This window comes from Larkinella sp. C7 (genome assembly GCF_006149005.1).
Lineage (GTDB): Bacteria > Bacteroidota > Bacteroidia > Cytophagales > Spirosomataceae > Larkinella.
In genome coordinates this window covers 173,015-230,685 of record NZ_VBSL01000008.1, presented here as the reverse complement: position 1 = coordinate 230,685, position 57,671 = coordinate 173,015, and the positions used below count along the sequence as shown (strand labels likewise).

Genomic DNA, 57,671 nt, shown 5'->3' with positions numbered 1-57,671 from the left:
CCGGTTGTTCTGCCGACAGTGAGCACGCCGAACGGTCAACCCTGAGTTGGTTTTTGAACGGGCTGGATGGCCCATCAACGCGGTTTTTTACAGACGTTATGACTCGAAACGGGTTTCTTTTTCTTCTCTTTTCAATGGTATATGATCTTGCTTTGGCGCAATCGCTAACCTGGCGACTATTGCCTTCCGTTCCCGATCCGGTGGGGTTTGCGGGTTCTGTTGCCGGGATCAGCAACGGGGCTTTGCTGGTAGGAGGGGGCGCTAATTTTCCCGATAATGTGGGTCCCTGGGGCAAAACGCCGAAAACCTGGTACGACGATCTGTTTGTGCTGGAAAAACCGGACGGTTCCTGGAAAAAAGTGGGTAAACTGCCGCAAAAAATGGGGTACAGCGTGGCCCTGACGGTGCCTGACGGAGTTTTGTGCATCGGCGGTGCCGACGGCGAGCGGCATTATCCGGACGTATTTATGGTGCAGTATCAGCACGGACAGGTCACGACGAAAAACCTGAGTCCGCTGCCGCTGCCGCTGGCCAATGCCTGCGGGGCCGTTCTCAACGGAATCGTTTACGTGGCCGGTGGGATTGAAACACCGACCGATACCACCGCCGAAAACCTTTTTCTGAGCCTGGATTTGCGCAAACCCGAAGCCGGCTGGCAGCGGTTGCCACCCTGGCCGGGGCCGGGCCGAATGCTGGCCGTAGCGGGTGCGCAGGCCGGAAAATTCTTTCTTTTCAGCGGTACGGAAGTTTTTGCGGAGCCAAAAACCGGAGCGATCAAACGCCGGTATCTGGCCGATGCGTATGCCTACGACCCCGCGCAACGAACCTGGACACGCCTGGCCGATTTGCCGAATCCCATTGTTGCCGCGCCCTCACCCGCTTTTCCGGCCAGACAACATCAACTGCTGGTGCCGGGTGGCGACGATGGGGCCAATGCCGACCGTAATCTGATTCTGAAAGAAAATCACCCCGGTTTTCGCACCGAGGTTCTGGCCTACCATACCCTGACCAACACCTGGACGGTTGCTGGCAACGTCAGTCCCAAAACCGGGGTGAATGACGACACCAGGAAACCGGTGTTATGGGCACCCGTTACGACGCCCGCCGTGGTTTGGGACGGCAAATGGATTCTGCCTGGTGGTGAGGTACGACCCGGCCTGCGCACCAACCGGGTACTCATCACCAGCCCCACAACCCGATGAATAGACCCCTCAATGTGCCGGATCTGAAACCGGCCACTGGTTACCGACCCTGGAAACACCTGCGCTGGTGGGTGCTGGCGGTTTTGTTTCTGTCGGGCATTGTCAACTACGTGGATCGCAACGTGCTGTCGTTCACCATGATTGACCCGTCCTTCAAGCGGGATATGCTCGGACTCCCCGCCGACGCGGTTCTGACCCCGGCGCTCGACGGGCAATTCAAAGAGCAGATGGGTTTTGTCGATGCGGCTTTCAAAGCGGCCTATGCGGTGGGCTTTCTGCTAACGGGCTGGCTCACCACACGGCTGGGCCTCCGGCGGGGATTTTCGCTGTTTGTGATGATCTGGAGTCTGGCCGGGATGCTGACCTCGCTGGTCGGCTCGATCCGGTCGCTGGCGTTGGCAAGGGCGGGGCTGGCCGTTGGCGAAGCCGGGAATTTTCCGGCGGCTACGCGCACGGTTTCGGAGTGGTTTCCGCAAAAGGAACGCTCGATTGCGTTTGGTATTTTTAATGCCAGTGGCAACATCGGGATTATTCTGACGGCCTGGCTCGTGCCGTTCCTGACGCTGCAATACGGCTGGCGAAGTTGCTTTCTGCTCACCGGTTTACTCGGTATCGGGCTTCTGGTGGCCTGGCTGGTGATTTACCGCCCGCTGGCGGAACATCCCCGTTTGTCGCCCGGCGAGCACGCCCTGATTCGGGCCGGGGAGGTTCCGGAGCCGGAGCGGGCTTCCGTGTCCTGGTGGCAATTGCTGCGGTTCCGTCAGACCTGGGCGTATGCGGGCTGTAAATTCCTGATCGACCCGGTTTTCTGGATATACCTGACCTGGTTGCCCGATTTTTTCAACAGCAGCGAAGCCCTGGACCAGAAGCTCGACCTCAAAAATCTGGGGTTACCGTTTCTGGTGATTTACCTCGTTACCGACGTGGGCAGTATTTTCTTTGGCTGGCTATCGAGTTACTTTCTCAAAATCGGCTGGTCGGTCAACCGAGCCCGCAAGGTCACCTGGCTGATTTGTGCCCTTTGCGTGGTGCCGATTGTGCTGGCCGCTCAGACGCACAGTTTATGGGTGGCCATTGGTTTGATTTCGCTGGCTACGGCGGCCCACCAGGGTTTTTCGGCAACCTTGTTCGCCAGCGTTACCGATCTGTTCCCCAAACCGCTGGTGGCCCAGGTCACGGGAATCGGGGGAGCGGTCGGGGCGATTTCCGGCGTTCTGCTGGCGCTGGTGGCGGGCATTATCCGCGTCCGGTATGGCTATTTTCCGCTGTTTGTAGTAGCCGCCTGCTCGTATCTGCTCGCGCTGGGGATCATTCATCTGCTGGTTCCGAAGATGGAACGGGTCGTTCTGTCTCCTCACTAATCGCCGGATGAAAAGTCCGTCTCGATAGGTTCACGGTTTCAAAACCGTCAGAACCGGCGGTCCAACCGGGTGTTCACAGGTGAACGTCTGGCCCAACAGCTTCGCCACCGTAGCTGCCAACTGGTTCTGAAACAAGACCGGTCCGCCCGCTTGCTCGCCGGTGGGTGGCGTATCCGGGCCGATCACGGCGAACCACATTTGGTAGGAATCCGGTGTTTTGGCACCGTGACCTTTCCAGGTGGCTTTCGGCGTGTGGCCCCGTCCGTGGTCGGTGGTCAGGATGAGCGTGGTTTTTCCGGCGTATTGCGGAATTTGCTGGATGGTTTTCCAGAGGTCGGCCATGAACGCATCGGCGGTGTTCACCATGCGCAGATCGTCGGCATACCGCCCGGCGTGGGCCAGCCCGTCGGTTTCGTCAAACTGCATGAACAGCACCCGGGGGCGGTTTTGCAGCAGGTAGTTTTTGGCGGCAAAATAGGTCAGAAAGTCGCTGCGGACAGATTTGTCCCATACCTGCGCCGGAATGGTCGTCATCATGCTGTTGAGCAGCGAATCGGTGGCGGTTTTTGGAGATGGAATCAGTTCGTTGCCGGCACTGGCGAAAATACCGGTTTTCTTCTCGTTGACAGCCGCTTCGATTACATCCCAGGATGAAAAAGCCGCAATCCGGCCCTTGTAATCGGGTTGGTTGTGTAGAAATTCGAGAACGGTGGTATTCGGATTGTCGATTTTGTCGTTCGATTTGATGCGGTCGTCGGCATACCCAGAAAGAATTTCGTTGTACCCCGGATAGCTGAACCAGTACGGATTCGAGGCATTGACGCGGCTGTTTTTCAGTCGATTCCCATAAAGTTGCCCTTGTTTGGCAACGGTATTCCAGAAGAACGGAAACAACCGCTGGCGTCGTTCCTGGGGCGTGGCCGCCCAGAAGAACTTCCGGGCCGTAGCCGTGTCGGGCGAATAAGCCGGGTCGAACAGCAGCGTCGAATCGGCACCGGAAAACACCTCCTGCCAGCGAACCCCGTCGAGCGTAACCAGAATGACGTTTTGGGTTTGCTGTGCCGTGGCAAAAGAAAGGCGACAGATGACCAGAAAAAAAGCCAGTGAAAAAGTGCGTATCAGTTGGTTCATACCGGGAAGATGAAAGAGAAAAAGGAGCAGATGAACCGGTAAAATACTGAAAAGCTGGTAGAACCGCTGGTGTTCAGGCTGTTAAATTTTTGTAAAGATTTAGACAGTCTCTAACTGAATGTTTATCAGCCCACCGCAAAATAACCGCCGAAAGAATGTTTATTAGCCCCACTGCTTTAGCTGTGGGTCAAGCGAAAAGTAACCCCCTGCTAACCAAACCGTTAAAACGGTTCCACGATTCGGTTTGGTTTCAATTTACCCACAGCTAAAGCAGTGGGCTGTAAACATTCATTTCGGCGATTAAATTAGGGGAACAGGGCAAAAAATGTATGCATAAAGAATGATCAGATCAGAGGTAAGTCCTGAGAAAAAAGCTAGACTTCTGAATTGTCCACCGTTTTGGTTACGTATCCGACGTGATGTACAATTTCAATCGGATGCGGTCGGTGGTACTTTGCCGGTTCCCAAACGCAACGCGTTGAATCATGGTTTTCATCGTACTTTGACCAGTGGTTACCTTCAGCAACATCGGCCGGTTGACGGACAAACCCTTCATTACCTGGTTGACGTAATGGGTGATGTTGAAGACGTACGCATCCTCCAGTTCGATGGCGTTTGGCAAATACGAATAGCTGGCCACGGCGGCCGATGCACCGGTGGAAAAACCGGGAACGGCTTCCACCGTTTCGTTTTGATTGTTGGTGAAATACAGCGCCAACTGGTCGGGGGGCGCATTGTTGTCGCGCACATCCCGCCGGATGGGTTCGATAATCAGTTCCGCGCGGTTCAGGCCAATGAAGTTTTCCGGTTTGATAAACTCACTCAGCGACGGGATTTCGAGTCGGGTGGACAGAAACGCACCGGGTACGACGAACGATGAATTTTGCGTCGTCCGACTGGAAACCGCATCCGATGCGCGCTGCAAAGCCTGCAAGGGCGTTCCGCTCCGGTTGTTGGTCAGTTGGGTAAACTGCGACGCCTGAAACGGAAAGAGCAGATTACCCGCCGTCTGGCTGATGTCGTTGCCCCGGTAATACAACCGGATGCCGGAAAGCGACGAGGTGAGGTTTAACCCCAGAAAAACATTGCTGGCCGCTGGACTTAAAAACGCAAATCCCTTCCAGTAATCAGACATGGTTTCGCTGCTGTTGATTTCCTTGCTGATCAGCTTGTCGTAAAACGACTGCGCGAGCGCGTCGGGTATCCGAACCCGAACCTGACGGATTTCTTCCTTAAATTGAGGAAGAAAGGTGTTGGTAATCAATGGTGTGGCGTTGTAGGCGACCGATTGCGTGTTGTAATGAACCGCCCCAATATCGAGCGGCTGCCGAAGCTGGTGAATCTGAAGCGTAAACGGTTTCAGGGTGTCACCCACTGAATAACCGTACACCATTTCGAGCACCAGCGAGTCGAACCGGATGCCCTTTTGATCGGGTAAATCGTTGGAGACGTACGATAAAGACGCAAATCCCCGCCCTTCCATCTGGCCTGTCTGTGTGTCGGTCCAGCGCCCAACCAGAATCGTGCTGTCGGACGAGGTAACAAACGAGTCGGGGGCCATGACGGTCGACAGATTGACTGTCACCGTGTCGATGTACTGGAGTTCCATTTCGTCGGGATTGATCAGATTCTGGCCGACGTCCAGATCCCCCGACATGCAGCCGGAAATCAACAGTCCGGCCACCATCGGTAGCGCTAAGCGCAGTAAGGTTCGCATGTATGTTTTCTAAAGTAGGGGACTAAATAATGGATAGTAGTTTACGGTGACTTTTGCGTGCGTTAGCCACCGTAAACCGAAGACTGAAAACCGTAAACCGCTTATTGAACCGACACGCCTAGCTGGCTGAGTTCCGGCGGGGTGAGTGTGGGCGGGAATTGTCCCTGATGCAGTTTGGAAACCACGCATTCACCCACTTTTCGGGCCAGGGCTTCGCTGGCAAACCCGCGATGCCCCGGCAGACCCGGCACCGTCGGCTGGTCGATCACGGTTTTGCCGTTCAGCATAACCTGATACCCCCAGCCCGTCGGTGTGCGGGTCGTTTGAAGCTCATACTGCGATTTTTGACGGAACAAACTGTACGTCGTGACAATGGCCAGCCCGATCAGCAGGATTGCCAGAGACTGAAATTTTTTGCCTTTCATGAGTCGCATCAATTCGTATCCGTGTCCTGTTCAACGGTCGGGTCAAATTCCCAGATGTCGTCGAACCGGCCGGAACCGTTGCTGCCGGTAGTGACGTAGCCTTTGCCGTTGATGGCGAATCCAAAGGCGTATTGCCGGGCCGATCCTTCAAAAATGCCCTGCTCATACCAGTCGTCAGTGGCTACGTCATACACCCAAACCGCCGTGCTGCCATCTCCGAGGGTTACGTAGCCTTTGTTACCAATCGAAAAGCCAACGGCGTAGCTGCGTTGTACCAGCTCATCATCTTCAAAATCGCCTTTTTCGATCCACTCATCTTTGGTCGCATCGTAGGCCCACCAGTCTTTTTCTGCCGATCCGTTGTTGTTGCCGGTTCCTACATACGCCAATCCGTCGATCACAAACGAGAGGGCTCCCAGTCGTTTCGCTCCGCCGTAGCTGGCTGTTTTCTCCCAGGTATCTTTGGTGGGATCATAAGCCCAGAAGTCTTTCAGATAATTGCCGTCGAAGCCGGTGCCGACGTAGCCTTTGTTACCCACCGAGAAGGCCACAGCGTTCCGGCGGGCGGTGCCACCGAAGTCGGCGATGCGTTTCCAGGCGTTGGAAGTCGGGTCAAATTCCCAGAAATCTTTCAGCCGGTCGCTGTTGGCATTCAGGCCGGTACCCAGATAGCCTTTCGTGCCGACGGCAAAACCAACGGCGGTATTGCGGGCTTCTCCGCCAAAATCGGCCAACTGCGTCCAGGTGTTGCGGGCGGGGTCATACGACCAGAAATCCTTCAGCCGGTCGTTGTCGGCGTTGGTGCCGGTACCCATGTAAGCCACATTGTTCAGCACAAAACCGGCCACGGCATTGCGGGCCACGCCTTCAAAGTCGGATCGGCGGTTCCAGTCGCCCAAAACCGCAACGTCGTCTTCGTTGGAGCAACTGCTCAGCATAGCACCCCATAACACCCAGATTAAGGTGTAGGAAAATGCCGGGATCAGGACCGAAAAACGATTCTTAAAAAATGAGCTTACCATCGAGGGCTTAGAGCGCAACACACGGGGGGATGAAATTTTCATAGAAAAAAAGGGGAAAGTGAGTAAACAGAAAAACCCGTTACCGATGGGGCAACGGTGAAAGAAAATAAAGGGTGATTGTTTTCGGTATCGATCCGCATCAGCTTACAATTGAGCACGTCGTCGTTTTTCATTGACTGGTTCCGGTCGGTTACCCCGCAGGTTAAAAATGCCCGGCATTTTTCGCAGGTCATAGCGGAGGGCGTAGACATACCGCAAGGATAGGCCTACGCTCCAGCCGCTGCCGTCGGCCCGAAGGACGGCGGACTGCGACTCTCCGCGGTTTACGGTGTATAACAGGTTGGTTGTGATTGAGTTACTGAGTCCCCAGTATTTCCGGGCAAACAGACTGAGTTCTGCTTTTCCGCCCAGCTTGACGGTGTATTCGGCCGAGGCTTCGGCCATGCCGTTCAGGCGTGGGCTCAGGCGGGTTGCGCCAAAAATCTGGATGGTGTCGACCCGGACGCGGCTGGTGCGGCCAAAACCGCCCCCGGAACCACTATAGTTGTAACCTTCCACCAGAAAGCTACTGACTTGCTGCCCATTATTCGGCACCATCCAGGCCCCGGCTCCGAGCCACAAGCCGGAGCGACGGGCGGCTCGGTTGCCAAACCGCATCAGCCGTTTGCCACGTACCACAAAACCGTGTTTGTTGTTCTCAAACCGGAGGTCGAGGGCGTTCGAACCGCTGCCCACCACCAGCGTGTTGTGAATGGGGGAACGGGCATAGCCGCCTTCCACCGCCCAGCGTTCGTTGCTAACCCAGCCGACAACGGCACTCCAGCCGGTTTGTGTGGTTCCTTTGGTGCTAATCAATCCGTTGAAGGTTTGGTCAAGCTGCCCTTTGTCGGTTCGGAAAAAACCGTCTCCTCCAATGTACCAACGCTCCCGGATATACGTCTCGCCGTAGCGGGCGATCAGCTTCGTCATTTCGGCCCGGCGTTCCTTCGCCGATCGGTACTCGGGCGTGAACTCACCCGCAGACGCCACTGGCGGGCGATAGTAGTCGGTAATTCCCTGGGCAAAAGCCGGGCAGACGAGCAGGGTGAGCCAGAACGTAGTCAAAGCGGTTTTCATGGAGAAAAGGCAGCTTAAAGGTGTTTTATAGGGTACTGGGTTTAAAGGTTGGCAAGCTTTTGATCATGCGTCCTCCGCCGGCTTTTCGCTGGATCGACGACCCCAGGGCGGGCAGGCGGTTGGGTTCGGCAACACCCCGCCGGGCAATGCGGCTTCCGGTGATCTGGTAAAGTGCTTCGTTGAGCAGAGGCTCGTTGACGTCGCCCAATGGTTGCAAATTGAGCGGTTCCTGAACCTCCACCGTGGGCGTAAAACCGGTGGAATAATCGGATTGGCTGAGGCTGTTGAATGACTTAAAAACGATTGGCTGCATACCCCATTTGATGTTTCCGGAATCATCGACTATCGTAATAGACCCCACATTTTTGCCATAGGTTGTAGTGCCAATGGTCGTTACCGTCATATAAGGACGCAGTCCGTTGATAATCAATTCGCTGGACGAAGCGGTTCCGTCGGTGGTCAGCACAAAAACCCGCTGGAGGTTGCTGCCAATGTTTTGCGATTTGGTGACGAACCGCTGGATAAAGAACTCATCGCCGTATTCCTGCTGGAGATAAGGTGTCAGGGTAGAGTTCCATTCTTCGCGGAAATAGACTTTGGTTCGGTCGACGTTTTTTCCGATCAAACTGGCCAGATTGGCGGATGACGAAGTATAGCCGCCCGGATTGTAGCGCAGGTCGAGCACCAGTTCGTTGACGCCTTTGGCTTTGAAATTGCTGAAAATGGCATCGACCTGATCGTCATATTCCGAACCGTTGCTGTTGTTGGGCGCCGGAACAAATTGATTGTAAACCAGGTAGCCGACGGTTTTTCCGCCAACGGTATAGATCGAATCCATGAATACCGGGTTGGCCTGAAAAACCGTAGCCGTTACGGATCGGGTCAGATCCGTATCGACCAGGGTGCTGTTTTGCACTTCGGCCAGACCGAACGAGAACGTTGTCCCGCCCGAATAGAGCAACGAAACGTAGTTGGACGTCGTGATGGTCTGACCGTTCACTTTGCTGATGATGTCGCCCCGTTTGAAGCCCGCAGCGGCTGCCGGGGAGTTGGGCAAAACGTACAAAACCTGTGCAATAACGTTGGTAGAACCCGCCGAGCGCAGGTAGAGCATGAATTCCATGCCGGTGGTGGTCGATTCTCCACTCAGCGATGCCGACAGATCATCCGCATTTTCCTCGATCCACGAAAACCGGTCGCCGTCGGGTCGGGCGGTGGCGTCATAGGAATAGAGAATGGAATCGAAAAAATCGGAGGGCGCGAGCGTCAGATCCGGACTGGCCGGGATTTTGTCATTCCAGTAATAATACTCCCGCATGTTTTCCAGAATCCATTTGTTGATGGTCTGGTTTTCGGCGGTTGTAGTGGTCGTCGTTGGTTCAACGAGGTCCGTTTCCTTGCGGCAACCCGCCAGCAGCGTAACGGAAAGCAAAACCATTCCCCACCAGGCAGGGACACTGCGCAGTTTATTTTTCATAGCGTTTTCAATTCAGGTTGTATTCAAAAAGGATAAGTCATTTACTGAATCAATTGACACCCTTCTCCACCGCTCCGTATCCTGTTGTTCGGAGAAGGATGCCAACTGACTTTTCAACGCCGTTGTTTCAATACCTGTTTGAAGGTGCCGTCGGCCTCAAAAAGCAGGGCTACCGGTTTTCCACCGCTGGTTTTTACAACGACCACCAATTGTCCTTCGGCATTTTTGGCGGCATCTTTAATCGTCGAACCCGCATACGTCGTCGTGATGTAGGTCGTAACGGCAGCGGGCAAATCTGCCACGGCAACCGACGTAAATCTGCCGCGCAACGGTTTGGAAACTTCCTTGTTGAAGGTTCCGTCGGTGTTGAAGAGCAGGGTCTTGGCCTGATCGCTCACCACGATCATCACCAGATAGCCACGGGTACTGTCTTTGGCTGCGGTTTTCACTTCGGCGCCGGCATAGTTCGTACTGATGTAACTGGTGATGGCAGACGGCAGGTCAGCGACGGCAATCTGTTCCAGCGATCCTTTTTTGCCACCGCCTTTTCCGTGCGAGCCCCCTTTCCGGCCGGGTCCGCCTTTCAGCGCTAATTCTTCGTTAAAGGTGCCGTCAGCGTTGAACAACAGGGCTTTGGTTTCACCATTTTGCGTGATGGCTACCAGGAAATTGCCCGTATCATCTTTAGCGGCATAGTCAACGGTGGCGCCGGTATAATTAGTAGAGAGGTAGTTGGTTACAGCCGATGGAAGGTCGGTTATGGCGATTTTCGTAATGTTCTTCCTGCAAAAGAATCCGGAACTGTCGGACGCCAGCCGGGCGGTGCTGGTGGCCGAGATAGCCGAATCAGTGTCCGGTGTGACGGTTTGCTGGCTTTGGTTGCAACCGTACAGGCCGGCGACGATAACGGTCAAGGCAATGAACAGGGATTTTTTCATGGTTTTGCTGTCTATATATGATGGTGGTTGGTAATGCAGAGAAACAAATCAGGTGTCCTGTTTCAAAGGGCCGGTGGTCATGCTGGGTTCGGTTCGGTAAAAATCGTACAACCGTCGCCCGATCAGTTCGTGGCTGATGGCGTTGAGCCGTTCTCGGTCGCCGGTACTGAAAAATTCCTCGCGGGAATCGACCAGTGCCTGCACATCGAACACCCGGAACCCCCGGTGTTGTCCTTCGCTTTTAAGGATGGCACTGCCCTTGCGTCGCAACCAGCCACTGACCGGTTCGCGGTGGGGGAAAGGGGTCATCAGAATAACCCGGCTGCGGTGAAACCGGAGGGTTTCCAGGATCATCGACAAATGGGCGTATACTTCGTTGAGGGGCCGAATGGCACCCAGCACGGATTGGATGCGTAACTTCCACGCCATCACATGCTCCACGAACCGGGTGCCTGCGGTGGGGCGCAGGGCCAGCCGCGAATCACGGAGGTGGCGGTTGGCAATTTGCAGTATGATCAGGTCATAGCGCCGGAGCGGAACCCGCTGCAACACTTCTGCGATGGTGCTGATGGCCATCGGCGCATGGTAGGTCACAATTACTTCCTGCCCCCCGCGTTCCAGTTGCTGCACGAACTGATCGATGTAGCTCTGCCGGGAGTTAAGGCCCGAGTCGTAATGGAGACTATCCGCAATGACCAACAGATGTATTTTCATTGCTTTAGAATTTCAGGTTCGGAGTCGGAAAAAGTGGGGGACTCACTCAGGAGCGAACCATTTTCTTCGACGATACAATTGACATTACGCCGGGAAAAGCGGCACCGTTGCAGACCAAATCGAAAAAAGTGCAGAAATTAGGGGGATGAAAAAAAATAAAAAAAGTCGTTAGCCGCTGCAACAGTCGCCCGGTTTTTGACGTACGGGAGGGTATGAGTGAATCATTTACTTAAATCGTTACGGCCTTGTTCTTCCGAAAGCGCCCCTCCTTCGCGGAAAACGATCTTGATAGTGTTATTGAAGCCTGCCGCAACCATGATGCGCAGGCTCAGCGTGTTTTATTCAAAAAATTTTATGGCTATTCCAAAAGTATTTGCCTGCGGTATTCGGCTACGACGGAGGAAGCCGAAGAAGTGTTGAATGAGAGCTTTCTCAAAGTATTTCAACGGCTCCATCAATACGATGCCACGCATCCTTTCAAAGCGTGGCTGCGGTCGATTTTGATCAATACTGCCATCAGTTATTACCGTAAATACCATAAATTAGACATGAGTTCGTTGGAGGCCGGTCAGGATGTGCCGTTCGAAGACGATGTGATTGGCCAGATTTCGGCCGATGAAATTCTGGCGCTGGTGCAGCAACTGCCACCGGCCTACCGTACTGTGTTTTCGATGCATGTAGTAGATGGCTACAGTCTTCGGGAAATTGCCGAGGTGTTACAGAGCAACGAAGCCACGATCCGTTCGCATTTTTTACGGTCGCGGCAACGTCTTCAACAGGCCATCCGGTCTGCGTACCCACACCTGTTTCCATCCGATCCCGCGATTCCTATTCGTTACTATGAAAACTGATAAATTTGAGGAAAATATACGACAAAAGCTGGAGGGGATAGACCCTCCGTTCCAGGAGACAGATTGGGTGCATCTTCGGTCTGTTCTGCGTCGCAATGGCGTACCTTCCATCGGCGGGGCGGTTACACAGTGGCTTGTGCCGATGATGAGTGCCGCCACGGTGGCCGGGCTGGTCATTCTGGCGGTGTGGCAATACCGTACCAATCAGAAACTGGAGCAAACTGTTCAGTCTCTGAAGGATACCGTCACGATTCTGCAACAGGCACCGTTGGAAACACCGGTCGCCCAGGTGCCAAAAACCGACACGGTCTACATAACACGCGAAGTCCCGATTCCATCACCCCGGTTATCGCCTTCTGTCTCAGACCTTCAGCGGGATGAAGATCGTGAGTTGGCCAACCAGTCCGAAACCGATCCATCGGCAATAAACCCGATCGACGAAAACTCGCCAACATCAACCGAATCGAATCACCGTCGGAACCGGGAGCAAAACCGGCAGGAAGAGAACACGCTGTCGAATCGATCCGGGTCACAAGAGCGTCTGACGGAATCGGAACCCGGTTTGAATGAACCTAAAGCAGATCCATCAGAAACCGGTCGTGTGCCTTCGGAGCGAAACATATCTCCTTCAGGCCGTTTGCCGAAATCCGCTACGGACCGCTGGAATCGGAACCCGGACCGGTATTCGGGACGGCAGAAATCCACCAGTTTGGAAACCTCCCGGCCGTTGTCAAGTGGTTCTTCGGGTTCGGTAGATGTTCCGGGAAATGCCGGGTCGCCAGCCGGTTCGGTGGCATCGGCTTCGATTTCCTGGGAGCCGGTCTTGAATCGGCCGATGAAATTTGATTCCAGTTATTATGTCGAAAACTACCAGCGCCGGGTCCGCCGAATCCGGCCGTTGGCAACGCATTCGGCCGTAGCCACCACTTTGGGTTCAAAACCGGTGGTGGAAGAATCGCAGCGGTTTGTTCACGTCCGGATTGGAGGCAGTGCGCAGTTGAGTGGCGGCCAATCGGGTTACGGGCTGGCGAGTGAAGTTCTGATGGGGGATCGGTTGACGATTGGCATTGGATTGACGCGCCTGAGCGTATCGGGCGAAGAGTTTATAACGGAAGGACAGTATTTAGTCAGGAAAAAGAGCGATTTCCGGCGGGATTACCCGGGTAAAGTGCCTGGAGATAAGCGCATTGAGATTCTGAACATCGCCCGAAGTGGAAAGACCTGGCAGTTACCGATCACTTTTGGGTATCGTCTGCCGGTCGGGAACTCCGTTACGATAACGCCGTCTGTTGGCGCGAGTTTTAGTCTGGAAGCCCGCGAGAAAATTTCGTATACCAACCGTATGGGGCCGTATGAATTTATGGCGCAAAAGTTCTATGAAAAATGTTCGCCCAGCGTGTACAACAACTGGCTCGTGGGTGTTGCTTTCGAGAAGCAATGGAGTCACTTGGTGATTCAGGCCAATCCGTATTTGTCAAGTCCTTTACTGTCAACGCAGTTTAGTTTGAACCGGACTTCGGCCGGGATGCGGGCGCGGTTGTTGTATCAGTTTTAGGATTGAGCAGACTGCGATTTTATAACTGTGAAAATCTCTCTATAAAAGATCTTTGCGTACATAAACCGAAACGCCGGATTCGTGGGTCAATAACTGGTATTGATCGGCGATAATTTGCTTTAACCCGGGAATATTTTGGTGTACAACCCACTCGGGATTTTCAAAAAAACGGTTTGCTTTTACTTCGTCAATGAAGACAGAAGGGTTGTTTCGTTTAGGGCCTTTACGAACTCTCGTCCGTAATAGGCAATGAGTTGAGGATCATGAATCGCCCCAACAAATTTGTGGTCATACATCGAATCGAATGGTTTTCTTTTGTGCCCTGTCTCAATCCGCTCAAGGTATGATACCGCATATTCCACCCCCAGACCACCAGACAATCGGTTGGTTTTGAATGCTTTTTGATCAATCTGGCAACTTGTTTTTCATGAAGGGGAATGGAAGTCATTCTAAAGTTTTGATTCTCCTTAGGAAACTTTAAAGCATACACTAAAGTGGAACTGTCCTTACCCCGTTCGGTGAGCCAGTTTTGACTGGAATTTAAGCTGACTTGAGGTTCTCCCGAAAAGCGTACCGCTCAAAGATTGAGGATCGGACATTCATTTGTTGATTTTCCTTTCCCCTTTCCAACCTCATTTGGCGTTAGCCCACCGAGTGAGCTATGGGGGCGGAAGGTATTGTATTCCTGCCGCCAGTGTTCAATTTTTTCCTGCGCATCTTCCAGCGATAAAAACCAATGAGCGTTCAAACACTCATCGCGGAAACTGCCGTTGAACGATTCAATAAACGCGTTATCCGTTGGCTTTCCAGGTCTTGAAAAGTCCAACGTTACCTTGTTATCATAAGCCCATTTGTCTAGCGCTTTTGAAATGAACTCACTGCCGTTGTCGACCTGAATGCGTCCGGGTACCGTTAAATATAACGCTTTTAAACGATTCATTACGTCAACCACATCTTCTGATTTTAAAGCTTGGCCAACATGAATCGTCAGGCACTGACGACTATAATTATCTACCACAGTTAAGGCCCGAATTTTACGCCCATTAAACAGCTGATCGGCGACAAAATCCATACTCCAACACTGGTGAATAGTAGAGAGTTGAGGGCGTTCCAACCGGTGGGCGGCCGCTCGATTACGGCGAGGCCGCTTGCTTCTGAGATGCAGCCCTTCTTCACAATATACCCTATATACCCTTTTGTGGTTGTCCCGCCAGCCTTCTCGGCGCAGCAACACGTAAATCCGCTGATACCCATACCGAACCCTTACCTGGGCAATTTCTTTAATTCGTTTCCGGATCACGGAGTCGTCTCGACGACGAGACTTATACTGCAAGGAGGATCGACGGAACTGAATAACGGAGCATGCACGGCGGGCCGAAACGCGATAGTTTTCTATTAAACTTGAGGCCAGTTTTCTTTGCTGGACTGGCCTTAAAACTTTTTTTTGAGCACATCCTGAAGCATTTGTTTGTCCAGGCTCAAGTCGGCCACCAGCTGTTTCAACTGACGATTTTCTTCTTCCAATTGGCGTAATCGGTGCAGTTCGGCAACACCCAATCCGCCATACTTCTTCTTCCAATTGTAATAGGTAGCCTCGCTAATGCCCATTTTGCGGCATACTTCGGCTACGGCCACTCCGGTCTCGGATTGGCGAAGGGCAAAGACAATTTGTGCTTCGGTGAACTTAGTCTTTTTCATAGCGATTTTCGATTGTTTAAGTTATCAAAATCGCCCGATTTTCTCTACTTTTCACTGGAACGCTTTTCCGGGGGGACGTCAGACTGCCGATATTCAACCGGCGTCATAAACTGCAAGGCCTGATGGGGCCGTTCATTGTTGTACTCTACTAGCCAATCATCCACCGTTTGGCGTACATGCCGGATACTCGTAAAAATGTGAGCATCCAAAACCTCCCGGCGAAACGTCCCATTGAATCGTTCGATATACGCATTTTGGGTTGGTTTGCCCGGTTCGATCCAACACAACTCAATCGATTTATCTCGACACCAAGCTTGCAAGTCCTGACTGATAAACTCGGGCCCGTTATCACTGCGTAGCCGCCCTGGCTTACCATACCGCTCAACCAGTTGATCTAACAAGCGGATAGCTCGCTGGGCTGGCAGTGAATAATCCACTTCGATACCCAAGGCTTCCCGGTTGTAATCGTCGACTACATTCAAGGTGCGAAACTTGCGCCCACCGGTTAAGTTATCAGACGTAAAGTCCAATGACCAGCACTGATTACAAGCCGTTGCTTTGGGCAGCGGTTTACGGACTGCATCCGGTAAGCGCTTTTTAGTTTTTCGCCGTAAGCCTAACCCTAACGTTCTATACAAGCGTCTGACTTTCTTATGATTTACCAGCTCGCCTTGCTTACGTAACCGCCGATAAATCTTCAAAACGCCCCACTGCTTATACCGTCGAGCCAATTGCTCAATCCGGCTGGCCAGGGCTTCGTCCTTATCTTTAATGGCGGCTGGCTCAACGAGTGCGTTGCGGCTGAGGCCCACCCAGCAACAGGCTTTGCGTTGACTAATCCGTTTCTGATTGATCATCCACCTGACTAGCTCTCGACGCTGGGCGGGCCTCACCACTTTTTTGAGAGTGCTTCCTTGATGATTTCGTTTTGCAAACTTAGCTCCGCGAACATCTTCTTGAGCCGACGATTTTCGTCCTCTAACTCTTTAAGGCGCTTCACTTCGGAGATGACCTTGGTGACTGACCTTGGCCCTGAAAAGTGGACACTCATTGAGTAGAGAAATTCGGGCGATTTTGATAACTTAAACAATCAGAAATCGCTTATGAAAAAGACGAAGTTCACCGAAGCACAAATCATTTTTGCACTCCGTCAGGCTGACACTGGTGTACCTGTGGCGGAAGTTTGCCGGAAGATGGGAGTCAGCGAGGCTACCTATTACAACTGGAACCGCGGCGGCGGACCGCAAGAAGTACGCTGGTTTAGGGGTTCCAGAACTACGAAAACTTCGACAGTTGGAGCCGGGCGGCCGGTGCCGAGGAAAATCAGAAACTGAAGCAACTCGTAGCCGACCTGAGTTTAGATAAGCAGATGCTACAAGACGTACTCAAAAAAAAGCTTTAAGGCCAGCCCAGAAGCGGATGCTGGCCGCTAGCTTAATGAATGATTACCGAGTTCCCACCCAACGTGCCTGCTCGGTTATACAGCTTCAAAGGTCTTGTTGGTATTATAAACCTCACCGGCGTGATGACACAGCCGTTCGTCAAAGAATTAGGGAGATTGCCCAAGTGAGGATCCGTTATGGCTATAAACGGATTCATGTTTTATTGCGCCGGGAAGGCTGGCGTGACAACCACAAAAGAGTCCATAGGGTGTATTGTGAAGAAGGTTTGAACCTGCGCAGCAAACGGCCAAGGCGAAATCGAGCGGCTTCTTACCGGCTCGACAGACCTGAACTTTCTAGTATTCATCAGAGTTGGAGCATGGATTTTGTGGCGGATCAACTCTTTGATGGGCGGAAAATCCGGGCCTTAACTGTACGGGGCCGCCCGTGCGGTGGATAATTTTAGCCGACAGTGCCTGGCGATTCATGTTGGTCAGTCGCTTAAAGGCGAAGACGTTGTGGCTGTAATGAATCAATTAAAAGTAGTAAATTTAGCAATACCGAACCGGATTCAGGTGGACAATGGAAGCGAGTTTATTTCAAAAGCCCTCGATAAATGCGGGGCCGCCCGTGCGGGCGTATGATAATAAGGTGACTCTTGACTTTTCCAGACCGGGGAAACCGACTGATAATCCGTTTATTGAATCTTTCAACGGGAGTTTCCGCGATGAGTGTTTGAATGCTCATTGGTTTCTATCTTTGGATGATGCCCAAGAAAAGATCGAGGCTTGGCGGCAGGAATATAATAGCTTTCGGCCCCATAGTTCGCTGGGAAATCAAACCCCAAATGAAGTCGGAATGCAAGTGAAAAAGAAAGAGAATACCAGCCCGATTCTCCAGTTTTGACTGTCCAAGATTTGGGCTAAGGTCACTATCTGGAGTATTAGGTTAAGTAATTATAATTGCTTGCTCATGCATTTTATTTAAAAACAATTTTTCCGTCAGGTTTTTTCCTTGCAATTGCATCCTCACTTGAATAATAGAATTGATGGAAAAAATAAATGCCCTTTGGTATCTTTTCTGGGTCTAATTCAACCTCAACCCGGTATCCTTTTGAGCAGCGATCTCCGGTTTTTAAAAAATTTCGCAAACCAGTTGGAGAGACAAGTGACCACAGAAGAAATGTATCTTTCTGGGAGGCCATAATTACAACATAGCCTTCATCAAGATGTCGGATTGGTTTTACTTGATCATTAACCATGTTTAGTCGAACCAACCTTTTGTACCCAACGTCAGTAGAGATGTGTATTTTTTTTAGAGGTGAGAAGTGGGTTTCATTCCATTTTTTTTCTTGGAAGGCCTTATTCAGTATGGTTTGCGGTAATTCAAAACCGAAGGCCTTGTTCTTTACTTCATTGAAAAATGAATTGAAATAATTTTCAAAATAAGCCGTAGACTGATAGATCACCCACTGGTCATTTTCTCTCCAATTAAATTGGCCGACTTGTAGTGTATTAGAATGATTGATAAGTTTATGAGAAGAGAGTACTTCCCATATGCCCCAAAAACCGATACTAAAAAGTGTTGTCACAAGTAGAAACCACTGGTGCCATTTACTCGATTTGGAGATTGCTGCTAAAATGAATATGGTATTGATGATTGCCGCAATAGAGTATATGTAATACCGACTTTTAAAAACAACTAAATCGCCATTTGGAGGTGTTCTCCCTATGACAAGTAGTGCAACTGTTAAGAATATAAAAACTGAAGTGCCTACTATAGGCAGAAATATATTGTTTTTAAATTTTAGTGTTTTTACAAACAAATATATAAACGAAATAAAAATGAATAATCCCAAATAAATTGGAGGGTATTTGAGTGAGAACTGGAAATTGCAATCATCAAGAAATGATTCATGTCCCTGAAATCGTATTCCACCTCCAAGACCAGCTAAAAAACTAATAATTTCTTTGAAAAAATTCGTACAAAAGGTTTTAATTGAATTGTCTGATGGGGTGCCATTTAGTGTAGAATTCCAAAAATTGCCAGCTGTAGCAAAAATGGAGCAACATATCCATATTAGAAGGAATTTGAATTCTTTTTTTAATACTAGAATCAGAATACCTGTAGGCCAAGCCAACATTCCATTCCCTGCTGAAAATGTCGCAGTTATTGCGATGAAAGTTGCCAATAAAAAAAAAGAAAGTGTTAGATTTTTTTTTCCTTGGAAATCCTGTATAGTTAATAAGTAAATTGTTAAATAACCCATAAATATTACTGATAAGTGTTGCATTGCTGCCATTGGCCAAACAATGACTTGGTAAGGTGCAAATGATACTAATATACATGATATAGGGAAAATCCACGCTATCGATACATTCGTTTTTTTAAGCCAAGTATAATAAAAAAAAGATATACTAAGCCAAATCAGCCCGGCGGTGGTTGTTAAGATTGGTAGTTTTATTTTTCCTGCGACCAGATAAAATAATAAAGTAATTAGGCTTGAACTCAACAAGCGGTGCTCAACCATTCTGTTGTTAAAGATAATTGATATTTTTTCGGATAGAGTAAGTGCTTGATCGTATCGGAATAAATAGTGAAATATTGTGGGCAGATCATCTCCGAATGGGACCTGAGGAGTGCAGACGTATTGTTTGTATAGATACAGTATATAAACTGCTAAACATGAAAGTAGGGTGATTACTTTTGTAACTCCTATATTTTGAAGTTTGGAAAATGTTACGTTGATAATTAATGGGTGCCTTACGTTCATAGGGATGTATTAAACATTTTATCGAAAACGAGTAAAATTATTATATAATCAACACCATAAGCCTTCCTATTATCTTATAGAAGGAGGCTTATGGTGTTAAAAAAAAGAATTGTTTAATGGCCTATTCTAAGTCATTTTTAACTTTTATTATGGGATAACCACAGGTGTTTTTTATGTTATTGAAAATGTTTAAAAAGTGATCGCTAGTGTATTTTCCTTGAGTCATAACCTCTTTTACACTGATCTCCATCGTACAGTTAGAGTTAAAGATTGGAATGGGTTTGTTCCAATATCCTGAGCTTTTAAGTCCATTTACAATTGCGTCCAAATCATTATTAGGAAATGGAGTTTCCTGGTCAAAAAAAGCAAATGATAGATCCGTTGCTCCGGCATCAATACTTGCCTTAAAGTTATTAATAAGATAAGGTACAAGAGAAGGAGGGCAGCCAATAGCATTATTGCATTCTTTCGTCCATTCGACAGACGCTAATGAAGGACGAACACTTGCTACGATACGGGTATCGAAAGCTGCCGGATAGTCCCAGGCTGGGTTATGCTTAACACCATCTAAATTTGGTGGAAGCATTCCAAGTAAAGCCCAAGTCCCTCGTCGGCTGTTGTTATCTGTAAAGCTACCTACATCAAGCACTGTTTTTAAATTTTTGGCTTTTAGTATGCTTACCCACTCTGATACAAAATTAATAAGTGTCTCAGACCGGAACTTAAGCCATCGTTGTTGAAGTAAATCTGAGCCACCAGTTTCGTCCGGGGGGCTCGAAATTCCAGGATATCTGTTACTCCAAGCATTTAACGCACTGGCATGGAAATCGGAGTTGGCATTGAGATAGTAATTTGCCTCTTTATGGTGGTTGGTGACGACAGCTATATAGCCAATGCTATTAGTGTGATTAGCTAAATAATTGGCCACTCCATTCAACCATCTCCGGTAATTTTCCATTTTAGGTGAATAATAACTCATAAAATGCTTTGCCGGTTCTGTGAGTAATACTCCATTTTCCCGTTTAGGCATTCCATTAGAGTCAAGCACTGTTTTTCTAGCAGCGTCTTCGCTCTCGTATCTCCAACTAGCCGATGTACGGTACTTTTCATCAGAATGCTCGAAATCTACCAATGGCATTAGATTGATATTTATTTTAAGACCAAGCGAATTGGCCTTACTGAATATCCAATCCCAATGACGAAACTCAAATTGGCCAGCCGCCGGTTCGGTATCTTCCCAAACCATAGGCATGGATACGTGAGTCCCTCCGAGTTCGTGCCAATAATTCATCACCTTGTTCAGATGTTCAATATTCTTTACTGTTAAGCCTGCAGCAGGCTTCGTATGCTGGGGATGAGCATGGAATTTGCGGAGAGAGTAAGTATTATTGTCACTCCAAGTTTCATATCCTCCTATCGCTGTGAGCATAAATGTTTTAGTTGCCACATTCGTACTATTGGGACAACCAATAACGGATACGTCAATTTGTGCCGTTTTAGTGGCACATCCATTCTTGTTGGCTGTGACTGTGTAGATCAGGTTTCCGTTATTGCTTGGAACATTGGTGTTAATAGATTGAGCGTTTTGTCCGGTGCTCCAACTATAGTTTACTCCATCGCAATCTCCGCTGCAAGTAGCATTCAGGGTAATAGCTGCTCCACAGCCTGGATTTGCATTGCTGCTATTAACAGTTAAGCCATAATTACAATTGGAAGTTGTGGATGTCGTGCTAGTCAGACAGATTTCATTGAAACAAACCAGGCCACCTTCGGTACCTGAACTTAACCCAATTGTATGATTACCCGCACTGAGTGATATGGCACCTACGACCTGGTTTAGGTACGAGGTGGTCATGGCAAAAGCTACATTTTTCGCAACTCCATCGACTCTTACGATTCCGTTCGCAGATTTTTCATGGGAACGGTATGAAACCGACAACGAATAAGTACCTGCCTGGGCTACAGTAATGGTTTGGTTACGAACTTCCTGAGAATTTCCAGAGCATACTATAGGGAAGGGGTTACAAATGGTGCTTACAGCTTCACATCCGTTAACAGTTGTTGTTGTTTGGGTCGTCTTGCTACTGCACCCATTCTTGCTAACCGTTACAGTATAGGTAGAAGTACCATTACTGCTTGGTACTGTGGTGCTGATTGATTGACCATTTTGTCCGGTGCTCCAGCTATAGGTTAGACCGTTGCAGTCACTTCCTGTACATGGAGCGTTGAGTGTGATGGCACTGCCACAACCCGCTGTGGCCGGTGCTGTGGCACTGACAACAAAATTACAAGCCACTGTATTTGGTGTTCCACTACGAAACAACGCTCCGGCGGGGATCTCCTGCTTGGCAAAAGTGGGACCCTGCCAGAATGTTTGCAAACCAAATCCTCCATCCCCTTGGCTATAAAGAATCTGGATGGGGTGATAACCTGCCCGCAGACAAATAGAGCCGCTGGGTTCCTGGCCTGCTGTTGCTGTGCCGTGGCAACCGCTATGAGCAATGATCAATTGCCCACCAATGCTGAGTCGGGACTCATCGTCGCTGTTAAGAAAAAAAGTATATTGTCCATCAGCCGGTACCTGAATGTATCCAGTAAACTCGAAGCCAAAATGGTCGTCGCGCTGGCGGGGCGTGAGGCTAATGGTGCCGACCGATCCGGAACTAACGACAGCCTGACTGCTGAGTCCGGTGGCCGAACACCAGTCGTTGTTGGCGATGCTTTGGTAATACTTATACGCCAAGCCGCCAGTCAGGTTGGCAGGGGAGTCGGCATTTCGCAAGGTGGTGCAGGAACCGGTTGCCGGAGGAGTGGTAGGGCAACCGGTAGACTCGAAACCAAACAGACGCTGGTCGGCGAAACCTTCGGTGAGATTCCCCCACAACTGAAGCTGTGGTTCTACGCCATAATTTCGCATATCCCAGGTAAGCCCATTGGAGGTGTTGATTCGATAACTGCCGTTGTTGTCGCTTTTAAGGGTCCATTTCTGCAAATCGGTTCCGGTGTAGGTTCCGATTCGGACTAATTCGCCTTGGCTGGCACTATTGACCTGCATGCTTTTGCCGGAGCCATCCTGCGTGGTGAAGCGGTATTGATTGGTTCCTACACTTTCGGCTTTCCATATCTGGTTTGCCTGGCTATTAGCAGCTCGTTGTTCGACCACATCGCCGGATAGAGATTGTAAAACTTGTCCGGTTTTTTTGGAGCGGATTACATAACAACCCACAAGCGATCCTGACCCACATCCATTAACAGTGATCGATGTTTGAGCGGTTTTACTGCATCCACTCTTGACTGCTGTTACGGTATAGGTGTAAAATCCATCGCTGGAAGGCGTATTCACACTTATCGTCTGGCCATGTTGATCAACGCCGTTTCCACTCCAACTATAATTTAGCCCAGCACAATCACTACCTTCACAGGTTGCACTTAAATTTACCGAAGTCCCACAGCCTGGAGTCGTATTGCTAACGGTAGCAGATGGCGTATAGCTGCAGGAGTTATCAGCGTTGGTCAGACAGATGTTATTAAAACAAATAAGCCCACCTTCGGTACCTGAACTTAATCCAATCGTGTGAGTGCCAGCACTAAGTGACACGGTACCTACGACCTGGTTTAAGTACGAAGTAGTCATAGCAAACGCTACATTTTGGGCTACACCATCGATTCGCACAATCCCAATCGCAGATTTTTCATGGGAGCGGTACGAAACCGCCAGCGAATAGGTGCCTGTCTGTGCTACAGTAACAGTTTGATTGCGAATCTCAAAGTTGTTACCAGAACACACAATTGGAAAAGGTGTACAAGCAACTTCGGCTACAGCAATTCGTGATCCTTTCAAAGACCCGGCATTGGCAAGGCTTTCGGCGGAGTTGTGGCAATGAATCTGGAATTTGCTCTTTTCTATAAATTTGCTGTCAGCACCGGCATCCTTATGGCTGCGTAGCAAGCGGAAGGTGTGATTGCTGGAAATTGAAACAAACTTGCCCTTGAGAGAATAGGTAACCGTCTTCCGATGGGTTGAAAGCTCGGTACCGATGAGGTCGACATAGTCACCACCCGTTTGAATGAAACCGTCCGGGACGATCACTTTGAGACTGAACGCATTCGAACCGGGAAAGGTCGCCAGCAGGCCGGGGTGCATGGCCATGTAGTGAGCCGTTATCGTTAATTCCACTTCTTCACCAAGGCTGACCTGCTTTTTGTTGGTGTAAAAGACAAAACGAATCGGATCACTACCCAAGGAGGCTGATTTTCGATTGGGGGATGGATAAGAGGGAAGAAGAATCGGTCTTCTGGGTTTCCCGCTTCCTGGGTTTCGACTCTTTTCAAATATGTATGTAGCGGGTTTCTCCATATTCTTTAGCACAATAGAAGGGGTTTTTTCTTCCCTATTTATGTTACTAAATCGAAAAGATGGTAAACTTAATAGCGCTAATAATGCTATTAAGTTTATGAAGGTGCGATTCCTTTCTGCAAGGTAACTTATTTTTCTCATGATAGCAAGAATGTGGATTTTACGATAGTGTTTTCGTAAAATTCATAAAGTGTTTCCTTGACTACATGAGTGATATTATGCGAATTTGTAGGGTAGTTTACCTATTTTTGTTTCTATATTTAATATTTTGTTGATAAGATGTATACTCTATTTTTAAAAATGAATCTTAACAAAGAGCCCGGCCCTCCATTTACATTTAGCTTCGAAGAAATATTTGCCTTATGATTTTCGACCGTTTTGGTGCTGATGTATAATATGCCGGCTATTTCCGCTGTAGATTTCCCTTCCGCTAATTCCCACAATATTTCTTTTTCGCGCCCAGTCAATTCATTCCATCCTTGTATAGCGTGCATTCGCGCTATGGGGGGTAATGAAGGCAGAAAGCGCTGTCCCAGAGAAATCAACCTTAAACAGTGTGGTAATTCATGAAAACCGCAGACTAAGTCGGGCTTTAAATCCTGAATATAATTGCCGATAATTTTTGTATAATTAACGCTATTGTCTACTAATAGTGCTAATTGGAAACAGCGTTCCCGCAATCGTAATTCTCGCAGAATATCAAAATAAATTGTCGATTTCTCATAGATGTCAAATAAGACCCAATCAACAGGTTGCTGTTTCACGATCTTTTCAACTTGTTGAATGTCAAAAATGATATTTATACTTAAACATACCGATCTGGAAATTTCGGTCATGTAAGAAGCTATAAAATGATTAGATGGTATACCAATTATTGTATTCATGAGGCGTGGTTTGTGTGTTTAATTGTATACAATATACTACTTATCTATTGTAAATTATAGAGTACTTCTTTGAGGAATAATTGCGACCAATTGAGGTTAAAATAATTTGTTTTTATGGAAGTTTACGGTCTGCTAAACAGTATCTAAAGTCCTGACCCAGAGAGTTATTCAAGAAAAGTAAATTAGCTGACAACCTTCAAAGAGCAGGAAATTAGGAAAGGAAAACGATCCGGGCGGGAGAGTTTTTACATTGGTCTCTGGATTCGGGCGAAACGGATTTTTGCAAAAAAAACTAAACAGACGCCTGCGAAAGGCCGTTTAGGTAAGTAACCAGACAATCTGCTATGAAACCACTGTTAGGAACAAAGGCTAGCCCATCGATGGTACATTTTTCACTGCTGGTGCTGCGAATGGGCGTTGCAGCTCTGATGTTGACGCATGGCTGGCCTAAATTCGCTAAAGTACTGGCCGGTAACTTCACCTTTGGCGATCCCATTGGAATCGGTAGTATGCCATCTCTGATTCTTTCTATGCTGGCCGAGTTTGTTGGTTCTATTCTGATTCTGCTTGGCTTTCAAACGCGGGTAGCTACCATCATCCTCATGATCAACATGCTGGTGGTTACGTTTTTTGCCCACGGGGCAGACCCTTTTGGGAAAAAAGAGATGCCTTTGTTGTATTTTCTGGTCTATTTTACCCTCTATTTTGTAGGCCCCGGCAAGCACTCTGTCGATGGCCGTAACAATAAAACTTGGCCGGGTTGACAACCGATAGGGCAGGAGAAAACTAAACTATTTCTTTCGCCATAGATTGGGCAGCAAGCGGTAATTGAGCAAATGTCGCCAGGTTGCCCAATCGTGAGCACCATCGCCCCCTACGTAATAATCGTGCTTCACATTGTGTTTTAGCAAAGCCTCATGCAACGCAACCGCTCGTAGCCCAATGGTGGTTACTTCGCCGGTTCCTTGTCCAACGAGGAGATAATCTACTTTCTTATTGATATCCGGATCGTTCAAAAATGGTGCGCTGGCCTGCTCTGTGTTCAAATCTCCAGAACTCAGACAACCGAATGAACTGAACAAATCCAGGCAGTTGAAACCCACCAGTTGCGTATGTCGCCCGCCCATCGACAGACCCGCCAACGCCCGGCCTTTGGGGGTGGTTTGCGTACGGTAGTGCTTATCGACGAATGGTACAATCTGCTTTCTCAATTCTTCTTCAAACAGCTTGAACGTCAGCTCGGTATGCCTTGGATCGCTGCGGTGAATCACCTGGTTATTGGGCATGGCAATAATCATCGGAACGGCTTTGCCTTCTGCAATTAGATTATCGGCAATAAAGTTGGCCCGCCCGTCCAGCGACCAGGTGGAAGCCAGTTCCCCGCTTCCGCCCAGCAGGTATAAAACCGGGTATTTTTTCTTCGGGTTATAACCGGGTGGTGTATAAACGTACAATTCACGTTCGCCGTTGAGCACATCCGAATGGTACGTGTGGCGGCTTACGGTTCCGTGTGGTACCTGGCGGGCATCGTAATACGCCGGGCCATCGCCGTGAACGACCAACTGACTGTAGCCGGGCTGATCCGAAAAACCGGTGAGGGTGTTGTTGGGATCGACCACGGTTACGCCGTCGATGATAAATTTGTAGACGTAAATATCCGGTTTCACTGGCCCGACGGTCAGGGTCCACAGGGTATCATTGTCTTTTTTAAACGGAATCGGTTTACTCGCCTTGAGCGCCAGCAGCATGGGGCCACCGGTTAAAAGAACCTCCTGAGCCCGGGGTGCTTTGAGTCGAAACGTCACTCTATGATCGTCGCTTACCTCCGGTGAGATGACGTTGGCACCAAATGGATTCAGGTTTTGGGTGTTTTTATGCGGATTCCAGTCTAAATTAACGTGCGCTTGCTGCGCCTGAGCGGATGAAAACCGGGCCAAAAACAAAAAGCCCAGAAAAATTCGGGTGGAGAATGATTTCATCATGGGTAGGTTTAACCCTGTCAGGGTCTGCGACTGCTGACAGGGTATAAAAATAAATAGTGAATATGTAAGGAATACATAAAGCTTATTTTTTATTTTTTCCCTATGAATTACAAAAAACAACTGGAGGAGTATTTCAAAGAGGTAGACATACGGTGTGTGTTGGGCCTTTCAATCGACTGCGTGATTTTTGGATTTTATGATAACCAGTTGAAAGTGTTGTTGTTACGATGGAAGCAAACCGAGGAGTGGGGATTGCCGGGTGGGTTTATCTACAAGAGTGAATCGGTCGATGTGGCGGCTCAACGCATTCTGGAAGAACGCACCGGGATCAAGGAGCTTTTTCTGCAACAGTTTCACACCTTTGGCGAAGACGTACGGTATAACCGGCAGGAAATTAGCCAGAAACTGAGTTGGCCGGATACATCGTCCCGACAATGGCCCGATCGTACCGTATCGATTGGCTATTTTGCCCTGGTTGATTTTTCGAAAGTGACGCCTACCGCTGATTTTCTAACGGATGAATGCCGGTGGTGGGATGTTGAAAAATTGCCTTCCTTGCTTTTCGATCACAATCATATTGTCGCTGTGGCTCTCAGGACCTTACGCGTTCAACTGAGCTGGCAGCCTGTCGGGTATAATCTGCTGCCCGAAAAATTTACCATGCCCGAACTCCAGCGACTCTACGAAACCATCCTGAACCGACCGCTGGATCCCCGTAATTTTTCCAAGAAAATGCGGGCATTGGGCATCATCGAACGGCTGGAAGAACAACGGAAGGGTGGTGCTTTCAAGTCGCCGTACCTGTTCCGGTTTAATAAAGAAAAGTACGAAAAAGCGTTGCAGGAAGGCAATCTCGCCTTTAGTTAACGTTCAAAACGAACAGCGCCCGAACGGAGGGTTCCTCGGCTCGGGCGCTGTTCGTTTTAATAAAAATACCCTTATTTTTCTACCGGGCTGAACTTGATACTGACCAGGGACAGTAGCGGCTCGATGGCTTTCGCCTGGTCGTTTTTGAAAACCAGGTACACGTCATGGACCCCGTTGGTTTCTTTCAGTGCAACTTTCAGAGGAACCGGGCCACGGGGTGTGTAAGAAGGAGCAGCCGCCGTGGTTGATTTGGGCGGAGTGGCAACACCCGTGCCGGCGGTGGGCGCATTGCCACCGGCGGTTTGAATGGCCGTCGCCGTGGGTGCGGCTCCCGGCGCTCTGGGTTGCGCCACCTCCACAACGGTTTGGCCGATCAGGTCGCCCGTTGGGGAGTCCAGCCGGATTTCAATCGTTCCGCCGACACTGCCATCGCGTTTCTGAGCCGACGCAACCAGTTCCAGTTGTTTGATGTCGGTCAGATCCAGCTTTTTATACCCGATGTACCCTTTTGAAAAAGCCACCAAACTCACCCCGGTTCCCATGCCCCGGGCTTTGATGTCGACGCCTTTGGTTACTTCGGCATCGGCTGGACTTACTTCCGGATTACGCAGAATAAGCTGGCTTTCCGAGGTTTGCGATGGAATGGTTTTGACCGGCCGGTCGGTATAAGCCGCCCGCACCAAGACGGTCCCTTTCCCATTGTCGCCTTCCGGAATTTTGAGCGCATAACTACCCTGCGTCGGCAAGGTGCTCAAGGTTTTTTCGGTGCTGTTCAGAATGTATTTAACAATCGCAGCGGCATCACCGGCCGACATTGCCGGGTGAGCGGGCATCACCACTTCGCCCCAGACGCCACCACCACCGTTGATGATTTTTTTGACCAGTTGACCCGACGCTTCGGATTTGCCTTTGTAGCGGTTGGCAATGTCATGAAAAGACGGCCCAACGGATTTAGTGGCAACCTGATGACAGACTTTGCAATCGCTCTGGCCGATCAGGGTCTGGGCCACGGCGAATTGCGTCGAGGCATCGACGCTGCGCTGACTCTGAATCACTTCGGCGTAATCGAAGCCTTCGGATGTGTAATCGATGCTGATGGCGACCCGCGACGGACTGATTTGCCCCGATGTTGCGTTTGCCCCGGCAAGTTTACCATCTTCTTTATCGCTTACCTGAACCGCGTACTGAATCGGCTTGTCGGGGAAGAAAAAGGACTTGTTACCGGTTAAATTCACGGCCACAACGGGCGGTTCATTGCCCGCGATGATCTTGACCGACTGGCTGTTGCTGGCGCCTTTCGGATCGCTCACCGTCAGTGTGGCGGTATAAACACCCGGTTTATCGAAGGTTACCGTTGGGTTGGCAGTTGTAAACGACCGGACGGCTCCACCGGCCGAAGCCACTTTCCACTGGTATTTCAGCGCGTCGCCGTCAAAATCTTTGCTGCCTTCCGACGATAAAGTGATTTGGAAAGGAACCGTACCGCCTTTTTTGCTGGCGGCTGCCTGCACCAGCGGTTTGCGGTTCCCGCCGTTGTATTCGAGCCGAACCAGCCGCGAATTGTCGCTCTTCCGGAACCAGTTGCTGCCGTATTCCAGCGTATACAAGTCACCATCCGGCCCAAATTTCATGTCAATCGGTTCGACCGGGCGGTAATTGGGCAACACCCGCTCCATCGACTGGTAATCGCCGTTTTCGTCCATCGTAATCGCCATGATCCAGCCACGCGAAAAGTCAGTCGCAATCCACTTGCCTTCGTAATAAGCCGGCCACGGACGCTTGGGGTCTTTGAAATCGGAGCGATGGTAAATCGGGCCACCCGTTGCACTGCGCGAACCGCTGCCCACCAGCGGAAACTTCTCCGAAATTCCGTAGGGATAATAAATGAAGGAAGGCGCCACCGGCGGTAGTTCTGTCAAACCGGTGTTATTGGGCGAATTGTTGACGAGCTTTTTGGGGTCTTTTTTGTCCAGCGGTTTATTTGCTGCGTAATCGAAAACCGGGAACGCCTGGTCGTTGCCGACAAACCACGGCCAGCCGAAGTTGCCCGGTTTGCGGCCCTGATTCAGTTCGTCGTACCCGCGCGGACCAATTTCGGTGTCTTCACCCGCATCAGGGCCGACTTCGCCCCAGTAGAGAAAACCGGTTTTGCTGTCGATCGAAATCCGCCAGGGGTTGCGGTGGCCCATCGAATAGATTTCGGGACGGGTTTTAGCGGTTCCTTTCGGGTACAGATTGCCTTCCGGAATGGTATACGAACCGTCGGCTTCGGGATGGATGCGCAGAATCTTACCGCGCAAATCGTTGGTGTTCCCGGCGTGTCCCTGGTCATCCCAACTGGCGCGGCCGGGCCGCTCGTCGGTTTGGGCCGCCTGCTGGTTGCCGGTGTTGTTGCCAACGGTGAGGTAAAGGTTCCCGGCTTTGTCCCAGGTCATACCACCACCGGTATGGCAGCACACCTCGCGCTGGGTCGTCACTTCCAGCACCACCTTTTCGGAACTCAGTTTGTCATCGACCAGATTCCAGCGGGTCAGAATGTGTTTCTTTTCGGTCGGGTGGGCATAATACAGATATACCCAGTGGTTTTTATCAAAATTGGGGTCCAGCGAAAGCCCCATCAGTCCTTCTTCGGCTTCGCGTGAGACGCCTTCGGCACTGGTGTATTTGGTGTTGACGGGAATGGTTGCAATCAGATTGACGGTTTTGGTCGCCGGGTCGTATTTTTTGAAAGCGCCTTTGCGTTCGATGATGTAGGCCGTGCCGTCTTTGAGCACTTCAAACACCATCGGTTCGTCTAAATTCTCGGCAATGACGACGGGTGTAAACCGGCTCTCATCCGGTTTTTGATCCTTGGGATTGTCTTGTATCGTAAACGAAGCCAGCCCGATCAGCAACCCGGTATTCAGCAGGATGGAAAGCGATTTTGATAGATAGTCTTTGTAGTTCATACTAATTGGTCAGGTATTCCTTGTGGTTTTTTGTTGAGCAGCGAACGCCATAAAAAAAGTCATTCGTTGCCATCAGAATATACCGGATTTCATTAAAAATAATATTAATTAATGAAAATGCGTAAATTCTTTTGACAGCGAATGACAGAGGGCCAGGGGCAGGAGCTGCCCGGGCCGATTCAACTTACATCGGTTTCGATTTCTTGCCGACCAGTTTCAGATCCAGCGTAAAGGTATCTTCGATGATTTTATCAGCCGCCGTACCGATAACCGCAGCCCGGTATTTGATGTCGTACGCCAGCCGGTTGACAACCAGTTTCGCCGTGGCTTCCACCGCGTCGCCCGCTACTTTCACCACTGCCGGAAACGTAATGGGGTTGGTGTTTCCTTTGATGGTCAGATCGCCGGTTACGTTGTAGTTGGCTTCTCCGGCTTTGGCCCCCGAAATGGCATCCAGCTTCGTGATTTTGAAAGCCGCCGTTGGGTTTTTTTCGACGGAAAAGAAATCATCACCTTTCAGGTGGTTCACCACGCGCTCGCTGTTTTTATTCTCGCTGAGTGTCGTCATGTCGGCCGTAAACGTACCGGCCGTCAACTTGTTGCCATTGAAAACGAATTCGCCTTTCGATAATTTGATGTTTCCCGTGTGTTCACCGCCTACTTTCTTGGCATTCCAGACCACGGTGCTTTGTTCAGTATCGACCGCGTAGGTAACGGTTTTGGCGACTACTTTTCCCGGACGTTTGTCGGAACCGGGCGTACCGGCGAGGATGGTCAGTGGGGTAGAAGCCAGCATACCCAGGGCGAGCAGACCGGCAAAAATTTGCTTCGTTTTCATAAAAAATAGAGAGGTTGGTTAAATGATACGGTTTTAGGTAAACCGCACTTCCAGAAGGGCTTGTTCTGGAAGTGCGGCAATCGATTCAGGTGTATTCCGAATTATTTTTGACGGGGACGTCCGCCCGTTGCGCCACTGGTGGCGGGAGCCTGTTGTACGGCACCACCGCCATCGTCACCACCACCACCTTTCTGGTCGTCGTTGTTGATGGTTTTTTTCCTGCGGCCGAAGCTGAAGCCGGAACCGTCGAGACTCATTTTACCCAGACGGTAGGAGAAGTTCACCCGAACCCCGGCATTATACATGCTGTTGACGCTTCTCTGGGTCAGAATCGGTGATGATGATTCCGAACGTACTTTGAAGGGGTGGTTCAGGAAGTTTTCGGCACCCAGGCCGATACTGCCCCGTTTGTTGTTGAAATCTTTCTTGACACCCAGGTTGTAGAACGCAAAGCTGCCCTGGTAGCCCTGCAGGTTGATCTGCCGTCCGCGGCCCCCGCCGAAACCCTGGAGACCCCAGCCATTTTTCAGCGTGACGCTCGTGAACAACCGACCCCCAATGACCCAGCCCGAATTGGAAGCGCCGTAGATGGCACTGGCGTTGTTGTTGGTCAGGTAGGTATGGTACAGGTCGACACCACCACCCAGTTGCCACTTGGAAAACAGGGTCACATTGGTAAACAAATTCACCCCGTAGGCCTGCTCTTTCCCGATGTTCTGGAAAGTACTGCTGATGGCTTGCTGATAAACCGGATTGGCTTCCGTTCCGGTATTGATCTGCGTCACATCCCGAACACTCGTAATGGAGTTGTTGGTCTGGCGGGCAAACAGCGTCGCATTCATGTAGAACTTCTTGATCTGACCGCTCAGGCCCAGTTCAACGTTGTCGGTGTATTCCGGTTTCAGATACGGGTTTCCCTGGCTGGTGTTGAGGGGGTTGGCCGAGTTGATGTTGGGGTTCAGAAACTGGATGCCCGGCCGTTGAATCCGGCGGTTGTAGGCCAGTTTTACGATTTTTCCGCCTTTCAGTCCTTTCGACAGGTTCACACTCGGTACAAAAACACCATAATCCGGAATGTCACTCAAATCGCTGCCCTGCTCGTTGCTGAACTTGGCATTGATAAACGTGTATTCGTAACGACCCCCGGCTTTCAGCGTCCATTTCGTTTTGGAAGCGTAGGTATACGCAACATACGTCGCCATGATATTCTGGTCGTAGTTCAGCGTATTGGCCGGTTGAATCGGGCTTATCTGGTAGTTCTCGTTATCGCCCATCGTCGTGTAATACTGGTAATCGCTGTTGACGTTCCGGAAGATGCCTTTTCCGCCAAACTCCAGCAACTGGTTCGCTTTAATGGGCGTCTGGTAATCCATCTGCAAGGTCGACTCCTGGTTGTAGCTCAGGTTGTCGTTGCGCTGGCGGCTGGTGATGGTTTGCATGTCGACACCGTTGAGCAGCTCCGCCACAAAGTTGTTGGTGTTGTTATTGCGGCTGTATAACCCCAGAATGCTGAATTCCTGGTTCGGCTTGTAGGTTTTGGTGTAGCTCACGTTCGCATCGACCGTACCGGAGAGGTTTTTGGTTTCCACGTTGCGACCGGTCATGGTCGACAGCAGGTTGATGTACGACAGGGTTTGGAGGTTGTCCTGGTAATTGATCATGTTTCGCATGCCATAGCGCAGGCTGGCCGACAGCGAGGTGTTTTTGTCGATGTCGTAATCCCAACCCAGTTGGTAGTTGCCAAACATCCCGGCCTGGCGGGTATCGGCGTTCTGAATCGTAGTGGTCGTGCCCAGTTGGCCGATGGTCTGTTGCGTACTGTTGAAGGCTCCTCGGATGTTGTACATCGCCCGGCCAAAACCGCCGAGGTTGAAGCCCATTTTGCCCTGGCGATAGCTGGCGTTCAGGTTCAGGTTCGAACTCCGGTTGCCCGTGCCGAGGTCCATGTTCAGGGTTGCGCCCTGCAGGGTGTTCTTTTTTGTGACAATGTTAATGATACCGGCAGAGCCTTCCGCATCGTATTTGGCTGATGGGCTGGTGATGACTTCAATTGACTTGATCATGTCGGCCGGAATCTGCTTGAGTGCGTCGGCTACGCTGCTGGCCACAATCGTCGACGGTTTGTTGTTGATCAGCACCCGGACGTTGCTGCTGCCACGCAGGCTGACGTTTCCGTCCAGATCCACGCTCAGCATCGGTACTTTCCGCATGATGTCGGCGGCATCGCCCCCTTTGGACGTAATGTCTTTTTCGGCGTTATACACCAGCCGGTCTACTTTCTCTTCGATCAGAGCCGCCTGACCCGTAACGGTTACTTCGTTGAGCAGCCGAACGTCCTGCGACAGTTTGATCACGCCCACGTTGATGTCGGAACCTTTCTCAATTTTGATCGGGCCGGACAGCTTGTTCTGGTAACCAATGAAGGAGTATTGGAGTCTGAATTCGCCGGGAGCGAGTTTGGATAAGGTAAATTTCCCTTTGCCATCGGCGGTGGTCCCGTCGATGGGCTTGCCGGTTTTGATGTCGAGCAGGGCAATGGTTGTATATTCAACGGGTTTGTTGGAAGTCGAGTCCATGATCAGACCGGAAATCTTGCCGTTGCCGCGGGGTTTGTCGTCGTCGACTGTTCCGGGAATGAATGTTTTTTCTTTTTCACCACCGCGCTGGCCACCGGGTCCCATCCGACCCCCGCCAAAACCACCGCCCCCGCCCGGAAACTGGGCGAATGTCTGAACGGCAGCCAGACTGCATAGTACTGTAACAAATAGAGAGAGGGAAAATTTGTTCATGATTTTGAGTTCATTAGACAATGAATATGCAAATCAACCATTGTGGAGGGATTCTGAAAAACGAAATAGACTAAGGGCGTGAAAACGTCGCCGGATGCCGTCTTTTGACCGATGAATCCAAATGGTATTATTGGAATGAAGATCAGGACAACCAGCGATCGGCGGTTGTCCCGATCAACAAATTACCCAATGGAAACCGTACGGTTTGGGGGTGCTGTTGGCGAAACCAAAGGATGAGGCACTGACCAAAAGAGCGGCAACGATGGAAGCAAATGCGGTTTTCATACGATGATGTATTTTTGTGTGAAATGAACGGTTTGGTGGGTTGGCGGCCGGTTTCGGCTGATCAATGATACAAAGCAACAGCGGAAAAAACGGCCCGCAAAACGCGATATACCAGCCAGTTACAGATGTCGACTAAAGGCGTGTTTTGACCGATTAATGCCAAAATCGAACCGGTTTTGTTCCGGAAAGAGGTTCGGAGGGGGCTAATAGGTAAAAATCGGCTATTGGTCGGGACAAGCTGGCAATTTGTCGATTCTTCCCGTCGGTTTTGGCTTTTGTGCCGTATGATTGTAAATCAATTGACACTTTTACCCGTTCGACACCCTTCCTTGATTCCAGTCGGACGATCACTACATAGATACACTTGCTGCACAGATATTTTTTAATAGAGATGGTAGTTGGACAACCTGGTTTCATTTGATACCAGGTTGTTTTGTCGTTTCAAAAGATTTTTGAACCTGAGCGTTTTGCTCGCAATCATCCTATCATCCCATGAATTTACTCACGTTACGTCGTAATGTCCCGGTCCTGACGCACGTTCTGGCCTGGGGCTTGCTGGGCTTTGCCCTGCTGGTTTATCAGCCACTGAACTGGGACGTTACGTTGCCCACCTTATTCTGGATCAAACAGGGGATTTACTTCTGTCTGCTGGTCGGGGCCTTTTACCTCAACACGCTGGTATTGGTGCCTCAACTGCTCTTCCGCGACAAAACCGGGATGTATGTTGGATCGCTCGTTCTGACGGCAGCCATTGTCCTGATCCTGCTGTTTAGCATCGATACCTGGTTTAACTTGCCGGAGCTGATGTTCAGGGCGTTTCACCCCGAGGGCGGGGTTCGGAAACCCCGGAATATCTGGGGCTGGAGTCAGTCGGTGCTGGTTACCACGTTTTTGATGTTAGGCATCGGAACCAGCATTGCTTCCGTTCAGAAGTGGCAGGAGGATGCCCGGCTGCGGCTGAGTCTGGAACAGGCCCGGGTCAGTTCCGAATTGTCATTTCTGAAAGCCCAGATTAATCCCCACTTTTTTTTCAATACGCTCAACAACATTTACGCCCTGACGCTCCTCGACGTGGAAGCGTCGCGGGAAGCCCTGCACCGGCTGTCGCGTATGATGCGGTACGTTCTCTACGAAACCGGTAACGATACCACCATGCTGAGCAAGGAAATCGACTTCGTTCAGGATTACATTCAACTCATGCAACTTCGGTTGACGGATAAAGTAACCGTGACGCTCGAACAACCGACGCCTTTGCAGGATGTGCCGGTTGCGCCGATGCTGCTGTTGCCTTTTGTCGAAAATGCCTTTAAACACGGGGTCAGTGCCATGCGACCCAGCCGGATCAGTATTGTGATTCACCAGGAAGGGTCAAAGTTGGAAATGGAAGTGAGAAACACGATCTTTCCCGAAAAAAATCAGTCACTCGAAGTCGGCAGTGGCATCGGCCTTACCAACACACGTCGGCGGCTCGATTTGCTCTATCCCGAGCGCTATGAGCTTTCGGTGAAAGAAGACACCCCCGAAAACGAGTACCTGGTTCATCTGAACCTGCAACTCACATGACCCTCAATTGCATTGCGGTAGACGACGAACCTCTGGCCCTCGGGCTGGTGTGTGCGTTTGTCGAAAAAACGCCGTTTCTTACCCTGGCTGGTCGCTACAGCAGCGCCGTTGAAGCCTTACAGGGCCTGCACGATCACCCGGTCGATCTGTTGTTTCTGGATATTCAAATGCCCGATCTGACGGGCATGGAGCTTGCCCGTGTGCTGGAACGCAACCAAACCGGCAGCGCCCCGCGGATCATTTTCACAACGGCTTTCAATCATTTTGCGCTGGAAGGCTACAAGGTCGATGCGCTGGATTACCTGCTCAAACCGTTTAATTACGAAGAATTTTTGCGGGCAGCCAACAAGGCCCGGGCCTACTTTGAGTTGATCAACCGGCCCACCATCGCCTTGCCGGTTGCGCCCGAACCGGAAGAAGAGTACCTGTTTCTGAAAGTGGAGTACCAACTGGTTCGGATTGCCTTCAATGACATTCTCTACATCGAAGGACTGAAAGATTACGTGAAAGTGCACTTAAGGAAAGACCGCCCCGAAGCTGTTCCGAAGCCGATTCTGTCGCTAACGAGTCTGAAAGCCCTCGAAGACAAACTGCCCTCCCGGCGGTTTATGCGCGTTCACCGCTCGTTTATCGTCGCTCTGGACAAAATCGAGGCTGTAACGCGCAACACCATCCAGATTGGTTCGGCCACCATTCCGGTCAGTGACCAGCACAAAGATGCGTTTAATCAATTCCTGAGCCGCTGGTCGTAGACTCGGCGGTTGCCACCTGGCGTTCAATGGTCGCTTCAACACCCAGCGTGAGCAGGTTATTGAGCTGTTCGGCAACGGCGTCGGCAAAACCGCTGAGGGGCCGCAGATCCATTTCCCACAGGGCCGAATCGTCGCAGATGGCGTGAACGAAATTGCGTACCGAAGCCGCATCGTGTACATCGACTTTCTGCCACATGTTGAAGAAATATTCGGCGTAATCGTCGCGGATGGGGTAGGTGATGATGCCACCGGAGGGCGTAGCCGCTTCGCCCAGGTAAGCCCCTTTTTCGAACCGAACGGCTTTCATAAACCGCAGGTAAGCCGCAAAACCGAGCACCATTCGTTGCGGAACCTGTTGCTGCTGTTCCACAAACCGCTGAATGGTCGGCAGATTCCGGGCGCGCATTTTGGAGGTTTCCTGCATCGTAATGCTGAGCAGGAGGTGTTCGATATACGGGTTGCGGAACCGGTCGAGCACGTCGGCGGCAAATTCGCGCACGGCATCCGGATTTTCTTCCGGAATCATCCACTCGGGTAGGGTCGGCACAATCTCCTGCGTAATCACCTCCTCCACGAAACGACCCATCAGCGGGTGCAGCATCATTTCGTTGACGGTTTCCAGTCCGAGCAGATACGCCAGCGGCACGCTGATGGTGTGACCGCCGTTCAGAACGCGGAGTTTGCGTTCACGGTAAAAGTTGATGTCTTCGTCGATCACGACACTCGGGTCGGCTTTCGCAAAGGTCAGCACGTTTTTGACACGGTCGTCGCCTTCGATGGCCCACAGCCGGTAGGGTTCGGCCATGATCAGCAACTTATCTTCATACCCCAGTTCTTCCTGTTTCCGGAGCAGGGTTTCGGCATCGGGTTTTCCCGGTACGATCCGGTCGACCAGCGAGTTACAGAAGCGAACGTGGTATTTCAGCCACTTCATAAACAGCTTGCCGAGTTCGTTGTGTTTGGCTACTTTTTCGACGATGTCGCGCAGTTTCAGCCCATTGTCGGTAATCAGTTCGGTGGGAATGACCACCAGTCCTTTGCTGCGGCCACCGCCAAAATTCTTGAATCGTTCGTATAAAAAAGCCGTCAGTTTGGCCGGGTACGACTGCGGAGGATTCTGGAAAATGCTTTCGGCTACATACTGGATGCCGACTTCGGTCGTGTTGGAAATGATAACCTGTAACGACGGTTTTTTGGCGATGTCGAGCACGGCTTTCCAGTCTTCCTTCGCCGAAATGACGCGGCTGATGGCCGACACCACCGTGTGTTTATCCACCGTCTGCCCTTTCTGAATCCCCCTCGACACCACCGTATACAAACCGTCCTGTTCGGCAAATTCATCCGTTGCACCACCGGTGGATTTCACCACAACGATGCTGCCGTTGAAAATACCCTGCTGGTTGGCTTTGTGGATCAGGTAGTCGGGTAATCCGCGCAACAAAACGCCCGTGCCAAATTGGAGTACGCGCTCAGGGTGAATGGTGGCCGGATGATTTGAACGATTCAGTGGTGTCATGATGATGGATACGTTGATTGGTTGCCTGGACGGGCGTCAAATGTTACCAGTATTGTGTAAAAGTAAATCCTAAATGAATAGAGCGCAATTCTAAGTTAAGAGTTAGGAGTTAAGAGTGATGAATTAAGACGGGGCCGCCCGTGCGGTTGGCTGACGCATAGAACTCTTAATTCATCACTCTTAACTCTTAACTCTTAGCTCCGCCAGAATGGCGAGCACTTCTTTGGCTTTTGTTTCGATTTGATCGTATTGGCGGTTGGCCAGCACCTCTTTGGGGAACAACTGGGAGCCAATGCCCACGGCGGTTACGCCCGCCTTGAACCAGGTGCTCAGGCTTTCGCGGGTGGGCTCGACACCACCCGTCACCATGACGCTCGTCCAGGGCATCGGGCCTTTCACGGCCTTGACAAAACCGGGTCCCAATGTGTCGCCCGGAAAGACCTTGACCACTTCCACCCCAAATTCTTCGGCGGTTGAAATCTCGGTGAGCGTTGCACAGCCCGGCATGTAGGCCACTTTCCGGCGGTTACAGGTTCGGGCGATGGATTCGTGAAACGACGGCCCCACGATGAAATTGGCTCCCGACTGGATGTAGAGGGCTGCCGTTCCGGATTCCACCAGCGTTCCGGCCCCCAGCACCAGCTCCGGGAAGTCGCGGGCGGCTATTTTAGCGAGTTCTGCAAACAGTTCGTGCGCAAAATCACCCCGGTTCGTAAATTCGAACGCCCGGATGCCGGCCCGGTAGCAGGCCCCCAGCACTTCGCGACAAACGTCGGCGTCGGCGTGGTAAAAAACCGGTACCACCGGCACCTGCCGAATGGTCTGATAAACTTCTAATCTTGAAAAACGAGCCACGGTATTTTTAGTTATGAGTTAAAAGTTAAGAGTTAAAAGTTACATGCGTCAGCTAACTCTTAACTCTTAACTTTTAACTCTTAATTCACAATCATCTTCTCAGTCGTCCGGACTTGTCGCCACCGACCATGGCTTCCACTTCCTGAACCGAAACGAGGTTGGCGTCGCCTTCGACGGTGTGTTTCAGGGCCGAAGCAGCCGCGCCAAATTCAACGGCGTATTGCGGATCGTTTTTGGTTAACAAACCATAAATCAATCCAGCCAGATACGCATCACCGCCCCCGATTCGGTCGACGATGTGCGTAATGTCATAGACGTCAGACGAATAGGTCTTGGAGCCGTCGAAAAACTTGGCCATCAGCCGGTTGTGCGACGCGCTCAGCGATTGCCGTTCGGTGTCGGTAAAATACTGAATCCGCGGAAACTGGATTTGCATTTTCCGGCAGGCATCTTCGAAGGAATCGGCTTTCACGCCGTAGAGTTCTTCAAAGTTTTCCTGATTGCCCAGCACCAGATCGCAACCGGCGGTCAGCGCGGGCAAAATGTCCTGCGGTTTTTTGCCGTATTTCCACAGATTACTCCGGAAATAAATATCACCCGAAACCATCACACCCAGCCGGTTGGCCGTCTCGATGGCTTCCTGCAAACAATCGGCGGCCTGTTGCGATAGGGCGGGCGTAATGCCCGACCAATGGAACCAGTCGGCACCGGCCAGAATTGTTTCCCAGTCAAAATCACCGGGTCGAATTAGCGAAAAAGCCGAGTCGTAACGGTCGTAAATGATCTGGCTGGCGCGGCTCACGGCCCCGGTTTCCAGGAAATAGAGCCCCAGTCGTCCGTCGCCAAAGCTGATGCTCGATGTATCGACGCCGTGGTACCGCAAGGTGGCGGCCGCAGCTCGCCCCAGCGCATGGTCGGGAAACCGCGTGACGTGGGCTGTCTGGCAACCAAAACAAGCCAGCGAAACCGCCACATTGGCTTCTGTTCCGCCATAGACCACATTCAACGAATGCGCCTGCGTAAATTTTGCAAAACCCGGTGGCGCCAGACGCATCATGACTTCACCGAAAGTGACAATTTTTTTCAAGTACTGAATGGTTGATATGGTTTTTGATGGTTAAAATGGATTGAATGGTTTTAATGGATAAATGGCTGAAAATGGTTGAATGGTCGTGGGATGGTTAAATGATTGAAATCGGGTGATTGATAACCATTTTTAACCTTTACCAGCCATCAAACCATTTTCTGCCATCTGTCAATTTTAAATCACCCTGTAATTCTAAACACCGATACTTTCCAGTTCCTTTTTCGTCACCGGCTCCAGGGTCGGCGACAGGAAGTGGATGATCACCAGCGCAATCAGATAGGTTGAACTGGCAATGATAAACAACGGTAAATACCCCAGACTGACGCGGATATTGCCCGCTACAGCCGCCAGCAAAATACCGCCCATCGCTCCGAACATCCCGCCGATACCGGTGACTGAAGCCACGGCATTTTTCGGGAACAGGTCCGACGCAAACGTGTAAATATTGGCCGACCAGCCCTGGTGGGCGGCCGTCGCTAATGAAATCAAGGCAATTGCTACGTAAATACTACTGGTCTGAGCCGCAAAAAAAATTGGAACCACGCAAATCGCACAGATGAGCATGGTGGTTTTGCGGGCCCGGTTGGCCGACCAGCCCATGTGAATGAACTTGGACGACAACCACCCGAACAGCACGCTGCCGCCATCGGAAACGATGTAAATGACCAGAAAAGGCAGGCCGACATTTTTTAAATCGAGCCGCTGGTCGAGTGATTCGCTGCTGTTGAAAAAATCGGGGAGCCAGCTCAGGTAAAACCACCAGATGGGGTCACACATGAACTTGCCGACAATGAACGCCCACGTTTGCCGAAAACCCAGCAGACGCCACCACGACAGCTTTTCTTCCGGAAGATCTTCTTCGTAATCCTGCTGAATATAAGCCAGTTCGGCCTTGCTCACCCGCGGGTGTTCTTCCGGACGGTGGTAGATTCGGAGCCAGGCAATCAGCACCAGAAAACCCAGCAGACCGGTAGCCACAAACGAAAACCGCCAGCCAAACTGAATCGTCAGCCACGGAATCAAAACCGCCGTGGCAATAATGCCAACGTTGGTGCCGGCATTGAAAAGGCCCGTGGCAAACGACCGTTCCTTTTTGGGAAACCACTCGGCCACCGATTTGATCGCCGATGGAAAGTTGCCCGCTTCGCCAACGCCCAGCATAAACCGGACGATGTTCAGCCCCCGCAACGATCCGATGAACGCATTCAAAATACCGGCAATGCTCCAGAGAATGATCGAAATGGAAAACCCCCGCTTCGTGCCCACCCGGTCGATGAGCCAGCCGATGAGGAGAAAACCCAGCGCATAAGCCACCTTGAAAACCGTGTCGACGTAACTGTAGAGGACTTTAAACTGATCCAGATCACTCTCCGTCAGGGCTTCATCGGCTGCCTTGCCCATCATTTCCCGCCGGAACGTTTCGTCGATCATCGTGAACGACAGCACCTGCCGGTCGATGTAGTTGATGGTCGTTGCAAAAAACAGAAGCAGCACGATTCGCCAGCGATAATTTCCGGAGGGGGCGGACATTATGAAAAGGGGTTAGCGATGCGATAAAGACAAAATTTTGCCAAACTTACCGAAATGTCACGAAAAAATAGTAGATCGAAAGGCCGGAAGGCGAAATGAGTAGAGCCATTCGACGGCCTGCTTTTTCAATCAAAAATACGCGCAAAGAAATGGCATTAGAACAAACCTGGAGATGGTTCGGCCCCGCCGATCCCGTTAGTCTCGCCGACATCAAACAAGCCGGAGCGACGGGCATTGTAACGGCGTTGCACCATATTCCCAACGGACAGGTGTGGTCCGTCGATGAAATTACCACCCGCAAATACATCATTGAAGCCGGTGCTCCCGGCGAACACCGCCTGACGTGGTCGGTGGTTGAAAGCATTCCGGTTCACGATGCCATCAAAACCCGCTCCGACGGTTTTCAGCAGTACATTGAAAATTACAAAGAGTCGATTGTCAACCTGGGCCGCTGCGGCATCGACACGGTTTGCTACAATTTTATGCCGGTGCTCGACTGGACCCGGACCGATCTGGACTACCTGATGCCGGACGGTTCGACGGCTTTGCGGTTTGATGCCACGGAATTTGCGGCTTTTGAATTGTTCATTCTGAAGCGCCCCGGTGCCGAAGAACACTATTCGCCCGAACAGCTTCTGAAAGCCCGAAACCGCTTTGAAGCCCTGGACGAAGCTGCGGCCCGGCGTTTGCAGTTAAATATTCTGGCGGGTTTGCCGGGTTCGGAAGAGAGCTACACGGTGGAGCAGTTTCAGGAGACTCTGAATGCGTATAAGCATATCGGAGATAAGGAGTTACGTGAAAACCTGTATGCGTTTTTGCGGGAAATTGCGCCCGTTGCGCAGGACGCGGGTGTTCGGCTGTCGATCCATCCCGATGATCCCCCGTATCCGATTCTGGGGCTGCCCCGCGTGGTGAGTACGGAAGCCGACGCCCGAATGGTGCTGGATGCGGTGGATGTGTCGGCCAACGGCCTGTGTTTCTGCACCGGTTCCTACGGCGTCCGGCCGGATAACGATCTGGCAGGTATGGTGGATCGACTGGGAAACCGCATTCATTTTATTCACCTGCGCAGTACGAAGCGCGATGAAGAGGGTAACTTCTTCGAAGCCAATCACCTGGACGGCGACGTGGATATGTTTGCCGTTGTCAGTGCGTTGCTGGGCGAACAGCGACGGCGGGAAGAGGAAGGACTGGAAAATTTCAGAATGCCGTTCCGCCCCGATCACGGTCACAAAATGCTCGATGACCTGAATTCCGGAAAACGGACCAATCCCGGTTACACGGCCATCGGACGACTGCGCGGACTCGCCGAACTCCGCGGCCTGATGCTGGGAATCGAGCGGTCAAGTCTGTAGTTTTTTGTATCTTGGTGGGAGAAAAATAAGTTAACGGTTTACGGTTTTCAGTTTACGGTGGGGCTGTAATGATTGTCTACCGTAAACTAGAAACCGTAAATTAAAACCGTAAACCAAACATGCCATTGGTTCAGGAAAAACAGAATAAAAAAAGCAGTCTGGAGCAACGGGAGGCTCGGATTGCCAGGGCTCGTTTGCTCGAATCGCTCGTCTATGAGATGTGGGACGGCAAACCGGTTTATTATGCCGGATACAAGGATGTATTGAACGGGACTAAATCGGTTGAAGAAGCAATGAGTTCGAGTTTATTGCAGGGGATTCTAGTCGCCAAACTGGTTGCGCGGCTGATGAATGCATTGAGTGAGGATGAGTTTACGGTCGTTACCAACGAATTGGGCATTCAATTTAAAAAGAACGATTGGCGAGCCTGCGACGTGGCGATTTTTTCCACGACGCAATTAGCAGATCAGGATCTTACCAAATACGCCTGGATACCGCCGAAAATTGCGATAGAAGTGGACACCAAAGCCGACTTCACCCGCTTTCATTCGGATTTTAATTATTACCAGGAAAAAACCACGCAGTTGCTGAATTTTGGTACCGAAAAGGTCATCTGGATTTTTACCGAATCAAAAAAAATCTGGATTGCGGAACCGGGTAAAGACTGGATTTTGAAAAACTGGGACCAGTCCATTGACGTGTTGCCAGGCTGTTCGTTTGTACTTGATGCCCTGTTGACGGGTAAAAAGCCGACGCCTTAGTCTTTGCTTGGTGAACGCAACCCCGTACGACCATGCTGGTTGATCAACCCATCAAATCCTTTTTAGACGAAGATTTTCTTCTCCAGACCGATACCGCCCGGCGACTCTACCACGACTACGCCAAGGCGATGCCCATCATCGACTATCACTGTCACCTGCCACCCGATCAGATTGCTGCCGATAAAACGTTCGAAAACCTGACGCAAATCTGGCTTTATGGCGACCACTACAAATGGCGGGCCATGCGCACCAACGGGGTAGCTGAAAAGTACTGCACCGGCGATGCGTCGGATTACGAAAAGTTTCAGAAATGGGCCGAAACCGTGCCCTACACGATGCGGAATCCGCTGTACCACTGGACGCACATGGAGCTGAAAAATCCGTTCGGTGTCGAAACGGTGCTGAATGGTGCCACCGCCCGCGAGGTGTACGACCGCTGTACGGAACAACTCCCCGGCATGTCGACCCGCACGCTGCTGCGGCATTTCAACGTGAAAACCGTCTGCACCACCGACGATCCGACGGATTCGCTGGAGCATCATAAAAAGATTGCCGCCGACGGTTTTGAGGTAAAAGTGTTGCCCACGTTCCGGCCCGACAAGGCGATGGCGATCGATGATGTAGCGGTTTTTCAGGCGTATGTAACGCGCGTGGGAGCGGTGTGCAACCAGGAAATTCGCTCGCTCGACACGTTCCTGGAATGCCTGAAACAACGGCATGACTACTTTGCCCAGGCGGGTTGTCGCCTGTCCGACCACGGTCTGGAACTGATTTATGCCGAGCCGTATACCGAATCGGAAGTGAGCAGTGTCTTCCAGAAACTGCTGTCGACTAGTCCGCTAACTGAAACCGAGAGCTTGCAATTCAAGTCGTATATGCTCGACCGGTTTGCGGAATGGGACTGGGAAAAAGGCTGGACGCAACAATTCCACCTGGGCGCATTGCGGAACAACAACAAACGCGCGTTGCGGACCCTCGGCCCCGATACGGGTTGGGACAGCATCGGCGATTTCCGGCAGGCGAGTCCGCTGGCCCGGTTTTTAGGGGGGCTGGATGACCGCGATCAACTGGCGAAAACCATCCTGTATAACCTCAATTCTGGGGATAACGAAGTGATGGCCACGATGATCGGTAATTTCAACGATGGATCGATGCCGGGCAAAATTCAGTTCGGTTCGGGCTGGTGGTTTCAGGACCAGAAGGAGGGAATGCAGAAGCAGATCAACGCGCTGTCGAACATGGGTTTACTGAGCCGGTTTGTCGGAATGCTGACCGATTCGCGCAGTTTTCTGTCGTATCCACGCCACGAATATTTCCGCCGGATTCTCTGCAATATCTTCGGCAACGATGTTGAAAACGGCGAATTGCCCAACGACATCGACTGGATCGGCAAACTGGTGCAGGATATTTGCTACAACAATGCGAAGGAGTATTTTAAGTTTTAAAAACGGGGAATGATAAATGTAAAATGACGAATGTTAAATGTAAAAGTGATGGGCTTCTCGCTCCTTAACTTTTACATTTAACATTCGTCATTTTACATTTATCATTATAACTCCTCCTTTCACTGTTTATACACTTTTCCTTCCTTCATCACAAACCGCACCTGTTGCAGGGTTTTGATGTTCTGGACGGGATTTTCGTCGACGGCAATCAGGTCGGCGAGTTTGCCGGTTTCAACCGAGCCAATCTGCGTTTTCATTCCCAGCAACTCGGCATTGACCATCGTCGCCGATTTGATCGCTTCGAGGGGTGGCATGCCCGCTTCAACCATGTACTCAAATTCCTTCGCATTGTAGCCGTGAACGAAAACACCGGCATCCGTACCGAATGCAATTTTGACCCCGGCTTTGTACGCTTTGGCGAAGGTCGCCTGAATCAGTGGGCCGATGGCGAGGGCTTTGCGGGTAACAAAAGGCGTATAATACCCAAATATTTTGGCCGAATCGGAAGTCACTTTCCCGGCAATGATGGTCGGGACGTAATAGGTGCCGTGTTTTTTGAATAACTCGATGGCTTCATCGTCCATCATCGTGCCGTGCTCGATGGTGGTCACCCCCGCGTGGATGGCGCGCTTCATGCCTTCGGCACCGTGGGCGTGGGCGGCAACGGCAAAACCGTAATCTTTGGCGGCTTCCACCACAGCCCGGACCTCTTCTTCGGTAAACTGCGGTCCCGAACCATCTTTGGCGTTGCTCAATACCCCGCCCGTGGCCGTAATTTTGATCAGGTCAGAACCGTCTTTGTAGCGTTGCCGAACGGCTTTGCGGGCCTCTTCGGGGCTGTTGATGACGCCTTCCAGCGGACCCGGATCACCCATCAAATCCTTGCGGTAGCCGTTGGTCGGATCGGCATGACCGCCGGTGGTGGCAATGGTTTTACCCGCCGTGAAAATGCGTGGTCCGTCGACCAGGCCCCGGTTGATGGCATTGCGCAAGGCCACGTTAACGCCACTGCCGCCCAGATCCCGCACCGTCGTAAAACCAGCCAGCAAGGTCGTTTGGGCGTATTTGGCCGACTGAAAAGCCACATCCGGTACGTTCATCGTAAACCGGTCGAGGGTTCCGCCCCGGCGGGTTTCGCCTTCGAGGTGAACGTGCATGTCGATCAGGCCGGGCAACACGGTTTTACTTTTCAGGTCGATCACTCGGTCCGAAGCCGCCGGTTTGGTATAGCCTTTCTGAATGGCAGTAATTTTTGTGCCTTCGACAACCACGGTCATTTCGCGCTGAAGGTCGTTGCGAACGCCGTCGAGCAGATTGCCGCAGTGAACCAGGGTGCGTTGCTGGGCCAGCGTTAGCAGGGGAGACGTAAAAAATAAGAGAAGGAGTACGGCGGAAAGGTAGTTTTTTTTCATGCAGTTGGATTTTAAAAAGCAAAAAAGCCGCAGGGGTTGCGGCTTTCAAGATACACATTTATCGAACGCCCGAAGGCGGTTTATTCGGGCTTTTTATTTCTTCACGATCACCCCATCAGCCACAAACGTGATGGCTTTTTCGGGCTGGGTGATTTTGGCAATTTCTTCCTTGCTTTTACCGGCATCTTCGGCATAGTGGCGTAACTCGGCTACGGAGGTGGTTTTGGTTTCGGCGGTGCCTTCAAAAACGACGCTTTTGCCAACAATGTCTTTCGGAACAAAGAAACCGTAGTCGCGGAACCGTACCAGCATGGCCTGGCCGTCGGCGGCTTTCACCCGCATCCAGCAGCCTTTCACCTGACAGACTGACTCGACGGTGCCTTCCACTTTGGTGTCCAGTTTCGTTTTGTCGCCCATTTTGGCGGGCAGCTCGGTGGTCGGCGTGGCGTGGTCGGCGGTTATTTTTTTGCCGTGATAGCTGACGTTGTCCTGCGCGACGGTGCTGAGTGAGATGCCGAGGGCGAGGGTCAGGATGGCTAACGTTTTCATAGTCTGTCTGATGCGGTTTTAGAAGTGGTTAGGTACAAAAATAGTAAAAAAGCATTTGTTATTCCATCCTGACTACGAACAGAATACGCTTTTCTGCACCAGGCTGTTTGTCGTCTCCTCCGGGCTAATCCGGGTGGAAGAATACGCTTTCAAATTGGCCAGCCGGTTCCATGTCATTTATTTCAATGGAATGCCTGTCGATCAACAGGCATTCCATCTTTTTTTAGAACTTGCCGGTTCAACCGAATCAAAACCACAGTTTTTGCACCATTATGGAAAACCGGAAATACCCCATCGGCCCGCTTACGACGCAGGAAACCTACACACCACAGGAATTAGAGCGTTTGATTGCCATCGTTGAATCCATGCCAGCCCGCTACCGGGAGTTGGTCGAAAACCTGTCGCCGGAGGATCTGGCGAAGACCTACCGCGAGGGGAGCTGGACCGTTCAGCAATTGATTCACCACGTCAGCGACATTCAACTGCTGCATTTTCTGCGGATGAAAAAAGCCCTCACCGAGCCTGATTACGAGGTCGTCACCCTGATCAATATGGATGCCTGGGTAGCCACACCGGATTCGCTGACCGCGCCGATTGGCGACTCGCTGGTATCGTTCGATGGCATCACGCGCCGGTATGTCTATCTGCTGAAATCGCTGACGGATGAGCAGTTGGCAATCAAATACTTCCATCCGGTTCGCAAACTCTGGTTTAGTCAGGCGCAGGCCATCGCCATGTCGGCCTGGCACACGCAGCACCATCTGGCGCACATCAAACTGGCGTTGGCGGGAGAGTGAGCGATTTGGAAGATGGATTAGCCTGATTCCGAAGCGCATCGAATTTTAAATCCGGAACAGAAAAGGGCGGGATTGCAAATCCCGCCCAGCAATGAAGTTTTCAAATCACATGACCATTCACAACCCGGCAATACGCCAGCCGTCGCGGTAAATTCGGCTCAGGTAGCGCTCGGCATCGGGATTATTCGGGAATTTCATCCGGGCAGCGTCCCATTCCAGCAGTTGGCCCGGCACCCGAATCGCAACGGTACCCAGTAAAATAGCCTCGGTCATCGGTCCGGATTGGGCAAAATGAGACTCGGTTTTCGGGCCGCCCAGACAGGCCTCCGCAAAGTGGTGGTAATGGTTGCGTTCTTCCAGTTCCGGCACTTTGTAATCCTTGAATTGATCGCCCGGCAGCAACACTGGCATCTTGCCGTGCGGAATCAGCAGGGCCCCCTTCGTGCCGATCAACATCGCCGACTCAGCCGGATAGTCGGTCTCCGAGAACAGGGCCCGAATTTCTTTCGGTGGGTAAAACTCCCCGTCGAACCACTCGACCGGCAAAGTGCGGGAAGCGGTCATTTTATTGCCCGGAAACGACCACGTAATGTGGTTGCCCTGCGGCCAGGTGTCAGCCCGGCGGGCGGGCGAGTCTTCCCAGGATTTCTGTACTTCGGCAATCACCGATTTGGGCGCTTTGAGTCCCAGCCCTTTCCACACGGCGTCGAAAATGTGGCAGCCGATGTCGCCCGACCAGCCGGTACCGAAATCCTGCCACGCCCGCCACTTGGTCGGGTGGTAGATGTCCGGCGAAAAAGGGCGCATCGGGGCCGTACCCACCCAGAGGTCCCAGTTCAGGGTCGAGGGGGCTTCCTGGGGTTCGGCCGGTCGTGGGCCAACGAGCCGGTAATGTTCAACGGCACCGGGGCGGTTGGAGCAGAGGTAGGCGTGTTTTACCTTGCCGATGGCGCCTTCTTTGATCCACTGAACGGCGGTGCGGTCGCCTTTGCCCGCGGCTATCTGCGTGCCGAGCTGGGTCACCACACCGGCTTTGACGGCGGCTTCGGTCAGCACCCGAACCTCGGCTACATCGTGGCACATCGGTTTCTGGCAATACACGTGTTTGCCGTTGCGGATGGCCTGAATGGCAATGGCAAAGTGATTATGATCCGGTACGGTTACGTTGACCGAGTCGATTTTATCGCCTTCTTTTTCCAGGAGTTCGCGCCAGTCGGTATACGTTCGGGCCTGCGGATAAGCATCGGAAGCCTTTTTCAACCGGATCGCGTCTACATCGCAGATTGCCACAATATTGACCCGTGGATGTTTGCCAAATTGATTGAGGTCACCCCAGCCCATGCCGCCTACGCCAATGCAGGCATGGTTAAGTTTGTCGTTTGGACCGATCTTTCTTTTGGCGGCCTGGAGCACCAGCGGAGGAGCCAGCGCGGTGGCCGCAGCCGCCAGCAAAAAATCCCGCCGGGACACGGTAAAAGCGTTATCTTTCATTTTCAAAGGGAGTAGGTTTAGAATTCAGTAAGCAAAATTGGCAGGTCAACTACTCCATTCCGGCGCGTTAACCCGATGTAAATTAATTGGATAATCGAAAATTTCCAATCGGCAATTCACCGAAACCCGCTTATCTTTAGCGCACCTTTACGGATCGATTCCAAACCCCTTTTTCTGATGAACTATTCTGCTTTTCGCTTTTCGACGGTTGCTGCTAAATTTCTTTTCATTCTGGCCATTGCCTTGTATTCAACGATTTCAGCCAACGCCCAGGCTCAGGTGGGCGTCGGCACCAAAGCACCCAAAGGGGCTGAAATCCTGTTTGACGGGTCGCGCCAGATGCTTGATTCGAAGTGGATCTACTGGGAAGGCCCCCGGTTTGCCGCTACCCCGCCCATTAAGTGGACCATTGAAAAAGATCCGGACGGAAAAGGCACGGTTCTGAATACCAACGACCCCACGGCTGCGGGTGGCAAATACGGCACCGCCGACATCGTGACGAAACAGACGTTCCGGGATTTCCGGCTGCATATTGAGTTTTATATTCTGAAACCGGGCGGCAACAGTGGCGTTTATCTGCAAAACCGCTACGAAATTCAGGTGCTTGATGGTGATACCACCTCGCACGGCATGGCGGCCGTGATCAACGAAACGCCGTCACCGTATCACGCTTACAACGGCGTCGGAAAATGGAATTCGTATGACATCGTTTTTCGGGCGGCCCGGTTTAAGGACGGAAAACGCACCGAAAAAGCCCGGCTGACGATGTATTTCAACGGCAAAAAAGTGCATACCAACCAGGAAATCAACCAGGTGTGGGGCGGACCCAATTCGGGCATCGACGGCGGGAATGACGGCGGCAAAGGCATCACCGATACGCCGGGTGGCCTGAAGCTACAGGCCGAGGGGCATGATGTTTATTACCGCAACATCTGGATCAAAGAACTGGATCTGAAAAAACCGGAAACGGATTTTTGAAAAAGGGAAGGATATAATTTAAATGTAAAATGATATATATTAAATGTAAAAGGAAAGCGCACCTGAGCACTTTTACATTTAGCGTTACTCATTTTTCATTTTAAATTATATCCTTATTCCTTCCCTTCACTTCTTAATCGTATTGTAATATACCTCCAGGTGTTTATGCATCGCTTTCCGGAACGCTTCGGGGGTTCCGTCCCTGAGAATCCTGAACAGATCGGCGTGGGAAACCGGGTCAACCAGTACATAATTGTCTTTCTGGTTGGTCATGGAAGCGAAAACGTGCTCAAAAACCGGGAACAGCAGGCTTTGAAACCGTTGGAACGTCTCATTGCCCGTCATATCGTACAGCTTGCCGTGAAATTCAATCTCATCTTCCTTCGAAAGAACCGGCAACGACTTCTGCTTTTCGACAATTAGTTCCAGTTCGTCCAGGTCCTTCTGGGTTTTTCGGGCAAATAGAAATTCGGCGATTCCCATTTCCAGAATCAACCGCAATTCAAAAATATCTTTCTGGTTGCTCTGGCTCAGTATAAACGGATTCAGCACTTTTTCGATCCCGGCCAGCAAATCGGGCTGCGACATAATCATGCCGCGCCGGGGCCGGGCTTCTATCATCCCCAGCATCCGAAGCCGACTCAGGGCTTCCCGAACCACATTCCGGCTGACATTCAGTTTCTGGGCAATTTCCAGTTCGTTCGGAAGCGCATCGCCGGGTTTAAAAGCATTCTCCGTAAAGTATTCACGCAGGATATTCTCAACGCGATCGGTCATCGACAGACTCTCCAACGGTTCCAGCAACCCTAATTTACTATTCATGTTTCATTTTTTGGTGCAAATGTAATGCAATACCCCGGTATTTTGGCACTTTTTGAAGTACTATATCTTTTTTGATACAATTTCATTGTAATTAAAATACGACTATTATATTTGTAGGACAAATGTAAAGATAGAATATAGTTCGCTCAAAGACCCTGATTCCATTCCTTTCTTCTATGATTTTAATCATCTACTTCCATGAAGACACTGCCCCAAATCTATTGTAGAGTCCTCGTTCTCTGTTGTTGGCTGGTAATGGGATATGGTGCGAAAGCCCAGGCCCAATCGGTCAGAGGAACCGTTACATCGAGTGCCGATCAGGCCCCGCTCCCTTTTGTTACCGTGGTGGTGAAAGGCACCCAAATCGGAGTTACGACGGATGGGAACGGAAAATTCACGATCAATGCATCCAGCGACAAAACGCTGGTCTTTAGTTACATCGGCTACCAGACCAAAGAGATCGTTGTCGGCAACCAGACGGACGTGAGTGTGGTGCTGGAACCCGATCTGAAAACGCTGAATGAAGTGGTGGTGGTCGGCTACGGTTCCCAATCCCGCGAGACCGTGACGACCTCGATTTCCAAGCTGGATAACAAGGTGTTGGAAAACATTCCGTATGCCAATGCTGCTTCGGCCTTGCAGGGAACCTTGCCGGGTGTGCGGGTGCAAACGACGACGGGCCAGCCCGGAGCGGCTCCGCGGGTCATCATCCGGGGCGGAACGTCGATCAACAATCCCGACGGTTCTTCGCCACTGTATATCATCGACGGCGTCATCCGGTCCGATATGAACGACATCAATGCCGACGACATCGAAACCCTGCAAGTCCTGAAAGATGCGTCATCTACTTCCATTTACGGGGCCCGGGGTGCCAACGGGGTGGTGATTATCACGACCAAAAAAGGCAAATCCGGCAAAATGCTAATCACCTTCCGGCAAAACACCACGTTTTCGCAACTGGCCAAGCGCTACAACATGATGTCGGCGCGGGATTACGTATACTACGGACGGTTAGGGGCGCTGAATTCGGCCAAGAAGATTCCCGAGCGCATGAACGTACTGACCCTTGCCAACAGTTTCGGAACCGGAAACGACCTGACGAACCGCACCTATTCGACGGTTCAGTACCTCACCCCCCAGAATCAGTATAAACTGGGTGAAGGCTGGGAAAGCATTGTCGACCCGGCTGATCCGACCAAAACGCTGATTTTCAAGAACACCGACTGGCAGGATGTCTTGTTCCAAACCGGTATTTCCCAAAACTACTATCTGGGAGCGATGGGCGGCACCGACAAAGGGAGCTACAACCTGGGCGTCGGCTACCTCAAATCGCAGGGCATTGCCATCAATACGGACTTCCGGCGGTTTACCTTTGATTTCAGCGGTGATCTGAAGATTCGGGAGAAGCTGAAAGTCAACGCGTTTACCAACTTTACCAATTCCGGCAACAACCAGGTTTTCAGCGATAACCAGATTTTCCAGCGTGCGCTGGCCCTGCCACCCACGGCCAAACTGTATTTTGAGGACGGCACGATGGCTCCCGGTTACGCCCGGTCAATCGGTAATCCGTTGTACCAGCTAGACCGCTATACGACCGATAATCACCTCTACCGGCTGACCCTTGGGGGCGGTTTGACCTGGAACATCCTGCCAGGATTGACGTTTGAACCGTCTACGTCGCTCTATGTGATTGAAACCAAGGAGAACTCCTTTCAGAAATCGTATTTGAACGGCCCGCTGGCCTTCATCGATTCGCGGGTGGCCACCGGAGCCCGCACGACGCACTGGCAGCAGCAGGTCGATGCCATTCTGAATTACACCAAAAGCTTCAACCAGCACGGCCTGGATTTTATGCTCGGCAGTTCGTATTTCGACCGGAAAATATCGGCTTTGTCGGCAACGGGTCAGGGCGCTTCCACGGACATTATTCCGACCCTCAACGCTTCGGCCACTCCAACGGCCGTCAGCAGTTCGGTTACGCAGCAGCGGATTCTGAGCTTTTTCGGACGCGCCAATTACAATTTCGCCCAGAAGTATCTACTGTCGCTGAACGCCCGCTACGACGGTGCGTCCAATTTAGGTCAGAACAACAAATGGGGCTTGTTTCCCGGAGCCTCGGTGGGCTGGAATATTCACAACGAGTCATTCTGGAAAGAAGCCGGACTGGCGCGGGTAGTGAACACGCTGAAACTGCGATCCAGCTATGGCGTAAACGGAAACCTCGGGCAACTGGGTGATTTTCAGGCGCAGGGAACCTACAGCGTGGGGTCACGGTATGACGGCACGGCGGCCATTCAGAATACCGTCATTCCGAACTCGAACCTCAAGTGGGAGCAGACCCAAACCTACGATGTCGGGATGGACATTGGCTTGTTCAATGGACGGGTGAATCTGTTGGTGGATTACTTCCGGAAACGGACCGATAACCTGCTCACGAACCTGGAATTGCCGCTGGAAACCGGTTTTCAGTCCATCCTGACCAATTACGGTAGTCTGCAAAATCAGGGGATTGAAGTGGAAGTGGCGGGGACGATCATCCGTTCGGAGTCGGGTTTCAACTGGAACGCCAGCTTCAATATTGCCACCAACCAGCAGAAAATCCTGAAATTGCCGGACAACGGAAACGACCGGAACCGGGTTGGCGGGGTGCTGGTCTATGACCCGGAAACCGGCAAAAACGAATGGCGCGGGGGGCTTCAGGAAGGGGGGCGGATCGGCGATTACTATGCCTATAAACAGCTCGGAATTTTTGCTACCGACGAGGAAGCAGCCGCAGCACCGCGGGATATTATCGTACCGCTGGCCAACAAGACCAAATACGGAGGGGATGTCAACTGGCTCGATGTGGACGGCAACGGTGAGATCAACTCGTTCGACCGCGTCTACCTCGGCAACATTTATCCGACGGTGACGGGCGGTTTTACCACCTCGCTGGCCTACCGGAATTTCAGCCTGACGGGCCGGGCCGATTTCACGCTGGGGCACACCATCTACAACTACACCCGGGCGCTGTATAACGGCCAGTTTGTGGGCGAAAACAATGCCTCCACCGACATCCTGCGCTCGTGGCAAAAACCGGGCGATCAAACCGACATTGCCAAATATTATTACGCCGATCAGCAGGTGCAGAGCAACCTCTTTCGCCAGAACTCCTACTACTTCGAGAAAGGGAACTTTCTGGCTATCCGGGAGATTTCACTGGGCTACAGCCTGCCTTCCGGTCTGACGTCAAAACTCGGCCTGAGCAACCTGCGGCTGAACGTGACGGCGAACAACCTGAAGTATTTTACGAAATACTCCGGACTCAACCCCGAAGAAGGTGGTCAGGACAATGGCCGCTATCCGGTTCCGAGAAATTTCATCGTAGGTCTGAACGTGTCATTCTAATCAAGAAACGATCATGAAAAACAACCTCATCGCCCTGTTGTTCATTTCTTTGTTGTGTTCCTGTGACAAAGAACTAGATGTTCAACCCCAAAGCCAGATTACGGCGGCTTCGTACTGGAAAACGCAGGAAGACGTTATGGGGGCCAAAAGTGGCATGTACGCCCGGTTCCGCGCCTTCACCAATTTTAACCTCTATTACCTCGGCGAGTCCCGCAGCGAAATCATGGGAACCGGCATCCTAAATGCGGATTTCCGGATTCCCTACTTTCAAAACCGCCTGCATAAAATTACCGCACCCGGCCCCGACTGGGGGACGATTTACACGGTGATCCACGACATCAACCTGATTCTGAAATACACACCAGCCATCGCGTTTACATCAGAAAGTGCCAAAAACACCATTCTGGCGGAAGCGTATACCCTGCGGGCGTACCTGTATTTCGTGCTGGTGCGGACCTGGGGTGGAACACCGCTGCTGCTGGACCCGACGGAATCGTCGGACCCGGAAACGATCTACAAACCGCGGGCTTCGGAAGAGGAGATGTTTAAACTGATCACCGACGATCTGGCCAAAGCCCTGGAGCTTTTTCCCACCAATACCTACCCGACCCGGCGCGGAGCCTGGTCGAAACCGGCGGCCAATGCCCTGAAAGGCGATGTATACCTCTGGATTGCCAAACGCAGAAACGGCGGAGAAGCAGCCCTCAATACCGCTCTGGCGGCTTTGCAGGAAGTTCAGAAAAGCGATGTCGCCCTGCTGCCGAATTTTGCGGATGTGTTCAGTTATACCAACAAAGGCAACAAGGAAATCGTGTTTGCGGTGCGCTACCAGGATCTGGAAGCCATCAACAACTACAGTGGCGATATGTACATCCGCGACAGCGACCTGCCACCGGGAACGGATGCCGCAACCCTCCAGAAAATCGGTTTGGGTGGTGGTATGAACTGGTGGGCACCCTCCGAAACCATGCGCAAACAGTTTACGACGGACGACAAACGCAAGGACAAATCGTTCGTGGAAATTTACTCGAAAAACGCGCAGGGAAACCCGGTATATTACACCTCGGCCATGACCAAGTTCAACGGTTTTGTGGACGCGAATGGCCGGCGGTTTCTGGACGATGTCATCATTTACCGCTACGCCGACGTGCTGCTGATGATTGCTGAAGCCAAAAATGCGCTGGGGCAGGACCCGGCCGCCGAAATCAACCTGGTTCGGCAGCGGGCCTACGGCGATCAGTTTGAGAAACACCGGTTTGTGTCGACGACCAAAGCCGCCAACGACGATGCCATTCTCAAGGAACGCCTGTTCGAACTGGCTTTTGAAGGCAAACGCTGGTGGGATTTGGTTCGGTTTAACAAGGCGTTCGACCTCGTTCCCTCCCTCGCCGACCGCAAAGGGCAAACCAACCTGCTGCTATTCCCGCTCTCCGAAACCGTCATGAGCCGGAATTCCAAACTCGTCCAGAATCCGGGATATGAGTAACGGTTTACGGTTTACAGTATTCGGTTTACGGTGCGGTTCCCGCCGGGACTGACGCGTTCTAGCTGACGTACGCTTTCTGAAAATATGCATTGCGTCAGCTACCGTAAACCATTCACCAAAAACCACAAACATTAAACTACCTTCAAGTACACAAACACCATGATGCATTCACCAATTGGTGGCCTGTGGCCAGCCTTGTTCACACCAGTCGATCAGAACGGCAATCCTGATTTTCAACAACTGGAAAAAATTGTAGAACTCTGTATCAAACAAAAACTAGACGGCCTGTATGTGCTGGGCTCCACCGGACAAGGGTTTCTGTTTTCGGAAAAACAGCGGATGGACATCACCCAGGCCGTGATGGAAACCGTCAACGGAGCCATGCCGGTGATTGCCCAGGTGGGCGCGCTGAACACGCGGGAGTCGATCCGGCTGGCGCAGGCGGCTCAGGAACAGGGCGTATACGGGATTTCAACCGTTGGCCCGATTTATTACCAATCCGGTGTTCGCAATGCGCTGGAACACTACAAGGCCATTGGCTCGTCCATCGACATTCCTTTTTTTCCGTACCACATCGGCAACCACAGCGTGTTTGGGGGCGACGCCCGGCACTACATCGAGCAGATTCTGACCCTGCCCAACATTGCCGGTATGAAGCTCACCACCCAGAATCTGTACGAAGTGAGCCTGATTCATATTCTGTCGCAGGACAAGCTGGTGCTGTTCAGCGGAGCCGACGAACTGTTCTGTCAGGCCACCTTGTGCGGAACCGTGGGTGCCATCGGAAGTTTCTTCAACCTCTGGGGAGAAGAGTGCAAATTTGTGCGGGAGGAATTTATCAAGGGAAACTTTGAACTGGGAAACCGCTTCATGCTGACCTTCCAGGAAATTATTCACGATGTGCTGCCCAACATCTGGTCGTTCTTCCACCAGGCCATGCTGCTCAAACATGATATCAACATCGGACTGCCCAACCCGCCTTTGGGCATGGGCAACGGCGAATGGAACGAAAAAGAAGTACTGGAAATCTGCGACCGGATTTCGGCGGTTAGTGGATTGGTTAGTAACTAGTTGTAGAGAAACCGCCACCCCCGTAAGGTCGCCTAGACCTTACGGGGGTATACAAGAGAAATGACTATTTCCTTTTGGCATACATCCTCAAAAAACGCATTCCGCACCCTCCGAATGGCGGTATGTGGCCTCATTGTGTCTTTGGGGATGCCCTTGCAGGAAGGTTATGCGCAAGTTGCCGAAGCATCTGCCGGAATGCGACTGCGTCCGGTGCCGCAGCGGGTAACCGATCTCTACGAACCGGTCTGGGTGGCTCCGGCACCGGGCAATGAAGCGACCCTGATCAGGCTGAAAAACGGCGGACTGACGATCTTTTACATCAACCGCCCCGGCGACGCCAACCAACTCCGGTCCATATCCTCGGCAGACGGCATTCATTGGGAGCCGCCGGTGAAAGAGTTCGATTTGCCGGGACAGGCGTATTACGCCAACCGGGTGCTGGGAGACCCGCAGGGTGTGCTGCACGGCATTTTCCATCTGTGGGGAACCGGTACCAACGGCT

General features: G+C 51.3%; 41 protein-coding genes and 3 pseudogenes (2 of these 44 running past the window's edge). 19 read left to right on the top strand and 25 right to left on the bottom strand.

Annotated features, from left to right (window positions below; genetic code table 11):
• From FH871_RS20860 to FH871_RS20850, 3 genes are all read left to right on the top strand, one after another.
• Positions 1-45 carry the final stretch of a dihydrodipicolinate synthase family protein gene (locus FH871_RS20860; RefSeq protein ID WP_138993296.1) on the top strand. 924 nt of this gene lie to the left of the window's left edge, so 45 of the gene's 969 nt are visible here — the last part of the coding sequence; its start codon lies beyond the left edge, outside the window; its stop codon occupies positions 43-45.
• Between the two features lie 89 nt (positions 46-134).
• Positions 135-1,202, top strand: a complete 1,068-nt coding sequence (locus FH871_RS20855; protein ID WP_138993295.1) for a galactose oxidase — start codon at positions 135-137, stop codon at positions 1,200-1,202.
• Positions 1,199-2,563 carry an MFS transporter gene (locus FH871_RS20850; RefSeq protein ID WP_138993294.1) on the top strand — a complete coding sequence of 455 codons (1,365 nt, stop codon included), beginning with the start codon at positions 1,199-1,201 and terminating at the stop codon, positions 2,561-2,563. Before FH871_RS20855 ends, FH871_RS20850 begins: the two co-directional genes overlap by 4 nt.
• A 30-nt stretch (positions 2,564-2,593) precedes the next feature.
• Here the strand turns inward: FH871_RS20850 and FH871_RS20845 are convergent, their stop codons facing one another.
• The 8 genes from FH871_RS20845 to FH871_RS20810 all read right to left on the bottom strand — a co-directional run bounded on the left by FH871_RS20845 (position 2,594) and on the right by FH871_RS20810 (position 11,103).
• Complete coding sequence (locus FH871_RS20845) at positions 2,594-3,694, bottom strand: alkaline phosphatase family protein (RefSeq protein WP_138993293.1); 1,101 nt, start codon at positions 3,692-3,694, stop codon at positions 2,594-2,596.
• A gap of 403 nt (positions 3,695-4,097) precedes the next feature.
• On the bottom strand, positions 4,098-5,411 hold the full coding sequence (locus tag FH871_RS20840; protein WP_138993292.1) for a DUF4270 family protein: 1,314 nt from the start codon (positions 5,409-5,411) through the stop codon (positions 4,098-4,100).
• Positions 5,412-5,512: 101 nt separating this feature from the next.
• Positions 5,513-5,836 (bottom strand): DUF4907 domain-containing protein, encoded by a 324-nt coding sequence (locus FH871_RS20835; RefSeq protein WP_171062905.1) that lies wholly within the window; start codon positions 5,834-5,836, stop codon positions 5,513-5,515.
• Positions 5,837-5,844: 8 nt separating this feature from the next.
• On the bottom strand, positions 5,845-6,900 hold the full coding sequence (locus FH871_RS20830) for a kelch repeat-containing protein (protein ID WP_229317444.1): 1,056 nt from the start codon (positions 6,898-6,900) through the stop codon (positions 5,845-5,847).
• A 102-nt stretch (positions 6,901-7,002) separates the two neighbouring features.
• A complete protein-coding gene (locus FH871_RS20825; RefSeq protein ID WP_138993290.1) occupies positions 7,003-7,974 on the bottom strand; it encodes a hypothetical protein in 972 nt (323 codons plus the stop codon).
• A 25-nt stretch (positions 7,975-7,999) separates the two neighbouring features.
• Positions 8,000-9,451, bottom strand: coding sequence for a S41 family peptidase (locus tag FH871_RS20820; RefSeq protein WP_138993289.1), 1,452 nt, complete (start codon positions 9,449-9,451; stop codon positions 8,000-8,002).
• A gap of 113 nt (positions 9,452-9,564) precedes the next feature.
• Positions 9,565-10,389 (bottom strand): PepSY-like domain-containing protein, encoded by an 825-nt coding sequence (locus FH871_RS20815; RefSeq protein ID WP_138993288.1) that lies wholly within the window; start codon positions 10,387-10,389, stop codon positions 9,565-9,567.
• Positions 10,390-10,437: 48 nt separating this feature from the next.
• On the bottom strand, positions 10,438-11,103 hold the full coding sequence (locus tag FH871_RS20810) for a hypothetical protein (RefSeq protein ID WP_138993287.1): 666 nt from the start codon (positions 11,101-11,103) through the stop codon (positions 10,438-10,440).
• Between the two features lie 245 nt (positions 11,104-11,348).
• Here FH871_RS20810 and FH871_RS20805 point away from each other — a divergent pair, with 245 nt between their 5' ends.
• Together FH871_RS20805 and FH871_RS20800 are read left to right on the top strand one after the other, a co-directional pair.
• The gene (locus FH871_RS20805; protein WP_138993286.1) at positions 11,349-11,954 is read left to right on the top strand and encodes an RNA polymerase sigma factor; all 606 of its coding nucleotides are present in this window, start codon (positions 11,349-11,351) and stop codon (positions 11,952-11,954) included.
• Positions 11,944-13,509 carry a hypothetical protein gene (locus FH871_RS20800; RefSeq protein ID WP_138993285.1) on the top strand — a complete coding sequence of 522 codons (1,566 nt, stop codon included), beginning with the start codon at positions 11,944-11,946 and terminating at the stop codon, positions 13,507-13,509. The genes FH871_RS20805 and FH871_RS20800 overlap by 11 nt, the downstream gene beginning before the upstream one ends.
• Positions 13,510-14,049: 540 nt before the next feature.
• On the opposite strand, the pseudogene FH871_RS20795 reads toward FH871_RS20800, so the two are convergent.
• Together FH871_RS20795 and FH871_RS20790 are read right to left on the bottom strand one after the other, a co-directional pair.
• Positions 14,050-15,207, bottom strand: a pseudogene (locus tag FH871_RS20795) (IS3 family transposase).
• A gap of 44 nt (positions 15,208-15,251) precedes the next feature.
• Positions 15,252-16,106: pseudogene (locus tag FH871_RS20790) on the bottom strand (IS3 family transposase); the annotation flags it as partial.
• Between the two features lie 204 nt (positions 16,107-16,310).
• On the opposite strand from FH871_RS20790, the pseudogene FH871_RS20785 reads away from it, so the two are divergent.
• A pseudogene (locus tag FH871_RS20785) lies at positions 16,311-17,495 on the top strand (IS3 family transposase).
• Between the two features lie 73 nt (positions 17,496-17,568).
• On the opposite strand, the gene FH871_RS20780 reads toward FH871_RS20785, so the two are convergent.
• The 3 genes from FH871_RS20780 to FH871_RS20770 all read right to left on the bottom strand — a co-directional run bounded on the left by FH871_RS20780 (position 17,569) and on the right by FH871_RS20770 (position 24,603).
• Positions 17,569-19,119: a hypothetical protein gene (locus FH871_RS20780; RefSeq protein ID WP_138993282.1), complete on the bottom strand. Its 1,551-nt coding sequence runs from the start codon at positions 19,117-19,119 to the stop codon at positions 17,569-17,571.
• A 364-nt stretch (positions 19,120-19,483) separates the two neighbouring features.
• Positions 19,484-23,860, bottom strand: coding sequence for a PA14 domain-containing protein (locus tag FH871_RS20775; protein WP_138993281.1), 4,377 nt, complete (start codon positions 23,858-23,860; stop codon positions 19,484-19,486).
• Between the two features lie 119 nt (positions 23,861-23,979).
• Positions 23,980-24,603 carry a LuxR C-terminal-related transcriptional regulator gene (locus tag FH871_RS20770; protein ID WP_138993280.1) on the bottom strand — a complete coding sequence of 208 codons (624 nt, stop codon included), beginning with the start codon at positions 24,601-24,603 and terminating at the stop codon, positions 23,980-23,982.
• A 344-nt stretch (positions 24,604-24,947) separates the two neighbouring features.
• Between FH871_RS20770 and FH871_RS20765 the strand changes: the two genes are divergently transcribed.
• Entirely contained in the window at positions 24,948-25,367 is a 420-nt protein-coding gene (locus tag FH871_RS20765) for a DoxX family protein (protein ID WP_138993279.1), read from the top strand.
• Positions 25,368-25,394: 27 nt separating this feature from the next.
• Here FH871_RS20765 and FH871_RS20760 read toward each other — a convergent pair whose 3' ends face one another.
• On the bottom strand, positions 25,395-26,585 hold the full coding sequence (locus tag FH871_RS20760) for an esterase (protein WP_229317439.1): 1,191 nt from the start codon (positions 26,583-26,585) through the stop codon (positions 25,395-25,397).
• 102 nt (positions 26,586-26,687) lie between these two features.
• Here FH871_RS20760 and FH871_RS20755 point away from each other — a divergent pair, with 102 nt between their 5' ends.
• Positions 26,688-27,452: an NUDIX domain-containing protein gene (locus tag FH871_RS20755; protein ID WP_138993278.1), complete on the top strand. Its 765-nt coding sequence runs from the start codon at positions 26,688-26,690 to the stop codon at positions 27,450-27,452.
• A gap of 71 nt (positions 27,453-27,523) precedes the next feature.
• On the opposite strand, the gene FH871_RS20750 is transcribed toward FH871_RS20755, so the two are convergent.
• The 3 genes from FH871_RS20750 to FH871_RS20740 form a co-directional block, all read right to left on the bottom strand.
• Positions 27,524-30,400 carry a PQQ-dependent sugar dehydrogenase gene (locus tag FH871_RS20750; protein ID WP_138993277.1) on the bottom strand — a complete coding sequence of 959 codons (2,877 nt, stop codon included), beginning with the start codon at positions 30,398-30,400 and terminating at the stop codon, positions 27,524-27,526.
• A gap of 184 nt (positions 30,401-30,584) precedes the next feature.
• A complete protein-coding gene (locus FH871_RS20745) occupies positions 30,585-31,238 on the bottom strand; it encodes a YceI family protein (RefSeq protein ID WP_138993276.1) in 654 nt (217 codons plus the stop codon).
• 101 nt (positions 31,239-31,339) lie between these two features.
• Positions 31,340-34,027, bottom strand: a complete 2,688-nt coding sequence (locus FH871_RS20740) for a TonB-dependent receptor (RefSeq protein WP_138993275.1) — start codon at positions 34,025-34,027, stop codon at positions 31,340-31,342.
• A 777-nt stretch (positions 34,028-34,804) separates the two neighbouring features.
• On the opposite strand from FH871_RS20740, the gene FH871_RS20735 reads away from it, so the two are divergent.
• Both FH871_RS20735 and FH871_RS20730 read left to right on the top strand, forming a co-directional pair.
• Entirely contained in the window at positions 34,805-35,875 is a 1,071-nt protein-coding gene (locus FH871_RS20735; protein ID WP_138993274.1) for a sensor histidine kinase, read from the top strand.
• Complete coding sequence (locus tag FH871_RS20730; RefSeq protein WP_138993273.1) at positions 35,872-36,627, top strand: LytTR family DNA-binding domain-containing protein; 756 nt, start codon at positions 35,872-35,874, stop codon at positions 36,625-36,627. The genes FH871_RS20735 and FH871_RS20730 overlap by 4 nt, the downstream gene beginning before the upstream one ends.
• Here FH871_RS20730 and FH871_RS20725 read toward each other — a convergent pair.
• The 4 genes from FH871_RS20725 to FH871_RS20710 all read right to left on the bottom strand — a co-directional run bounded on the left by FH871_RS20725 (position 36,599) and on the right by FH871_RS20710 (position 41,615).
• Positions 36,599-38,143, bottom strand: coding sequence for a tagaturonate reductase (locus FH871_RS20725; protein ID WP_138993272.1), 1,545 nt, complete (start codon positions 38,141-38,143; stop codon positions 36,599-36,601). The two genes, FH871_RS20730 and FH871_RS20725, sit on opposite strands and share 29 nt — an antisense overlap.
• A 180-nt stretch (positions 38,144-38,323) precedes the next feature.
• A complete protein-coding gene (locus tag FH871_RS20720) occupies positions 38,324-38,998 on the bottom strand; it encodes a bifunctional 4-hydroxy-2-oxoglutarate aldolase/2-dehydro-3-deoxy-phosphogluconate aldolase (protein WP_138993271.1) in 675 nt (224 codons plus the stop codon).
• 91 nt (positions 38,999-39,089) lie between these two features.
• A complete protein-coding gene (locus FH871_RS20715; protein ID WP_138993270.1) occupies positions 39,090-40,085 on the bottom strand; it encodes a sugar kinase in 996 nt (331 codons plus the stop codon).
• Between the two features lie 192 nt (positions 40,086-40,277).
• Entirely contained in the window at positions 40,278-41,615 is a 1,338-nt protein-coding gene (locus FH871_RS20710) for an MFS transporter (RefSeq protein WP_138993269.1), read from the bottom strand.
• A 149-nt stretch (positions 41,616-41,764) separates the two neighbouring features.
• Here FH871_RS20710 and uxuA point away from each other — a divergent pair, with 149 nt between their 5' ends.
• The 3 genes from uxuA to uxaC all read left to right on the top strand — a co-directional run bounded on the left by uxuA (position 41,765) and on the right by uxaC (position 45,176).
• Entirely contained in the window at positions 41,765-42,970 is a 1,206-nt protein-coding gene (uxuA, locus tag FH871_RS20705; protein WP_138993268.1) for a mannonate dehydratase, read from the top strand.
• A 119-nt stretch (positions 42,971-43,089) separates the two neighbouring features.
• Positions 43,090-43,731: a Uma2 family endonuclease gene (locus tag FH871_RS20700; RefSeq protein ID WP_138993267.1), complete on the top strand. Its 642-nt coding sequence runs from the start codon at positions 43,090-43,092 to the stop codon at positions 43,729-43,731.
• Positions 43,732-43,763: 32 nt separating this feature from the next.
• The gene (uxaC, locus tag FH871_RS20695; protein ID WP_138993266.1) at positions 43,764-45,176 is read left to right on the top strand and encodes a glucuronate isomerase; all 1,413 of its coding nucleotides are present in this window, start codon (positions 43,764-43,766) and stop codon (positions 45,174-45,176) included.
• A gap of 119 nt (positions 45,177-45,295) precedes the next feature.
• On the opposite strand, the gene FH871_RS20690 is transcribed toward uxaC, so the two are convergent.
• Together FH871_RS20690 and FH871_RS20685 are read right to left on the bottom strand one after the other, a co-directional pair.
• Positions 45,296-46,588, bottom strand: a complete 1,293-nt coding sequence (locus FH871_RS20690; protein WP_138993265.1) for an amidohydrolase family protein — start codon at positions 46,586-46,588, stop codon at positions 45,296-45,298.
• 93 nt (positions 46,589-46,681) lie between these two features.
• Positions 46,682-47,137: a DUF4920 domain-containing protein gene (locus tag FH871_RS20685; RefSeq protein ID WP_138993264.1), complete on the bottom strand. Its 456-nt coding sequence runs from the start codon at positions 47,135-47,137 to the stop codon at positions 46,682-46,684.
• A gap of 272 nt (positions 47,138-47,409) precedes the next feature.
• On the opposite strand from FH871_RS20685, the gene FH871_RS20680 reads away from it, so the two are divergent.
• Positions 47,410-47,934 (top strand): YfiT family bacillithiol transferase, encoded by a 525-nt coding sequence (locus tag FH871_RS20680; protein ID WP_138993263.1) that lies wholly within the window; start codon positions 47,410-47,412, stop codon positions 47,932-47,934.
• A gap of 117 nt (positions 47,935-48,051) precedes the next feature.
• On the opposite strand, the gene FH871_RS20675 is transcribed toward FH871_RS20680, so the two are convergent.
• Positions 48,052-49,425 (bottom strand): Gfo/Idh/MocA family protein, encoded by a 1,374-nt coding sequence (locus FH871_RS20675; protein ID WP_138993262.1) that lies wholly within the window; start codon positions 49,423-49,425, stop codon positions 48,052-48,054.
• Between the two features lie 177 nt (positions 49,426-49,602).
• On the opposite strand from FH871_RS20675, the gene FH871_RS20670 reads away from it, so the two are divergent.
• Positions 49,603-50,403: a DUF1080 domain-containing protein gene (locus tag FH871_RS20670; protein WP_138993261.1), complete on the top strand. Its 801-nt coding sequence runs from the start codon at positions 49,603-49,605 to the stop codon at positions 50,401-50,403.
• Positions 50,404-50,529: 126 nt separating this feature from the next.
• On the opposite strand, the gene FH871_RS20665 is transcribed toward FH871_RS20670, so the two are convergent.
• Positions 50,530-51,225 (bottom strand): FadR/GntR family transcriptional regulator, encoded by a 696-nt coding sequence (locus tag FH871_RS20665; protein ID WP_138993260.1) that lies wholly within the window; start codon positions 51,223-51,225, stop codon positions 50,530-50,532.
• A 198-nt stretch (positions 51,226-51,423) separates the two neighbouring features.
• Here FH871_RS20665 and FH871_RS20660 point away from each other — a divergent pair, with 198 nt between their 5' ends.
• The 4 genes from FH871_RS20660 to FH871_RS20645 all read left to right on the top strand — a co-directional run.
• Complete coding sequence (locus tag FH871_RS20660; RefSeq protein ID WP_138993259.1) at positions 51,424-54,612, top strand: TonB-dependent receptor; 3,189 nt, start codon at positions 51,424-51,426, stop codon at positions 54,610-54,612.
• A gap of 13 nt (positions 54,613-54,625) precedes the next feature.
• Positions 54,626-56,098: a RagB/SusD family nutrient uptake outer membrane protein gene (locus FH871_RS20655; RefSeq protein WP_138993258.1), complete on the top strand. Its 1,473-nt coding sequence runs from the start codon at positions 54,626-54,628 to the stop codon at positions 56,096-56,098.
• A 159-nt stretch (positions 56,099-56,257) separates the two neighbouring features.
• Positions 56,258-57,169, top strand: a complete 912-nt coding sequence (locus tag FH871_RS20650) for a dihydrodipicolinate synthase family protein (RefSeq protein WP_229317437.1) — start codon at positions 56,258-56,260, stop codon at positions 57,167-57,169.
• Positions 57,170-57,283: 114 nt separating this feature from the next.
• On the top strand, positions 57,284-57,671 hold the start of the coding sequence (locus FH871_RS20645; protein ID WP_171062904.1) for a sialidase family protein. 1,241 nt of this gene lie beyond the right edge of the window; the window shows 388 of its 1,629 coding nt (coding positions 1-388); the start codon lies at positions 57,284-57,286; its stop codon lies off the right edge, out of view.

Excerpts from the sequence above, each read along its gene's own strand:
- FH871_RS20855 (WP_138993295.1), top strand. The coding sequence starts at position 135 with ATGGTATATGATCTTGCTTTGGCGCAATCGCTAACCTGGCGACTATTG.
- FH871_RS20850 (WP_138993294.1), top strand. The coding sequence starts at position 1,199 with ATGAATAGACCCCTCAATGTGCCGGATCTGAAACCGGCCACTGGTTAC.
- FH871_RS20845 (WP_138993293.1), bottom strand. The coding sequence starts at position 3,694 with ATGAACCAACTGATACGCACTTTTTCACTGGCTTTTTTTCTGGTCATC.
- FH871_RS20840 (WP_138993292.1), bottom strand. The coding sequence starts at position 5,411 with ATGCGAACCTTACTGCGCTTAGCGCTACCGATGGTGGCCGGACTGTTG.
- FH871_RS20835 (WP_171062905.1), bottom strand. The coding sequence starts at position 5,836 with ATGAAAGGCAAAAAATTTCAGTCTCTGGCAATCCTGCTGATCGGGCTG.
- FH871_RS20830 (WP_229317444.1), bottom strand. The coding sequence starts at position 6,900 with ATGAAAATTTCATCCCCCCGTGTGTTGCGCTCTAAGCCCTCGATGGTA.
- FH871_RS20825 (WP_138993290.1), bottom strand. The coding sequence starts at position 7,974 with ATGAAAACCGCTTTGACTACGTTCTGGCTCACCCTGCTCGTCTGCCCG.
- FH871_RS20820 (WP_138993289.1), bottom strand. The coding sequence starts at position 9,451 with ATGAAAAATAAACTGCGCAGTGTCCCTGCCTGGTGGGGAATGGTTTTG.
- FH871_RS20815 (WP_138993288.1), bottom strand. The coding sequence starts at position 10,389 with ATGAAAAAATCCCTGTTCATTGCCTTGACCGTTATCGTCGCCGGCCTG.
- FH871_RS20810 (WP_138993287.1), bottom strand. The coding sequence starts at position 11,103 with ATGAAAATACATCTGTTGGTCATTGCGGATAGTCTCCATTACGACTCG.
- FH871_RS20800 (WP_138993285.1), top strand. The coding sequence starts at position 11,944 with ATGAAAACTGATAAATTTGAGGAAAATATACGACAAAAGCTGGAGGGG.
- FH871_RS20780 (WP_138993282.1), bottom strand. The coding sequence starts at position 19,119 with ATGGTTGAGCACCGCTTGTTGAGTTCAAGCCTAATTACTTTATTATTT.
- FH871_RS20775 (WP_138993281.1), bottom strand. The coding sequence starts at position 23,860 with ATGAGAAAAATAAGTTACCTTGCAGAAAGGAATCGCACCTTCATAAAC.
- FH871_RS20770 (WP_138993280.1), bottom strand. The coding sequence starts at position 24,603 with ATGAATACAATAATTGGTATACCATCTAATCATTTTATAGCTTCTTAC.
- FH871_RS20765 (WP_138993279.1), top strand. The coding sequence starts at position 24,948 with ATGAAACCACTGTTAGGAACAAAGGCTAGCCCATCGATGGTACATTTT.
- FH871_RS20760 (WP_229317439.1), bottom strand. The coding sequence starts at position 26,585 with ATGATGAAATCATTCTCCACCCGAATTTTTCTGGGCTTTTTGTTTTTG.
- FH871_RS20755 (WP_138993278.1), top strand. The coding sequence starts at position 26,688 with ATGAATTACAAAAAACAACTGGAGGAGTATTTCAAAGAGGTAGACATA.
- FH871_RS20750 (WP_138993277.1), bottom strand. The coding sequence starts at position 30,400 with ATGAACTACAAAGACTATCTATCAAAATCGCTTTCCATCCTGCTGAAT.
- FH871_RS20745 (WP_138993276.1), bottom strand. The coding sequence starts at position 31,238 with ATGAAAACGAAGCAAATTTTTGCCGGTCTGCTCGCCCTGGGTATGCTG.
- FH871_RS20740 (WP_138993275.1), bottom strand. The coding sequence starts at position 34,027 with ATGAACAAATTTTCCCTCTCTCTATTTGTTACAGTACTATGCAGTCTG.
- FH871_RS20735 (WP_138993274.1), top strand. The coding sequence starts at position 34,805 with ATGAATTTACTCACGTTACGTCGTAATGTCCCGGTCCTGACGCACGTT.
- FH871_RS20730 (WP_138993273.1), top strand. The coding sequence starts at position 35,872 with ATGACCCTCAATTGCATTGCGGTAGACGACGAACCTCTGGCCCTCGGG.
- FH871_RS20725 (WP_138993272.1), bottom strand. The coding sequence starts at position 38,143 with ATGACACCACTGAATCGTTCAAATCATCCGGCCACCATTCACCCTGAG.
- FH871_RS20710 (WP_138993269.1), bottom strand. The coding sequence starts at position 41,615 with ATGTCCGCCCCCTCCGGAAATTATCGCTGGCGAATCGTGCTGCTTCTG.
- uxuA (WP_138993268.1), top strand. The coding sequence starts at position 41,765 with ATGGCATTAGAACAAACCTGGAGATGGTTCGGCCCCGCCGATCCCGTT.
- FH871_RS20700 (WP_138993267.1), top strand. The coding sequence starts at position 43,090 with ATGCCATTGGTTCAGGAAAAACAGAATAAAAAAAGCAGTCTGGAGCAA.
- uxaC (WP_138993266.1), top strand. The coding sequence starts at position 43,764 with ATGCTGGTTGATCAACCCATCAAATCCTTTTTAGACGAAGATTTTCTT.
- FH871_RS20690 (WP_138993265.1), bottom strand. The coding sequence starts at position 46,588 with ATGAAAAAAAACTACCTTTCCGCCGTACTCCTTCTCTTATTTTTTACG.
- FH871_RS20685 (WP_138993264.1), bottom strand. The coding sequence starts at position 47,137 with ATGAAAACGTTAGCCATCCTGACCCTCGCCCTCGGCATCTCACTCAGC.
- FH871_RS20680 (WP_138993263.1), top strand. The coding sequence starts at position 47,410 with ATGGAAAACCGGAAATACCCCATCGGCCCGCTTACGACGCAGGAAACC.
- FH871_RS20675 (WP_138993262.1), bottom strand. The coding sequence starts at position 49,425 with ATGAAAGATAACGCTTTTACCGTGTCCCGGCGGGATTTTTTGCTGGCG.
- FH871_RS20670 (WP_138993261.1), top strand. The coding sequence starts at position 49,603 with ATGAACTATTCTGCTTTTCGCTTTTCGACGGTTGCTGCTAAATTTCTT.
- FH871_RS20665 (WP_138993260.1), bottom strand. The coding sequence starts at position 51,225 with ATGAATAGTAAATTAGGGTTGCTGGAACCGTTGGAGAGTCTGTCGATG.
- FH871_RS20660 (WP_138993259.1), top strand. The coding sequence starts at position 51,424 with ATGAAGACACTGCCCCAAATCTATTGTAGAGTCCTCGTTCTCTGTTGT.
- FH871_RS20655 (WP_138993258.1), top strand. The coding sequence starts at position 54,626 with ATGAAAAACAACCTCATCGCCCTGTTGTTCATTTCTTTGTTGTGTTCC.
- FH871_RS20650 (WP_229317437.1), top strand. The coding sequence starts at position 56,258 with ATGATGCATTCACCAATTGGTGGCCTGTGGCCAGCCTTGTTCACACCA.